At 72.7% G+C, this 56446-nt stretch carries 51 protein-coding genes and 1 riboswitch (2 of these 52 only partly in view); of the genes, 13 read left to right on the top strand and 38 right to left on the bottom strand.

All coding sequences use genetic code 11. The features are described 5' to 3' along the window. Positions 1-253: the end of an oxygenase MpaB family protein gene (locus tag G514_RS0102110; protein ID WP_028650420.1), read on the top strand. Its footprint begins 623 nt before the window's first position; only the last 253 of its 876 coding nucleotides appear in the window; its start codon lies beyond the left edge, outside the window; the stop codon is at positions 251-253. Here the strand turns inward: G514_RS0102110 and G514_RS28880 are convergent. Beyond that, positions 213-1820, bottom strand: a complete 1608-nt coding sequence (locus G514_RS28880) for a hypothetical protein (RefSeq protein ID WP_051246492.1) — start codon at positions 1818-1820, stop codon at positions 213-215. The genes G514_RS0102110 and G514_RS28880 overlap by 41 nt on opposite strands. A gap of 102 nt (positions 1821-1922) precedes the next feature. After that, entirely contained in the window at positions 1923-2297 is a 375-nt protein-coding gene (locus tag G514_RS0102100; RefSeq protein ID WP_028650419.1) for a nuclear transport factor 2 family protein, read from the bottom strand. A 113-nt stretch (positions 2298-2410) separates the two neighbouring features. Here G514_RS0102100 and G514_RS0102095 point away from each other — a divergent pair, with 113 nt between their 5' ends. Beyond that, on the top strand, positions 2411-2977 hold the full coding sequence (locus G514_RS0102095; protein WP_157544553.1) for an HD domain-containing protein: 567 nt from the start codon (positions 2411-2413) through the stop codon (positions 2975-2977). 40 nt (positions 2978-3017) lie between these two features. Here G514_RS0102095 and G514_RS0102090 read toward each other — a convergent pair whose 3' ends face one another. After that, complete coding sequence (locus G514_RS0102090) at positions 3018-3269, bottom strand: DUF4031 domain-containing protein (RefSeq protein ID WP_211222020.1); 252 nt, start codon at positions 3267-3269, stop codon at positions 3018-3020. A gap of 5 nt (positions 3270-3274) precedes the next feature. Continuing rightward, positions 3275-3997: a copper homeostasis protein CutC gene (locus G514_RS0102085; protein ID WP_051246489.1), complete on the bottom strand. Its 723-nt coding sequence runs from the start codon at positions 3995-3997 to the stop codon at positions 3275-3277. A 51-nt stretch (positions 3998-4048) separates the two neighbouring features. Here G514_RS0102085 and G514_RS0102080 point away from each other — a divergent pair, with 51 nt between their 5' ends. Further along, the gene (locus G514_RS0102080; RefSeq protein ID WP_028650415.1) at positions 4049-4393 is read left to right on the top strand and encodes a hypothetical protein; all 345 of its coding nucleotides are present in this window, start codon (positions 4049-4051) and stop codon (positions 4391-4393) included. 114 nt (positions 4394-4507) lie between these two features. Here G514_RS0102080 and G514_RS0102075 read toward each other — a convergent pair whose 3' ends face one another. The 3 genes from G514_RS0102075 to G514_RS0102065 form a co-directional block, all read right to left on the bottom strand. Then, positions 4508-5227 carry a GntR family transcriptional regulator gene (locus tag G514_RS0102075; protein WP_028650414.1) on the bottom strand — a complete coding sequence of 240 codons (720 nt, stop codon included), beginning with the start codon at positions 5225-5227 and terminating at the stop codon, positions 4508-4510. A 137-nt stretch (positions 5228-5364) separates the two neighbouring features. Beyond that, entirely contained in the window at positions 5365-7920 is a 2556-nt protein-coding gene (locus G514_RS0102070; RefSeq protein ID WP_028650413.1) for an ABC transporter permease, read from the bottom strand. A gap of 2 nt (positions 7921-7922) precedes the next feature. Further along, a complete protein-coding gene (locus tag G514_RS0102065) occupies positions 7923-8660 on the bottom strand; it encodes an ABC transporter ATP-binding protein (RefSeq protein ID WP_028650412.1) in 738 nt (245 codons plus the stop codon). A 53-nt stretch (positions 8661-8713) separates the two neighbouring features. On the opposite strand from G514_RS0102065, the gene G514_RS0102060 reads away from it, so the two are divergent. From G514_RS0102060 to G514_RS0102050, 3 genes are all read left to right on the top strand, one after another. Further along, entirely contained in the window at positions 8714-9145 is a 432-nt protein-coding gene (locus tag G514_RS0102060) for an SRPBCC family protein (protein ID WP_028650411.1), read from the top strand. Between the two features lie 55 nt (positions 9146-9200). Next, positions 9201-9827: an alpha-ketoglutarate-dependent dioxygenase AlkB gene (locus G514_RS0102055; protein WP_051246487.1), complete on the top strand. Its 627-nt coding sequence runs from the start codon at positions 9201-9203 to the stop codon at positions 9825-9827. Between the two features lie 204 nt (positions 9828-10031). Then, positions 10032-10898: an aldo/keto reductase gene (locus G514_RS0102050; protein ID WP_028650409.1), complete on the top strand. Its 867-nt coding sequence runs from the start codon at positions 10032-10034 to the stop codon at positions 10896-10898. A gap of 81 nt (positions 10899-10979) precedes the next feature. Here G514_RS0102050 and G514_RS24350 read toward each other — a convergent pair whose 3' ends face one another. Both G514_RS24350 and G514_RS0102040 read right to left on the bottom strand, forming a co-directional pair. Next, entirely contained in the window at positions 10980-11693 is a 714-nt protein-coding gene (locus G514_RS24350) for a LemA family protein (protein ID WP_084151703.1), read from the bottom strand. 108 nt (positions 11694-11801) lie between these two features. Then, a complete protein-coding gene (locus G514_RS0102040) occupies positions 11802-13577 on the bottom strand; it encodes a DUF2207 domain-containing protein (protein ID WP_028650408.1) in 1776 nt (591 codons plus the stop codon). 324 nt (positions 13578-13901) lie between these two features. On the opposite strand from G514_RS0102040, the gene G514_RS0102035 reads away from it, so the two are divergent. After that, complete coding sequence (locus tag G514_RS0102035) at positions 13902-15224, top strand: MFS transporter (protein WP_028650407.1); 1323 nt, start codon at positions 13902-13904, stop codon at positions 15222-15224. Positions 15225-15451: 227 nt separating this feature from the next. Here the strand turns inward: G514_RS0102035 and G514_RS0102030 are convergent, their stop codons facing one another. The 9 genes from G514_RS0102030 to G514_RS0101990 form a co-directional block, all read right to left on the bottom strand. Continuing rightward, the gene (locus tag G514_RS0102030; RefSeq protein WP_028650406.1) at positions 15452-16282 is read right to left on the bottom strand and encodes an SRPBCC family protein; all 831 of its coding nucleotides are present in this window, start codon (positions 16280-16282) and stop codon (positions 15452-15454) included. A gap of 8 nt (positions 16283-16290) precedes the next feature. Next, entirely contained in the window at positions 16291-17145 is an 855-nt protein-coding gene (locus G514_RS0102025; RefSeq protein ID WP_028650405.1) for an FAD binding domain-containing protein, read from the bottom strand. After that, complete coding sequence (locus G514_RS0102020) at positions 17142-19625, bottom strand: xanthine dehydrogenase family protein molybdopterin-binding subunit (RefSeq protein WP_028650404.1); 2484 nt, start codon at positions 19623-19625, stop codon at positions 17142-17144. The genes G514_RS0102025 and G514_RS0102020 overlap by 4 nt, the downstream gene beginning before the upstream one ends. Then, positions 19622-20110: a (2Fe-2S)-binding protein gene (locus tag G514_RS0102015; RefSeq protein WP_028650403.1), complete on the bottom strand. Its 489-nt coding sequence runs from the start codon at positions 20108-20110 to the stop codon at positions 19622-19624. Before G514_RS0102015 ends, G514_RS0102020 begins: the two co-directional genes overlap by 4 nt. A 174-nt stretch (positions 20111-20284) precedes the next feature. Next, positions 20285-21526 carry a sigma-54-dependent transcriptional regulator family protein gene (locus G514_RS0102010; RefSeq protein WP_028650402.1) on the bottom strand — a complete coding sequence of 414 codons (1242 nt, stop codon included), beginning with the start codon at positions 21524-21526 and terminating at the stop codon, positions 20285-20287. A gap of 54 nt (positions 21527-21580) precedes the next feature. Beyond that, positions 21581-22642 carry an alpha/beta hydrolase family protein gene (locus G514_RS0102005; protein ID WP_028650401.1) on the bottom strand — a complete coding sequence of 354 codons (1062 nt, stop codon included), beginning with the start codon at positions 22640-22642 and terminating at the stop codon, positions 21581-21583. 17 nt (positions 22643-22659) lie between these two features. Next, the gene (locus tag G514_RS0102000; RefSeq protein ID WP_028650400.1) at positions 22660-23853 is read right to left on the bottom strand and encodes an XdhC family protein; all 1194 of its coding nucleotides are present in this window, start codon (positions 23851-23853) and stop codon (positions 22660-22662) included. Further along, positions 23846-24973 carry a vWA domain-containing protein gene (locus tag G514_RS0101995; protein ID WP_028650399.1) on the bottom strand — a complete coding sequence of 376 codons (1128 nt, stop codon included), beginning with the start codon at positions 24971-24973 and terminating at the stop codon, positions 23846-23848. Before G514_RS0101995 ends, G514_RS0102000 begins: the two co-directional genes overlap by 8 nt. Before the next feature lie 10 nt (positions 24974-24983). Beyond that, a complete protein-coding gene (locus G514_RS0101990) occupies positions 24984-25874 on the bottom strand; it encodes an AAA family ATPase (protein ID WP_028650398.1) in 891 nt (296 codons plus the stop codon). Positions 25875-25917: 43 nt separating this feature from the next. Between G514_RS0101990 and G514_RS0101985 the strand changes: the two genes are divergently transcribed. Then, positions 25918-27006, top strand: coding sequence for a patatin-like phospholipase family protein (locus G514_RS0101985; RefSeq protein ID WP_051246484.1), 1089 nt, complete (start codon positions 25918-25920; stop codon positions 27004-27006). 200 nt (positions 27007-27206) lie between these two features. On the opposite strand, the gene G514_RS0101980 is transcribed toward G514_RS0101985, so the two are convergent. The 5 genes from G514_RS0101980 to G514_RS30575 all read right to left on the bottom strand — a co-directional run bounded on the left by G514_RS0101980 (position 27207) and on the right by G514_RS30575 (position 34092). Beyond that, the gene (locus G514_RS0101980) at positions 27207-27521 is read right to left on the bottom strand and encodes a helix-turn-helix domain-containing protein (protein WP_028650396.1); all 315 of its coding nucleotides are present in this window, start codon (positions 27519-27521) and stop codon (positions 27207-27209) included. A gap of 165 nt (positions 27522-27686) precedes the next feature. Beyond that, positions 27687-29450: an ABC transporter substrate-binding protein gene (locus tag G514_RS24345; protein ID WP_036563193.1), complete on the bottom strand. Its 1764-nt coding sequence runs from the start codon at positions 29448-29450 to the stop codon at positions 27687-27689. Positions 29451-29696: 246 nt separating this feature from the next. After that, positions 29697-32258 (bottom strand): ATP-binding protein, encoded by a 2562-nt coding sequence (locus tag G514_RS0101970; RefSeq protein WP_028650395.1) that lies wholly within the window; start codon positions 32256-32258, stop codon positions 29697-29699. 20 nt (positions 32259-32278) lie between these two features. After that, the gene (locus G514_RS0101965; RefSeq protein ID WP_028650394.1) at positions 32279-33802 is read right to left on the bottom strand and encodes a hypothetical protein; all 1524 of its coding nucleotides are present in this window, start codon (positions 33800-33802) and stop codon (positions 32279-32281) included. 11 nt (positions 33803-33813) lie between these two features. Then, positions 33814-34092, bottom strand: coding sequence for a DUF4242 domain-containing protein (locus tag G514_RS30575; RefSeq protein WP_028650393.1), 279 nt, complete (start codon positions 34090-34092; stop codon positions 33814-33816). A 195-nt stretch (positions 34093-34287) separates the two neighbouring features. Between G514_RS30575 and G514_RS30570 the strand changes: the two genes are divergently transcribed. After that, positions 34288-34446 carry a hypothetical protein gene (locus G514_RS30570; RefSeq protein ID WP_169576267.1) on the top strand — a complete coding sequence of 53 codons (159 nt, stop codon included), beginning with the start codon at positions 34288-34290 and terminating at the stop codon, positions 34444-34446. Positions 34447-34474: 28 nt separating this feature from the next. Here G514_RS30570 and G514_RS0101950 read toward each other — a convergent pair whose 3' ends face one another. The 8 genes from G514_RS0101950 to G514_RS0101915 form a co-directional block, all read right to left on the bottom strand. Next, positions 34475-35044, bottom strand: a complete 570-nt coding sequence (locus tag G514_RS0101950; protein WP_211222019.1) for a nucleotidyltransferase family protein — start codon at positions 35042-35044, stop codon at positions 34475-34477. Then, complete coding sequence (locus tag G514_RS0101945; protein WP_028650391.1) at positions 35044-35739, bottom strand: hypothetical protein; 696 nt, start codon at positions 35737-35739, stop codon at positions 35044-35046. The genes G514_RS0101950 and G514_RS0101945 overlap by 1 nt, the downstream gene beginning before the upstream one ends. Next, positions 35736-36281, bottom strand: coding sequence for an RNA polymerase sigma factor (locus G514_RS0101940; protein ID WP_028650390.1), 546 nt, complete (start codon positions 36279-36281; stop codon positions 35736-35738). The genes G514_RS0101945 and G514_RS0101940 overlap by 4 nt, the downstream gene beginning before the upstream one ends. 134 nt (positions 36282-36415) lie before the next feature. Then, positions 36416-38044, bottom strand: coding sequence for a chaperonin GroEL (groL, locus tag G514_RS0101935; protein ID WP_028650389.1), 1629 nt, complete (start codon positions 38042-38044; stop codon positions 36416-36418). 194 nt (positions 38045-38238) lie between these two features. Then, on the bottom strand, positions 38239-39261 hold the full coding sequence (locus G514_RS0101930; protein WP_028650388.1) for a LacI family DNA-binding transcriptional regulator: 1023 nt from the start codon (positions 39259-39261) through the stop codon (positions 38239-38241). A 154-nt stretch (positions 39262-39415) separates the two neighbouring features. After that, a complete protein-coding gene (locus G514_RS0101925) occupies positions 39416-40456 on the bottom strand; it encodes a hypothetical protein (protein WP_028650387.1) in 1041 nt (346 codons plus the stop codon). After that, positions 40453-40962, bottom strand: a complete 510-nt coding sequence (locus G514_RS0101920) for a SigE family RNA polymerase sigma factor (protein WP_028650386.1) — start codon at positions 40960-40962, stop codon at positions 40453-40455. The genes G514_RS0101925 and G514_RS0101920 overlap by 4 nt, the downstream gene beginning before the upstream one ends. Further along, positions 40959-41810 carry an ATP-grasp domain-containing protein gene (locus G514_RS0101915; RefSeq protein WP_157544550.1) on the bottom strand — a complete coding sequence of 284 codons (852 nt, stop codon included), beginning with the start codon at positions 41808-41810 and terminating at the stop codon, positions 40959-40961. The genes G514_RS0101920 and G514_RS0101915 overlap by 4 nt, the downstream gene beginning before the upstream one ends. A 69-nt stretch (positions 41811-41879) precedes the next feature. Between G514_RS0101915 and G514_RS0101910 the strand changes: the two genes are divergently transcribed. The 4 genes from G514_RS0101910 to G514_RS0101895 all read left to right on the top strand — a co-directional run bounded on the left by G514_RS0101910 (position 41880) and on the right by G514_RS0101895 (position 44529). Then, positions 41880-42242, top strand: coding sequence for a YciI family protein (locus G514_RS0101910; protein WP_028650384.1), 363 nt, complete (start codon positions 41880-41882; stop codon positions 42240-42242). Further along, the gene (locus G514_RS0101905; RefSeq protein WP_028650383.1) at positions 42239-42589 is read left to right on the top strand and encodes a YciI family protein; all 351 of its coding nucleotides are present in this window, start codon (positions 42239-42241) and stop codon (positions 42587-42589) included. Before G514_RS0101910 ends, G514_RS0101905 begins: the two co-directional genes overlap by 4 nt. A gap of 287 nt (positions 42590-42876) precedes the next feature. Further along, positions 42877-43821, top strand: a complete 945-nt coding sequence (locus G514_RS24340; RefSeq protein WP_245582067.1) for an RNA polymerase sigma factor — start codon at positions 42877-42879, stop codon at positions 43819-43821. 27 nt (positions 43822-43848) lie between these two features. Beyond that, positions 43849-44529: a 2'-5' RNA ligase family protein gene (locus G514_RS0101895; protein WP_157544549.1), complete on the top strand. Its 681-nt coding sequence runs from the start codon at positions 43849-43851 to the stop codon at positions 44527-44529. Positions 44530-44542: 13 nt separating this feature from the next. Here the strand turns inward: G514_RS0101895 and G514_RS28875 are convergent, their stop codons facing one another. The 7 genes from G514_RS28875 to otsB form a co-directional block, all read right to left on the bottom strand. Beyond that, positions 44543-46885 (bottom strand): putative bifunctional diguanylate cyclase/phosphodiesterase, encoded by a 2343-nt coding sequence (locus G514_RS28875; RefSeq protein ID WP_051246478.1) that lies wholly within the window; start codon positions 46883-46885, stop codon positions 44543-44545. A 107-nt stretch (positions 46886-46992) separates the two neighbouring features. Beyond that, a complete protein-coding gene (locus G514_RS0101885) occupies positions 46993-47268 on the bottom strand; it encodes a MoaD/ThiS family protein (RefSeq protein ID WP_028650381.1) in 276 nt (91 codons plus the stop codon). Beyond that, positions 47265-48587 (bottom strand): threonine synthase, encoded by a 1323-nt coding sequence (thrC, locus tag G514_RS24330; protein ID WP_051246475.1) that lies wholly within the window; start codon positions 48585-48587, stop codon positions 47265-47267. The genes G514_RS0101885 and thrC overlap by 4 nt, the downstream gene beginning before the upstream one ends. Before the next feature lie 6 nt (positions 48588-48593). Then, positions 48594-48720: riboswitch (SAM riboswitch) on the bottom strand. Between the two features lie 196 nt (positions 48721-48916). Then, entirely contained in the window at positions 48917-51241 is a 2325-nt protein-coding gene (lon, locus tag G514_RS0101875) for an endopeptidase La (protein ID WP_028650380.1), read from the bottom strand. A gap of 106 nt (positions 51242-51347) precedes the next feature. Next, positions 51348-53495 (bottom strand): GGDEF and EAL domain-containing protein, encoded by a 2148-nt coding sequence (locus tag G514_RS0101870; RefSeq protein ID WP_028650379.1) that lies wholly within the window; start codon positions 53493-53495, stop codon positions 51348-51350. Continuing rightward, on the bottom strand, positions 53492-55651 hold the full coding sequence (locus tag G514_RS28870; protein ID WP_051246472.1) for a bifunctional diguanylate cyclase/phosphodiesterase: 2160 nt from the start codon (positions 55649-55651) through the stop codon (positions 53492-53494). Before G514_RS28870 ends, G514_RS0101870 begins: the two co-directional genes overlap by 4 nt. Before the next feature lie 179 nt (positions 55652-55830). Continuing rightward, on the bottom strand, positions 55831-56446 hold the 3' portion of the coding sequence (otsB, locus tag G514_RS0101860; protein WP_028650378.1) for a trehalose-phosphatase. It continues 230 nt past the right edge of the window; only the last 616 of its 846 coding nucleotides appear in the window; its start codon lies off the right edge, out of view; the stop codon is at positions 55831-55833.

The following is a 56446-nucleotide window of genomic DNA, read 5'->3' as shown; positions in this document are numbered from 1 at the left end:
CTCCGAGGCGCGGGAGGCGGTGCGCTACGTGCTGCTCAAGCCGCCGCTGCCGCTCCCCGTCCGCGCGCCGTACGCCGTGCTCTCCGCGGCCGCCATCGGGCTGATGCCGGCCTGGACGCGGTGGCCCCTGCGGCTGCCCTACCTGCCGGTGTCGGAGCGCACCACCGTGCGGGTGCTGGGCGGGCTCGCCACAGGGACCATCCGCTGGGCGCTCAGCCCAGGCAGACCTGGAGGGACTGCTTCGCCTTCTTGAGCTTCTTCTTCGCCTTCGCCAGCTTCTTGCGCGCCTTGATCAGGTCGGAGCGGGCGTCCGCGACGTCGGCCCGCCCCTCGGCCTGACCGAGCCGGGTGGTGGCCTTGCGGACCGCCTTCTTGAGCTTCTTGAGCTTCTTCTTCAGCTTGGTGACCTTGGTGGCCTGCTTGACGCAGCTCACGAACGTCGCCGACGCCGAGGTCTGGCTCTGCGAGAGCGACAGGACGCAGGTCGCGCCGTGGGTGCCGGCGCAGGCGCCGTTCCAGCGGACGCCGGCCGTCTCCGACGGGTCGGCCTTCAACGTCACCGGCTCGCTGCCGAACGTCGCCGAGCACTGACCGGGGCACGACAGCCCGGGAGCGGTGACCCGGCCGGGGCCGCTGACCGCGAGCCCGAGCCGGAAGCCCGGGTCGGCGTAGACGAAGTTGTCGAAGGCGGTCGCCTGCACGCCGTTCACCCAGTTGCCCGCCACCGACATCGAGTGGATCACGGGTGCCGGGAAGCGCAGCCCGTAGAAGGACAGGCCGTCGTCGTGCGCCGGGGGGACGTAGAGGCCGAGCGGGTCGCCGTTCGCGGCGCGCGGGATCAGGAACCCGGCCGTCCCGGGGTCGGCGAAGACCGCGCCGAACGCGCTCGTCGGCGCCGGGGTGTTGGTGCCGGCCACACGGAACGCGACCTGCGCGATCGGCTCGTCGACGGGGCTCATCAGGCGCAGGAAGCTGAACGGCTGGAAGTGCGTGTCGGGGAAGAGTCCGAGGTCGCCGAACTCCTCCGCGGTCGGGCCGCTGCCGTCGGAGCTCACCCGGATGTCGGCCGGGCCGGTGAAGACGAGGCCGCGCGGCTGGACGGTGTTGTAGTAGTCGGCGGGCAGCACGTGCGGGTCGGCCGCCGCCTCCGGCACGTCGTCCCAGGTGATCTCCTGGCGAGCCTGCGCGTCGCCGAGCTGGTTGCGGAACGCGTTCACCGTGGCCTGCAGGATGAAGCCGTTGGCCCCGTCGCCCTGGGTGGTCGAGGCCATCGGGGCGTTGGTCACCTTGAGCTTGTAGAGCGGGCAGCCGGAGCCGGCGTCGACCTCGTTGACGCCGATCGCGTACGACGCGCCGGCCGCGACCCGGAAGCCGAACCTCATCGTCGCGATGGTGCTGAACCCGCTGGCGCTGGCGACCCCGGCGGCCGGGTTGGCGGGGTTGAAGGCCGAGTAGGCGACGACCTGGGTCTGGTTGCCCGCGCACCCGGACAGGTCGGCCTCCACCACGATGCAGCGGTCGGTGTCGTACGGGTTCTGGAGGTTGTGGGTGTCGCGGCGGAGCGGGGTGGCGTTCTCCAGCGGCGCCATCGGAGTCGGGGCCTCGCAGCCGTGGGTGTGGCCGTCGCGGGTCAGCCGGCCGGCCTGCTGGACGTCGCCGGCGTTGAGCGAGCCGTGGATCGTGATGCTGTCCGACGGGGCCAGCGGCGCGGGCGCCGGGGCCGCTTGGGCCGACGCCTGCTGCGCGGTGAGTGGCAGCAGGCACAGCGCCAGGACCACGAGGAGGACCCAGCGAGCGGGCCGTGCGACAACACCGAACATGACGTGCTCCTGTCCGCGCTCGAGCGCCGGAGGTGGGGTGGGCGAGCCGAAGCTATCCCGACCTCGTGCCCTCGGACAGGGGGGCTAGCCGTAGCTTTCGGGTCAGGACACCTGGAGGTCGGCGTCGCCCCAGTAGGCCCGCATCGAGGTGATCAGGCCGTCGTCGTCGAAGGTCATCACGTCGATCGGGGCCAGCGTGTAGGTCTGGTCGCCGGCCTTGGTGCGCAGCTCGAAGAGGAACGCCGCCTGCCCTCCCGCGATGCGCGCGCTCAGCACCTCGCCGGCCTGCTCGAGCCCCTCGAGGTTGGCGTAGAACTCCCGGATCGACTCGCGGGTCGTCCGCACCTCGCTGCCGACGGGGTCCTCGACGGTCGCGCCCTCGGCGTAGAGCTCCATGACCTCGTCGGTGGTACCGGTCGCCACGCGGGCGACGTACTGCTCGATGACCTCGCGGATCTTCTCCGGGCTGGCCGCCATCCGGGCTCCTCAAGAAATAGAACACGTTCTCGTTGTTGTGAGGAGTGAGCGTAGCCGGTTGGATGGCCGTGATGGACCTCAGTGACAGATGGCCCCTCCCGGACAGCGGCGACGTGCGTGACGAGCTCGCCGCGGCGTACGCCGACCCGAGCCGTGGCTACCACGACACCCGCCACCTGACCGAGGTCCTCGACCGCCTCGACGAGCTGGCCGCGAACGGCGCCGCCTACGAGACCACGCCGGTGCTGCTGGCGGCGTGGTTCCACGACGCGGTCTACGACGGCGAGCGCGACGCCGAGGAGCGCTCCGCCACGTGGGCGGAGACCGCGCTGGTGGGCGTGGCGCCGGCGCCGGTCGTCGACGAGGTGGCGCGGCTGGTGCGGCTCACCGAGACCCACACCCCCGACGACGCCGACGCCAACGGCTGCGCCCTCTCCGACGCGGACCTCGGCATCCTCGCCGCACCGCGCGAGCGCTACGACCAGTACGTCGCCGCGGTCCGGCGCGAGTACGCCCACCTCGACGACGACGTCTTCACGGCCGGTAGGGCCGACGTGCTCAGGGGGCTGGCCGCCAAGCCGCACCTGTTCCACACGGCCTACGCGCGCGACCGGTGGGAGCAGACGGCGCGGGCCAACCTCGAGCGCGAGCTCGCCGTCCTCGACTCGTCTGCGCGCTGACCTGTCGTCTGACGCCCACGACGGCAGGCGGGTCGCGGGGTCAGCCGTGCTTGCGACGCCGTAGCCCCGCGGCCACCAGGCGCTGGACGAGCTCGCGGGAGCTCACCGGCTCGACGCCGCGGGCCAGCACGTCGGCGTACCACTCCTCCGGCACGTCGTAGTGGTCGCGGTCGAAGCCGCGCTCGGGGATGCCGAGCTCGCGGGCGAACGAGTGCAGCTCGTCGAACGACGAGTCGCTGGCCAGGTGCGACCACATCCGGCCGCGCGAGGGCACCGCGGGCGGGTCGATCATGAGGCTCACGACGACGCCTGCCGGGTCGCCGCGTCGTCGGCGTCGTCGAGGAGCCGGCGCCAGGAGCGCAGCAGCGAGGAGTCGACGTACGCCTTGCGGCTGCCGCCGGGCCGCACCTGCTCGTCGAGGTGGAAGGCCCGGACGCCGGCACGCAGCAGCCACGGCACCTGCTCTGCCTGCAGCCCGGCGCCGGCCATCAGCAGCGCGGCGATCGTGGGGTCCGACCCGGCGCTGGCGAGGAGGTCGTCGTACCCCTCGGCCATGCCGCGCGGTGACCCCGCGGAGCGGACGTGGACCAGGCCCGGCAGCCCCACCAGCCGTCGCCAGGCGCGGCGCGGGTCGAGCGTGTCGTCGACGGCGTCGTGGAAGGTCCAGGGCACGTTCGGGAGCGACGTGGCCACGTGCGTGCAGACCTCTACGTCGACCTCGAGGTCCGCGTCGAGGAACCCGAACGACACGCCCGTGGCCCCCACGGCGAGGTAGTCCTCGGCGAGCCCGACCAGCCGGGTGAGCTCGCCGCCGGTGGTGGTCCAGGTGTCGTTGAGGCGCAGCAGCACGAACACCGGCACCTCGGTGTCGCGGCAGACCGCCGAGACGGTGGGGATCTCGGGCGAGAGGCCGTGCCCGTCGGCGCTGGGTCCGACCACGTGCAGCCGGTCCGCGCCTCCCTCGACCGCGCCCGGCACGTCGCGCTCGTGCGCCACTGCGACCTCGAGCAGAACCGGCACGTCAGCAGCGTAGGCCTTGGAGCCTCACCACCGCCGTCACAGAATGGGCGGGTGGACACCCTGCCGTTGTTCGACGCGAGGGCTCGCGTGCTCGCCGACCTCCAGGCCCGCAACCACGCGACCGCCGAGGCGGTCTCGCTGCTCGAGGACGCCGTCTCGGCGCGCGAGTGGTGGGCCGACCAGTGGCCCGAGGGGGAGGTGTACGTCGCCGGGCTGGTCGCGCAGGACGTCCAGGACGGTCTCTTCGAGATCGCGGGCCGCTGGCCGCTGTGCCTGACCTGCCCCGGGCCCGAGCACTCGCTCTACATCCAGCCCGACCTCGGCGGCCCGGACCCGGTGTGGATCTGCGAGGAGTCCGGTGACGTGGTCGCGCCCTTGGGCGGCCTGGGCGACTGACGCACGCTCGAAACCTCGCAAACCCGAGGCTGGCACTGAGGACGCTCGGCCCCGGCGCGACGCTTCAGAGGTTTCGAGACGCTTGCGGCGCAAGCTCCTCAACCAGCGACGCGCTCAGTAGTCCTGGCCGATCTGCACCCAGAGGGTGTAGCGGTCGGAGCGGAAGACGCTGCGCGAGACCTCGACGACCTTGTCGCCGTTGAGCGCACGGCGCGAGTGCCGCAGCACGGGGTCGCCGGGTGAGAGCTCGAGGTGGGTGGCCTCGTCGGGCTGGCAGACGTCGGCGTTGATGGAGTCCTCGGCCCAGGTGGGGCGCAGGCCGCGCTGGTCGAGGGCCTCGTAGAGGCTCGTCGGCATGCCGGCCTGCAGGAAGCCCGGCAGCAGGACCTCGTTGAGGAAGGCGTCCTCGAGGCACATCGGGCCGCCGTCGGCGCGGCGCAGCCGCCGCCAGTGGATGACCGGGTCGCCCTCCGTGACGTTCAGCGCCCGGGCCACGCCGGGGCCGGCCTGCTCACGACGGGCGAGGAGGGTGACCGACTCGGCGAGCAGCCCGCGGCGGGCCATCTCCTCGGTGTAGCTCGTGATCGTGCTGGCGGTGCGCCGCGGCCGGGCCACGAAGGTGCCCTTGCCGGGGATCCGCTCGAGCAGGCCCTCGACCACGAGCGCGTCCATGGCCTGGCGCACGGTCATCCGGGCCACGCCGAACTGGGCGACCAGCTCACGCTCCGACGGCGCCGGAGAGCCCGGGGACATGCCGGAGACGAGGGAGCGCACGTACTCGCGCACCTGGACGTGCTTGAGAGCGCGCCCGTCCTTGATGAGGACCTCCGTCATGTCAGCCAGACTAGACCGGGCTCGGGGGCCCCGTCCTCGGATTGGCAGGACCGCCCGGTGGCCGAACGGGTGGACCTTCCTAGCCCCCTCGGACCACCCGAACGGGCCATCTGCCAAGGTACGCCGGACGCGCGCCCTCAGTCGGCGGCGATCGCCCGCAGCACGTCGAGCCGGGCGGCGCGCCGGGCCGGGAACACCGCGGCGAGCACGCCGAGCACCAGCGAGAGCACCAGGAACACCACCAGCTGGACCACCGGGATGCTGATCCGCTCGAGGCCCTGGTCGCGCAGTGCGTACATCAGCGTCACGCCGAAGACGATGCCCAGCGCGACGCCCAGCACGGCGCCCAGGACGGCGATGACGACCGACTCGAGCCGGATCATCTGCCGCAGCTGCCGGCGGCTCACGCCGATCGCGCGGAGCAGCCCGATCTCGCGGGTCCGCTCGATCACGGAGAGGGCGAGGGTGTTGACGATGCCGAGGACGGCGATGACGACGGCGAAGAACAGCAGGCCGTAGATGATGCCGATGATCCGGTCGATCGGCGCGCGCTGCTCGGCCGCGAACGCCTGCTGGTCCTTGACCGTCACCACCGGCAGGTCCTCCACCACCGCGTCGAGTCGCTCCTGCAGCCCGGTGGCGCCCGGGTCGGCGAAGACCACGACGTAGTTGTCCTGGTCGGGGAAGCCCGAGTCGAGCAGCGTCTGCGTCGTCGTGAGCACCGGCGAGAACACCAGCGGGCTGTCCTCGACGACCCCCACGACGCGCCACTTCTTCGCACCCGTCGGCAGCGTGACCTCGAGGGTGTCGCCGACACCGAGGTCGTGGTCGTCGGCCCAGTCCTCCTTCAGCAGCACCGTGTCGTCGGCGAAGTCCGAGACGCTCCCGGCGACCGCCTTCAGGTGGAAGTCGCCGATCGTCTCCGGCGCGGTGGCGACGATGCTCAGCCCGTCGTCCTCGTCGCCGCCGAGGAGGCCGAAGCCGTAGCGCTGGCGCAGCACCTCGGTCACGCCGTCGATCTCGGCCATCCGGTCGGTGATCGCCGGCGAGAAGCCCTCGCCGAACGCCGAGCTGACGACGTAGTCGCCGATGAAGTTGTCCTCCACGGCCTTGTCGACCGACGCCTTGGCGGAGGAGCCGAGGATCGCGACCGTGAAGGCCAGCGTGAGGCCGATCATCAGCGCGGAGGCGGTGGCGGTCGTGCGCCGCGGGTTGCGCAGCGAGTTCTGCCCCGCGAGCCGGCCCATCGGCCCGAACGCGCGAGCCTCCACCGCGCCGGTCGCGCGCAGGAACGGGCGACCGATCACGGGGCTGGCCGCGGTGACGCCGAGCAGCACGGCGAGCACCCCCGCGCCGACCCACCAGCCGTTGTGCGGGACCGCACCGACGAAGAGGCCGACCAGGGCGAGCGGGATCCCCGCCGCGAGGAGGGCGACCCCGAGCAGCAGCCGGCGGCGTACGGACGACTCGGGCAGCGCCACGTCGTCGCGCAGCGCCTGGACGGGTGCGATGCGCCCGGTCCGGCGGGCCGGCAGCCACGCGGCCACCATGGTGACCACGATGCCGGTCGCGAACGCCGCGAGGACCGTCCGCGGCGCGAGGATCAGCGGCTGGTGGGCGAGATCGAGGCCGATGCTGCTGACGAGCGCCCGGATGCCCATCGCGAGCACGACGCCGAGACCCAGGCCCAGCGTGGAGCCGACGAGCCCGACGGCGAACGCCTCGAGCTGCACCGAGCGGATGACCTGCTTCTTCGACGCCCCGAGCGCACGCAGCAGGGCCAGCTCTCGGCTGCGCTGGGCGACGAGGATGGAGAACGTGTTGACGATGATGTAGCTGCTCACCACCAGCGCGATCCCGGCGAAGATCAGCAGGAACGTGGTCAGGAACCCGATCCCGCTCAGCAGCGGCCCGGCGCTCTCCTCGGCGGCGTCGTCACCGGTGACGGCCTCGTACCCCTCGGGCAGCGCGGCCGCGACCTGCTCGGTGAGCTCCTCCTGCGAGACGCCGTCGCGCGCGGTCACCCAGAAGACCGTGTAGGCGTCCTTGCCGTCGAGGAAGAGCTGCTGGGCCGTGGGCGTGTCGAAGGCGGCGTACGTCGCACCGTTGAGCGAGCCGCCCTCGCGGAAGCCCGCGATGCCGACGAGCGTCGGGTGCACGTCGAGGGTCTGGGTCGCCGTGACGATCGAGACCTTGTCGCCGAGCTCGTAGCCCGCGCGGTCGGCCGTGCTCTCGTCGAGGACCACCTCGTCGGCGCCGTGCGGCTCGTGGCCGTCGAGGATCACCAGGCCCTCGAGCCCGTGGCCGGCGGGTGCGTCGTTCCAGTTGCCGCCGAACGCCGGGGGGCCGGACCCGCCGACCACCTTGCCGCCGGTCGAGAGCACGTAGACACCGGTCGCGCTGACCATGCCGTCGACCCGGGCCGCGCCGGGCAGCCGCTCGAGGTCCGGCTGCAGCGAGGCGGGCACGGTCTGGGTGCTGAACACCGCGCCCTGCTGGGCCACGTCGCTGTTGACCGGCCGCACCACCGAGTCGCCGACGGTGGAGTCGAAGAGCGCGACGAAGCTGCGCTGGACGGTGTCGGAGAACATCAGGATGCCGGTCACGAACGCGACGCCCAGCACGATCGCGAACGTGCTGAGCAGCAGCCGGACCCGGCGGGCCAGCAGGCTCTTGAGGGAGGCCCTGATCATGCTCAGGCGGCCAGCCGGGCCATGGTCTCGAGCACCTGCTCGCGGCTCGGGTCGCGCAGCTCGTCGACGACCCGGCCGTCGGCGAGGAACAGCACCCGGTCGGTGTACGCCGCCGCGACCGGGTCGTGGGTGACCATCACGACCGTCTGGTGGTGCTCGTCGACGCTGCGACGCAGGAGGTCGAGCACCTCGGCGCCCGAGGCCGAGTCGAGGTTGCCGGTGGGCTCGTCGGCGAAGACGACCCGCGGCCGGCTCACGAGCGCGCGCGCGACGGCCACCCGCTGCTGCTGCCCGCCGGAGAGCTGGTTCGGCTTGTGGTCGAGCCGGTCGGCCAGGTTGACCGTGGCGATCACCGCGTCGTACCACTCGCGGTCGGGGTCGCGGCCGGCGATCGACAGCGGCAGGAGGATGTTCTCGCGGGCGGTCAGCGTCGGCACCAGGTTGTAGGACTGGAACACGAAGCCGATCGCGTCGCGCCGCAGCCGGGTGAGGGCCTTGTCCTTGAGGACCGTGAGCTCCTGGTCGCCGATCATCACCGACCCGGAGTCGGCGGTGTCGAGCGCGGCCAGGCAGTGCATGAGCGTCGACTTGCCCGAGCCGCTCGGGCCCATCACCGCGGTGAACTCACCGGCCATCAGGTCGATCGTCACGTCGTCGAGCGCCACCACCTGGGTCTCGCCCGTGCCGTAGGTCTTGGTCAGGTGCTGCACGCGCGCGGCGACCGCTCCCTCCTGCGTCATGGGGCAACTCTGGCAGCCGGGGTGAAGCCCCGGCGATCGGGTATTGCCCCTCCATGCACGTCGAGCGCACGTTCACGGTCCCCCGCCCCGTCGAGGAGGTCTTCGACTACCTCGCGGACTTCACCCACACCAACGAGTGGGACCCCGGCACCGTGACCACGCGTCGTACGTCGGGCGACGGCGGGGTCGGCACGACGTACGCCAACACCTCGGAGTTCATGGGACGCACCAGCGACCTGACCTACGAGACCACCGAGCTCGACCGGCCGCGACGGGTGCAGTTCCGCGGCCGCAACGACAAGGTGCAGACCTCCGACACCATGACGTTCACGTCGTCGGGCGGGGCCACCGAGATCCACTACCGGGCCGACTTCGAGTTCGGCCGGCTGGTCAGCCTCGTCGCGCCGCTCGTGGTGCGACCCAAGCTGGAGAAGCTCGCCGACGAGACCGTCGCCCAGCTGCAGCGGTCCCTCGCTCGCGACTGAGACTCCGCCGTCCGGCCTGTCGAACACGTGTTCGATCTCGGCGTACACTCACGGCATGGACTTCCAGTCGACGCTGTTCGCCCCGCAGCCCGTGGACGACACCGGGGCCCTCGACTTCTCGACCATCGAGCGCACCACGCTCACCCGCGGCGCGTGGGTCGACATCGCCCGGGCGTGGCTGCCCGGCGCCGACGAGGTCTTCGAGACGCTGGTCCGCGACGTGCCGTGGCGTGCCGAGCGACGTCCGATGTACGACCGCGTCGTCGACGTCCCGCGGCTGCTCCACACCTACATGATCGGCGAGGAGCTCCCCCACGCCCGGCTGACCGACGCCCGTGAGGCGCTGTCGGACCACTACGCCGACGAGCTCGGCGAGCCGTTCCGCACCGCCGGGTGCGCCTACTACCGCGACGGCCGCGACTCGGTGGCCTGGCACGGCGACACGATCGGCCGCGGCAAGACCACCGACACCATGGTCGCGATCGTCTCGCTCGGCGACCCGCGCAGGCTGCACCTGCGCCCCCGGCTCGGTGGCGCCGACGCCGTGGTGGTCGAGATGGGCCACGGCGACCTCGTCGTCATGGGCGGCTCCTGCCAGCGCACGTGGGAGCACGCCGTCCCGAAGGTCGCCCACGCCGGGCCGCGGATCTCGGTGCAGTTCCGGCCGTTGAATGTGTTCTAGCGGCGTCCGAGGAACGAGGACGGCTGCTCGAACACGTTCAACATCGGTGGTCGAGCAGCGAGTGCGACCGAGGAACGAGGTCGCAACCGAGCGTGTCGAGACCTCCGCAGCCCGAGCTGGGAGCCGACCACGACCGGTACCTCGTGTCGCCCACGGGCGCCCCGTGACGGAATAGGCCGGTGACCACGGGAGGTTGTGCAAAGGATGACTACGACAACTCAAGAGAACATCGCCCGCGCCTCCGGCACCTTCCGCCTCGGTGGTGACCTCGAGGTCGTCCGCCTCGGCTACGGCGCCATGCGGATCACCGGTCCCGGCATCTGGGGCCCGCCGGCCGACCACGACGAGGCGGTGCGCGTCCTGCGCCGTGCCCTCGAGCTCGGCATCAACTTCATCGACACCGCCGACTCCTACGGCCCCAACGTCTCCGAGGAGCTGATCGCGGAGGCGCTGCACCCGTACGCCGACGACCTCGTGGTCGCCACCAAGGCGGGCCTGACCCGGCAGGGTCCCGACCGCTGGGTCCCGGTCGGCAGGCCGGCGTACCTGCGCCAGCAGGCCGAGCTCAGCCTCCGCAAGCTCAAGACCGACCGCATCGACCTCTTCCAGCTGCACCGCATCGACTCCGACGTCCCGATCGAGGACCAGGTCGGCGAGCTCAAGGCCCTCCAGGACGAGGGCAAGATCCGCCACATCGGCCTCTCCGAGGTGTCCGTCGACGAGCTGGTCGCCGCGCAGGCGGTGGCGCCGATCGTGTCGGTGCAGAACAAGTTCAGCCTCGGCGACCGTGCCTCGCAGGCCCTGCTCGACCACTGCACGACCGAGGGCATCGGGTTCATCCCGTGGCGCCCGGTCGCCGACCACGTCGACGACGGCGCGCTGCAGGCCGTGGCCGAGGCCCACGACGCAACGCCGTCGCAGATCGCGCTGGCCTGGCTGCTGCACCTCTCGCCGGTGATGGTGCCGATCCCCGGCACCTCGACGGTGGCGCACCTCGAGGAGAACACCGCGGCGGCAGCGATCGAGCTGACCGACGACGAGCTGTCCGCCCTGGGCTCCACCGGGTCCTGACCACACGAAACTGCCGCTTCCCTCAAGGAGTTCCTTGAGGGAAGCGGCAGTTTCACCGGGTACCCGGTGAATCTGTCCGACTCAGGTCGCCGGCGGGGCCGGCGGCGTGCCACCGGCCGACGGGTCGGCGGGCGGGGCAGGCGGGGTGGCCGGCGGGGTGGCAGGCGGGGCGGCCGGAGCGGCGGGCGCCGCAGGGGCAGCGGGAGCCGCCGGCGCGGCCGGGGCGGCCGGCGTGCCGAAGGACACCTGCGGGGCGACCTGCTGACCCTCGGGAGCGTCGTAGAACTCGCGCTTGTGCACGTTGGCGATGCCGGTGAACAGCATCCACGGGATCGTCATGACCAGCTTGTTGAGCGAGGCCACGGCGTCGTTGTAGTACTGGCGGGCGAACGCGATCTGGTTCTCGGTCTCCGCGAGCTGGCTCTGCAGCTGCAGGAAGTTCTGGTTCGCCTTGAGGTCGGGGTAGGCCTCGGCGACCGCGTTGACCCTGACCAGGGCCTGCTGGAGGGCGGCGTCAGCGGCGGCCTTGGCCGGCACGTCGTCGCCCGCGGCGGCGGCGATCACGCCGGCGCGCGCCTTCGTGACCTCCTCGAAGACGCCAGCCTCGTGCGCGGCGTAGCCCTTGACCGTCTCGACCAGGTTGGGGATCAGCTCGGCGCGGCGGGTCAGCTGGACGTCGATGCCGCCCAGCGCCTCCTGCGCCCCGATGTCGCTGGTCCGGAGCTTGTTGAAGCCGACGATCACGAAGCCCACGAGGGCCACGAGAACGACGATCACGATGATGGCGATGAGCATCTGGCTGTCTCTCTTCTGTGGGTGCTGCGCTGGTTTGTGCTCGACGGGTCGGGGCTCGGGATCTGCACCTACCCGGTCAGTATGGGGGTTTCGCGGGGCCGGTCCGGGTCACCACGACCCGCCGCCCCCGCCGCCGCCTCCGCCGCCTCCCGAGAAGCCGCCGCCCCCGCCGCCGCTGGACGACGAGGTCTGGGTGGCGTTGTAGGACGAGATGGCCCCGCCCACGGTGCTGTTGAAGTCGCCGACCATCGAGCTGACGAACGCGCCCGTGTTGCTGCCGGCGTAGGCGCCCGCGAAGTAGTGCGGCACCGGAGGCTCCTCGCCGACCTCGACGCGGTACTTCGCGGCCCACTCCTCCGCGCAGTCGAGCGCGACCGCCCACGGGATGTAGGCGGTGTAGAGCTCCTTGCGGCCCGAGAAGTCGAAGCGCTCCTTGCTGGACGGCGTCGCGAGCATCCGGCGGAAGCCGCCCACCCGCGACCACAGGTCGCGGCCCGCGCGGGTCCGGCTGGTGCCGGAGCCGGTGGCCATCAGGGAGGTGCCGCCGACGGCGAACGCGCCCGGAATCAGGCCGAGGGCGGTCATCGAGAACGGGTTCCAGATCGCGCAGACGAGCATCAGGCCGAAGCCGACCAGCACGAGCAGCCCGCCGAAGCCGCCGAGGCCGCTCTTCACCATGTTGCCGGAGGCCCGCGACCACGTCTCGACGCTGCTGTCGAACCGCGCGATCTCGTCCTTGAGCCGCAGCCCCGCCGACACGTCCTTCTTCGAGGCGGTGAACGACGACCCCGGACCGCCGAGGATGTGGGCGACGTCGGTGGTGACCGGGTCGAGCCCCGCCCAGCCCGCCGGGCCGGCCTTGTCGGTGATCGTCCACGAGTCGTTCTGCCCGCGGGTGAGGTCGATCGCGCCGTGCTCGGCGGCGTGCATCAGCGTCGCGACGTACGTCGTCCGGTCGACCGTCTCGCTGTAGATGTACTTCGCCTGCGCGGGTCCGATGCCGGCCGGTGGCTCGTAGAGGACGGGGAAGCCCGGCGGCCTCTCCCGCGACTTCGCGCCGAGGATCGAGCCGAAGGCGAGCGCGCCGGCCGCCGCCAGCAGCACGATGATCAGCAGCGGCAGGTGGGTGCTGAGCACGCGGTCCCAGCGGCCGGTCCACGGCACGGAGTTGCCGGCCGGAGGGGTCTTCATGTCGAGGCCGGTGGCGATCGTGACCGGGGTCCGGTCGGCGATCGGGCCGGTGGTGATGGTGAGGTCGGTCGTGCCGCCGCCCTCGGCGGTGCAGCCGGTGTCGGAGTTGTTGCCGATCGCGCACCTGACCTCGGCCTGGGCGGGCTCCGGGAGGTGGACCGTCAGCGTCGACTGCTCGATGTTCTGCTGCCAGCCACGCGGGATCAGCTGCCAGTAGAACATCGTGTCGACGTCCTCGCCGGTGACCTTCTCGTCGTTGTCATCGAGGACGCCGTCGATGTGGTACCTGAGCACGTAGGTGTGCTCGCCGACGTCGAGGGTCGTGCTGGCGCTGCCGATCTTCGCCACCCGCTGGCGGTGGTGGTCCTCCCAGCTCAGCTCGAACGGCTCGGCGTTGCCGTCGCGCGTGACCGAGATGTCCTCCGGCGTACGCCGCGCGTGCGGGGCGTTGTCGTCGACGATGTCCCAGAACCGGAAGATGCCGTGCTTGCCGTAGCCGGGGAAGTCGACGGTGATCGTCTCGGTGACGTCGAGGTCACCGTCGGAGTCGATGTCGAAGTCGGCCACGTAGTTGGTGATCGTGGTGTCCTCGAAGTTCGGCTCGACCGTGCCCTTGCCGTAGAAGAGCGCCGGGATGCAGAGCAACAGGGCGACGAGCAGCAGGCCGATTGCGGTCCCTACCAAGCGCTTCATGCCAGGGCCTCGCACGCTACGCGGCGCCCGGCATCCACGCTGGCAGCGTTGCCAGCGCTCGAAAGGCACCCAGCCTGCCAGCGCACTGGCGCCTTGCCAGCGCGGCGCCGAACACCGCTCGCTTGCACGATCCCCTGGCATGAAGCTTGCCGTTTCACGATGGCACACCCTAGGGCGTGATCGCCGCGTGCGTCTGTAGCCCGCGCGGATCAGCCGGATCCTGGTGCGCAATGGCCCGCGGGGCCCGTTTCCAGGCGGTCGCGGGGCGGCCGCGCGGGGTTATTGGCGTGCCCGATGTCGGTGGCTGCTGAGAGAGTCGGCGCAATGGCCACCACCACCTCCTCCCCCGGCCTCAGCGGCTTCTGGCGCGACCTCCCGCGCGAGGGGCGGATGATGCTGTCGATCGTCGTGCTCGAGTTCCTCGGCACCGGTCTCGTGCTGCCGTTCCACGTCGTCTACCTCCACGAGGTCCGCGACTTCGCCCTCAGCGACGTCGGCCTGCTCCTCGGCCTGCCGCCGCTCATGGGCCTGCTCGTCGTCGGCCCGGGCGGCTCGGCGATCGACCGGATCGGCGCCCGGCGGATCCAGATCGGCGTCCTGCTGCTGCTCGTCGGCGGCAACGCGCTGCTCGCGTTCGCCACCTCCCGCACCATCGCCGCGGTGGCGCTCTCGATCATCGGCATCGCCTTCGGCATGTCCTGGCCTGCGTGGCAGAGCGTGGTCGCCTCCGTGATCCCCTCCCAGCTGCGGCAGCGCTACTTCGGGGTCAACTTCACGCTGCTCAACCTCGGCATCGGGATCGGCGGCGTGGTCGGCGGCCTGTTCGTCGACGTGTCCGACACCCGCACCTTCCAGACCATCTACCTCGCCGACTCCGTCTCCTACATCCCGGCGCTGCTGCTCCTGCTCGGGCCGCTGCGCCACATCGCCGGCAAGGTCGAGGTGACCCACGACGACGCGGCCGCACCGATGGGCTACCTCGCGGTGCTGCGCAGCCCGGCCATGGCGACCCTCACCGTGCTGAGCTTCGTGTCGTCGTTCGTCGGCTACTCCCAGCTCAACGCCGGCATGCCGGCCTACGCCCGCGGCGTCGGAGAGGTCTCGACGCGCGGCCTCGGGCTCGCGTTCGCGGCCAACACGCTGGTGATCGTCCTGCTCCAGCTCGTCGTGCTCCAGCGGATCGAGGGCCGCCGCCGCACCCGCGTGATCGCGGTGATGTCGCTGGTGTGGGCCTCGTCGTGGGTGTGCCTGGGCCTGTCCGGGCTGGTGCCCGGCACGTGGGGCGCGACCCTGCTGGTCGCCGGCTGCGCGTCGATCTTCGCCTTCGGCGAGACGCTGCTGCAGCCGACGATCCCCGCCCTGGTCAACGACCTCGCGCCCGACCACCTCCGCGGCCGCTACAACGCGGTCAGCTCGGGCTCGTTCCAGCTCGCCGCGGTCATCGCGCCCCCGATCGCCGGCGTGCTCATCGGGCACGCACTGGGCGACGTCTACATCGGCCTGCTCGTCGTCGGCTGCCTGGTGTGCGGCCTCGTCGCCATCGCCCGCCTCGAGCCCCAGCTCGACCCGTCGGTCAACGGCGTCCGCGACGACGAGACCGCCTCCGACGGCGAGCTCACCCCGCCGGTGGTCTCACCCGTCGACTGACGCGTGGGCCGCCACGGGCATGCGGCCGGCTCGGAAATTCCTCGACTGTCGAGCAATTTCCGCGCCGGTGGCAGGCGGCGGCGGCAGGCGGCGGTGGCACGCGGGCTTTGCCGAAGAAGTTCGGCACCTGGTGCCGAAGATGCTCGGCAGAGCTGCCGCCACGCCCGGCAGTGCAGCATCGTCGGCGTGTACGCCGGAGGAAGCGGTGCAGTCCCGGGAATCCCGGCTCAGAGCGCGACGAGGAGCACCACGACCAGCACGATGAGCACGAGCAGCCCGAGGCCCTGCTTCCAGTAGGTCCGGGCCAGCACCGGCAGCACCGTCGACCCGAGGTTGATGGCGTCGCCGCCCCTCGCCGAGGCCGTGGACGGGGCCACCGGTGGGACCACCGGCGGGGCGATCGGCGCGACGACCGGTTCGGCAGGCGCCGACGCCGGCGCAGACGCGGGGTCCGGCACGGGGTCCGGCGCGGGGTCCGGCACGGGGTCCGGCACGGGGTCCGCCGCCGGGCCGGGACCGACTCCCGGGTCCTCGGTGGCACCCGCCACCGGTGACGCCGGCGGCGCAGAGTCGACCACCGACTCGCCGGGGACGGGCGCAGCGGCACTCCCCGGCGCCGCGAGCCGCTGCTCCAGGCAGGCCACGAACTGGCCCAGCAGCTTGTCCGAGACGTCCTGCATCACACCGCGCCCGAACTGCGCGGGCTTGCCGGTGATCGCGAGGTCGGTGAGCACCTCGACGTCGGTGCCACCGGACGCCGACGACCCCATCGACAGCGTGACCGTGGCGCCGGCGGTGCCGTTGCCGCGCTTGTCCTTCCCCTTCGCGTCGACGACGAAGCGGTGCGCCGCCTCGTCCTTCTCCACGAACGTGCCCGACCCGTTGTAGACCAGCGCGATCGGCCCGAGCTTGACCTTCACCGACCCGCTGAACGAGTCGCCCTCCGCCGAGGTGACCTGGGCTCCCGGGAAGCACTCCGCGACGGACGCGATGTCCTGGAAGTGCGCCCAGGTCTCCTCGACGGGGGTGGGGACGCTGAACCGGTGACTGAGGTCCATCGGCGGGGTCAGGCTCCTGCGGCGTTGAGGACGGCCCGGCGGGTGAGGACGCCGGCGAGGTGGCGGCGGTACTCCGCGTCCCCGTTGAGGTCCGACGGCGGGTTGGTCCCCTCCGTCGCCCGCTCGCTTGCGGTGCGGACGGCGTCGGCGGTGGCGGGCTGGCCGGCCAGCGCCTCCTCGACCCCGCGCGCCCGGATCGGCGTCGAGCCCATGTTGGTCAGGCCGACGCGCGCCTCGCTGATCGTGCCGCCGTTCGTCTGCAAGGTCGCGGCGACCGCCACGATCGGCCACTGGTGGGCCACCCGCACGAACTTCTCGTAGTGCGCGCCCCAGCCGGTGTGCTTCGGGATCCGGACCTCGGTGAGGATCTCGTCGTCGTTGATCGCGGTCTCGAAGAGGTCGACGAAGAACTCGTCGGCCGGCACGGTGCGTACGCCGGCCGGACCCGCGATCACGAACGTCGCCCCGAGGGCCAGGACGGGCGCACCGAGGTCACCGGCCGGGTCGGCGTGCGCGAGCGCACCGCCGAAGGTGCCGCGGTGCCGGATCTGGGCGTCGGCCAGGTGCTCGATCGCCTTCGGGATCAAGGCGGCGTGCTCGGCGACCAGCGGGTCCGAGCCGACCACGGCGTGCGGCGTCATCGCACCGATCACGATCGCGTCGCCGTCGTCGCGGATGCCCCGCAGCTCCTCGATCTTCCCGAGGTCGATGACCATCTCGGGCGCGTTGAGCCGCATCCGCAGCACCGGCAGCAGGCTCTGGCCGCCCGCGATGATCTTGGCGTCGTCGCCGTGCTGGGACAGCGCGGTCAGCGCCTCCCCGAGCGTGGTCGGCGCCACGTAGTCGAACTGCACGGGGATCACAGGTCCTCACCTTCTCCGGTCTCGCCGTGGTCCTGGTTGGGACCGTCGGGAGAGAAGTGCGGCATCGCCGACTCCTCCGTGGGGTCGGCTCCGCCGCCGCCGCTGTGGTTGATCGCCCGCCACACCCGCTCCGGGGTGCACGGCATCGTGATGTCGTTGATGCCGAGGTGCCGGACGGCGTCCACGACCGCGTTGACGACCGCGGGCGTCGACGCGATGGTGCCGGCCTCGCCGACGCCCTTCGTGCCGAGCGTGTTGGTCGTGGACGGCGACGTGGTGTGGTCGATCTCGAAGCTGATCGTGTCGGCCGCCGTCGGCAGCAGGTAGTCGACGAACGAGCCGGACACCAGCGTGCCGGCGTCGTCGTACACCGCCTCCTCCCACAGCGCCTGCGCGATGCCCTGCACCAAGCCGCCGTGCACCTGCCCGGCCACGATCAGCGGGTTGATGATGTTCCCGATGTCGTCCACGCAGACGTACTTGCGCAGCTTGAGCCCGCCGGTCTCCGTGTCGACCTCCACCGCGCACAGGTGCGTTCCGTGCGGGAAGGAGAAGTTCACCGGGTCGTAGGTCGACTCGGCGTCGATCCCGGGCTCCATGCCCTCGGGGTAGTTGTGCGAGGCGAACGTCGCCAGCGCCACCTCGGTGATCGACGTGCCCTGGTCGGTGCCCCTGACGGAGAACCGTCCGTTCGCGAACTCGAGGTCGTCGACGCTGGCCTCGAGCAGGTGCGCCGCGATCGGCCTCGCCTTCTCGATCACCTTGTCGGCCGCGAGCACCAGCGCCTCGCCGCCCACCACGAGCGATCGCGAGCCGTAGGTGTCGAGGCCCTTGTGCGAGACCTGGGTGTCGCCGTGCAGGATCTCGACGTCCTCGAACGGCACGCCGAGCCGGTCGGCGACGATCTGGCTGAACGCCGTCTCGTGGCCCTGGCCGTGCGCGCTCGCGCCGGTGATGACCTCGACCTTGCCCGTCGGGAGCATCCGGATCGAGGCGTGCTCCCAGCCGCCGGCACCGTAGTTGAGCTGCCCGAGCACCCGGCTGGGCGCGAGCCCGCACATCTCGGTGAACGTCGAGATGCCGATCCCGAGCTGCACGGTGTCGTTGTTGGCCCGGCGCTGCTCCTGCTCGGCCCTCAGCTCGTCGTACCCGAACATCTGCTTGGCCTTGGCCGTGGCCGCCTCGTAGTTGCCGGAGTCGTAGGTCATGCCGGCCACCGTGGTGAACGGGAACTCCTCGTGCTTGATCCAGTTCATCTCGCGGACCTCGAGCGGGTCCTTGCCGACCTCGGCGGCGAGCTCGTCCATCATCCGCTCGATGGCGTAGGTCGCCTCGGGCCGGCCGGCGCCGCGGTAGGCGTCGACCCACGTCTTGTTCGTGAGCACTGTCGTGCAGTTGAACTGGTAGGCGTCCCACTTGTAGATCGCGTTGAACATCCACGCGCCCAGCACCGGCACGCCGCCGCCGACGATGCCGACGTACGCCCCGAGGTCGGCGAGCAGGTCCACCTTCAGCCCGGTGACCCGGCCCTCCTTGGTCGCCGCCAGCGTGAGCTTCTGCCACTGGTCGCGGCCGTGGTGGGCGCTGACCAGCGACTCCGAGCGCGTCTCGGTGTACTTGCACGGCTTGCCGATCCGGCGGGCCACGAACCACGTGATCCACTCCTCCGGCGTGGTCTGGAGCTTGCCGCCGAAGCCGCCGCCCACGTCGGGCGCGATCACGCGGATCTTCGACTCCGGCACGCCGGTCGTCGCCGCGAGCAGGAACCGGGTGATGTGCGGGATCTGGGTCGCCGACCACATGGTGATCTGCTCGCCGGTCGGGTCGACCACGGTCGAGCGCGGCTCCATGAACGCCGGGATCAGCCGCTGCTGGCGGTACTCCCGCTCGATGACGATGCCGTCGCGGCGCGCCTCCTCCAGCACCTCGTCGATCGCCCGGCCGCTGCCCTGGCCGGCCGAGTCGAGCTGCCAGAACGCCGACTTGTTGGTGCCGAGGTCGGGGTGCGCGAGCACGGTGTCGGCGGCGGCCTCCTTGAGGTCGAGCGCCGCGGGGAGCTCTTCGTACTCGACGTCGACGAGCTCGGCCGCGTCGCGCGCCTCGGCGGCGGTCCGGGCGACGACGACGGCCACGATCTCGCCGGCGAACGCGACCCGGTCGATCGCCATCGGGAGGTGGTTGGGCGTGACCTGGTCGGTGGTGATCGGCCAGGCGTTGGCGTTCACGCCCTGCGCCTCGCCGAGGTCGGCCCCGGTGAGCACGTCGACGACGTTGGTCATCGCGTTGGCCGCGGCGGTCTCGATGCTGAGCACCTTGGCGTGCGCGTGCGGGCTGCGCACCATGGCGAGGTGCAGCATCCCGGGCAGCGCGATGTTGTCGGTCCAACGGGTGCGGCCGGTGATCAGCCGCTGGTCCTCCTTGCGGCGCCGGTCCTTGCCGATCTCGCTCTCGGCCGCAGGCGCGTCCTGGACGGCGGTCATGCGGGTGCCCCCTCGACAGCGCCCGAGGAGTGCTCGGCGGCGTACTGCACCGCCTTGACGATGTTGTGGTAGCCCGTGCAGCGGCAGAGGTTGCCCTCGAGGCCGAGCCGGATCTCCTCCTCGGAGGGGTGCGGGTTCTCCTTCAGCAGGTCGACGCTCTGCATGATCATCCCGGGGGTGCAGAAGCCGCACTGCAGGCCGTGGCACTCGCGGAACGCCTCCTGGACCGGGTGCAGCTGACCGTCCGTGGCCAGCCCCTCGATCGTGGTGACCTCGGCGCCGTCGGCCTGGACGGCCAGCACGTTGCAGGACTTCACGCTCTGGCCATTGAGGTGGACCGTGCAGGCACCGCAGTTGCTGGTGTCGCAGCCGATCACGGTGCCGGTCTTCCCGAGCTTCTCCCGCAGGTACTGCACCAGCAGCATCCGCGCTTCGACGTCGTCGGCGACCTTCTCGCCGTCGACGGTGAGGTTGATCCGCGTCATGGACTCTCCCTAGGCGTTCCGCGTGGGTATCACTGCCACGGGTGTGGTGGCCGTCACGCTAGGGACGGGGAGGTTGGGGTCAGGTTGGCCGCGAGCGAGGAACGAGCGCGCGGCCAGAGCTGTCCCGGTCGACACCACCGCAGGGAAGGCACCTCCGGACCAGCGGACGGCGAGCTACCGCCGCGCGACCGCCAGCCGGCCCTTGAGCAGCGGGACGGCAGGGTGCGGCGGACCACCGGCGCGGCCGAGCGCGGCCAGGCCCACCTCGAGCACCTCGGCGTCGTACGGCGCGAGCTCGCTGTAGCGGACCACGGCATCGGGCTGGGGGTCGGCAAGCAGCGCCTCGCGCACGGCGACCGCCACCACCTCGGCCAGCTCGGAGAGGGCCGGCGAGTTGGTGCCGGGCAGCAGGTCGCCGCCGTAGGCCTCGACGGCGGCGCCGACCTCGCCGCGGCGCAGCAGGCCGAGCACGTGCTCGACGTCGGTGGCGACCGGCATCAGCAGCCGGTAGGGGCGCGAGCCGAGCTGCCCGCCCAGGGCCGCGCGCAGGTGCGAGACCTCGGCCTTGAGGGTCGAGAACGTGATGGCCTGGTCGCCGTACAGCATCGCGTGCAGCTGCTCGAGCGAGAGCCCGGCCGGGTGCAGCGCGAGGAGCGCCAGCACCTCGGTCTGGCGCCGGTTGAGCAGCAGCCGCTGGCCGTCGAGGTAGGTCTCGGCGGTGCCGAGCAGGGTCATCACCAGGCCCGGGTCGCGGGTGACGTCGGTGAGGGCGGACGGGTGGTGCGCCGAGGCCGGCATCGCGGACTCGATCAGCCGCGCCATCACCCGAGCGGTGGCGAGCCCGATCGGGTGGGTGCGGTCCCAGGTCGTGGAGAGGTCGATGACGCCGAGCTTGGTGCCCGTGGTCGGGTCGAAGACCGGGGCGGCCCAGCAGACCCAGTTGTGCACGATCGAGGCGTAGTGCTCGGCGCTGAACACCATCGCCGGCTGGCCCAGCCGGTTGGCGAGGTCGAGCGCGTTGGTGCCGACCGACTCGTCGTCCCAGCGCCCGCCGGCGACGAAGTTCACGCTCTCGGCCTTGCGGCGCATCACCCGGCCGCCGTAGGTCCAGAGGATCCGGGTGTCGGCGTCGGTGACCGCGATGACGAGGTCGCCGTCCTGGGCGGTGCGCCGCAGCTCCTGCTCGACGTTCTCGACCGCGGTCTGCAGCGGCGAGTCGCGCCAGATCGCCTCGATCTCGGACTCGTCGGCGAGCGGCGCCTCCTTCACGTCGATCGGGATCGCGGCCTCGGAGCGCGCCCACGACGAGAGGATCTCGGGGCGCACCATGGCCTCGACCTCGTCGCCGTGCTCGACGAAGCTCGTCCAGGCACGCACGGCGTCCTGGCGTCGTGTGCTCAGCTCACCCCGCACCACACCGCGAGGCTACTCGCCGGGTGACCGCGGTCACAGGGCGCCGTCGTCCGGCGGTCAGGCGCCGAGTCGGGCCCGCAGGAACCGGATGGTCTCGTCCATGGCGTCCTGCCACCGGGCGTAGAACGCGTGGTCCTCCCCCGGCCACCAGCGCAGCCGGCTGTCGACCCCGGCGGCCCTCATCAGCCGCTGGGTGGCCGTCGCCCAGCGCGGCGGGCAGGTCGAGTCGGCCGTGCCGTGGTGGACGAGCACCGGTTCGGTGATGCGGTCGAAGTACGTGCGCGGCGAGAGCCCGCGGTAGAACCGCGGCGCCTCGGCCGGCGTCCCGAAGCGCTCGAACAGGTCGGCCACGACCTCGGGACGGGAGGTCCGGGTGAAGTGCTCGAGGTTGTCGAGGAACCGCGAGCTGACCGAGTCGTAGATGACCGCGGCCTCGACGAGCCCCGGCTGGGTGACCAGCGCGCCCATCGTGACGCCGCCGCCCATCGAGCGGCCGAGCATGGCGACGCGGTCGTGGTCGACGTACGCCAGCCGCTCGAGCGCCGCGACCGCGTTGACGGCGTCGCGGGTGTAGCCGAGGCGGGTCTCCCGGTCCCGCACCGGGGCCGGGTCGGACGCCGCGTGCCCGCGGTAGTCGGTGTGCAGCACCACGAACCCGGCCCGCGCCAGCGCGTCCTGCTCGCGCGCGAGGCCCTGGCCCGTGACGTAATACGACGGGTCGATGTAGCCGTGGTTGAGCACGACCGCCGGGAACGGCCCGCGCCCGCGTGGCCGGATCAGCACCCCGGAGACCGTGAGCCCGTCGCTGCGGTAGGTCACGTCGTAGCGGGTGTAGGCGTCGGTGGCGTACTCGGTCCGGACGATCCTCGGCCTGCCTCCGTCCGGGGGCTGTCGCATCAGCGCCGGCAGCGAGACCGCGTCGTGCACCTCGGGCAGGTCGTCCGGTGGCGGATCTCCGGACTCGACCGGCGGATCTCCCGAGTCAACGGCCGCGGGCTCCGTTGAGTCCGGACTTCCGCCGATCGAGTCCGGACTTCCGCCGGTCGAGTCCGGACTTCCGCCACCCGAGCAGCCGGAGACGAGGGCCAGCGCGAGCACGAGGGCGGCGACGGGGCGCATGTGGGGAGTACGGACGGTCAGCCCAGCGGGTTCGTGTCGCCGTGGATCCGGCCGTCGGTGGCGCCGAGCCGGCGGCCGCTGCCGCCCCAGCGGCCGGCGATGATCTCGGCGGCGATGCTGATCGCGGTCTCCTCCGGCGTCCGGGCGCCGAGGTCGAGCCCGATCGGGCTGGAGAGGCGGGCGAGCTCCTCGTCAGCGAGTCCGGCCTCGCGGAGGCGGGCCAGCCTGTCGTCGTGCGTACGCCGCGAGCCCATCGCGCCGACGTACGCCACCTCGGGCAGGCGCAGCGCGACCTCGAGCAGCGGCACGTCGAACTTGGGGTCGTGGGTCAGCACCGTCACCACGGTGCGCGGGTCGATCCGGCCGGCCTCGTGCTCGGCGGTGAGGTAGCGGTGCGGCCAGTCGACGACCACCTCGTCGGCCTCCGGGAAGCGGCTCGCCGTTGCGAACACCGGCCGCGCGTCGCACACCGTGACGTGGTAGCCGAGGAACGCGCCCACCCGTGCCACCGCGGCGGCGAAGTCGATCGCCCCGAACACCAGCAGCCGCGGCTTGGGCGCGAACGCCCAGACGAAGACGCGCATCCCCTCCCCGCGGCGTTCGCCGTCGGGCCCGTAGGTCAGCGTCGCGTTGTGGCCGGCCGCCAGCAGCCCCATCGCGTCGTCGCGCACGGCGTCGTCGGCGCGTCGCGAGCCCAGGGTCGCGGTAGTCCCTGACGTCCGTGCCTGTGGAACAGCTGGTTCGACAACGCTTCCGTCAGGGACTATCCCCTCGCTCGGGCGTACGACGAGCCGCCGGCCGACCCAGGCGGGGTCGGGGTGCTCGATGACGGTGGCGAGGGCGACCGGGCGGCCGGCCTCGATGTCGGCGGCGATCTCGCCGAGCTCGGGGAAGGTGTCCTTCGAGACCTTCTCGACGTAGACGTCGAGGATGCCGCCGCAGGTCAGGCCGACCGCGAAGGCGTCGTCGTCGGACACGCCGTAGCGCTGGAGCACCGGCTCGCCGGACGCCACCACCGACTGCGCGAGCTCGTAGACCGCACCCTCGACGCAGCCCCCGGAGACCGACCCGACCGCCGTGTCGTCGGGCCCGACCAGCATCGACGCGCCCGCGGGCCGGGGCGCCGACTGGAACGTCGCGACCACCGTGCCGACGCCGACGGTCTCTCCGGCGTCCCACCAGGCCATCAGCTCGGGCAGCACGTCACGCACCGGCAACCACCTCCACCAGCTCGGCGTACGTCGCCAGGGAGTGCCCCGCCACGAAGTCGTCGACGTGCGGCAGCACCGCCAGCACGCCCTGCTGCACCGGCTCGTAGCCGTGCTTGCCGCGGTGGGGGTTGACCCACACGACGCGGTGCGCGACGCGCTTGAGCCGCCTCATCTGCTCGGCCAGCTGCGCCGGGTCGCCGCGCTCCCAGCCGTCGCTGAACACCACGACCACCGCGCCGCGCGCGAGGCCGCGCTGGCCCCAGCGGTCCATGAAGATCCGGAGCGTCTCCCCCAGCCGCGTGCCGCCCGACCAGTCCGGCACGGTCTCGCCGGCGGCGACCAGCGCGCGCTCGGCGTCCTTGCCGCGCAGCGCCCGGGTGACGTGGGTGAGCCGGGTGCCGACCGTGAACGTCTCCACCACCCCGCCGGCCGCGGCCGAGGCCTGGGTGAACCGGTGCGCGAGCCGGAGCAGCGCGTCGGCGTAGCCGCTCATCGAACCGGACACGTCCAGCAGAAGGACGACGCGCCGCGGCTTGTTCCCGCGCCGGCGCCAGGCGACGGGGGCGGGCTCGCCGAGGTGCCGCAGGCTGGCGCGCAGGGTGCGGGGCGCGTCGACGCTGCCGCGGTGCCAGCGCTGGCGGCGGGAGGTGCGCCGCCGGGGCGGCCGCGGCCGCAGCGTCGCGAACATCCCGGCCAGCCGGGCCTTCTCGGTCGCCGACAGCGAGGCCACGTCGCGGTGACGGAGCACCTCGGTGTCGCTCGCCATCGCGCGCACCACGGGGTCGTCCGAGTGCTCGTCGCCGGCGCCCCCGTCGTCGTCCGACAACGGCAGGCTCGAGAACGTCGGCGGCCCGTCCTCGGGCGGGCGGGGCCGGGGCAGGCCGTCGCGCGCGTTGAAGTAGGCCTCGTGGACCTGGTCGTAGCGCGCCAGGTCGTCGGGCGACGCGCAGAGCGTGGCGCGCCCCGCGACGTACGTCGCCGCCGCGTCGTCGAGCCCCACCATGGCCACCGCCGCCAGGAACCCCTGCGTCCGGTCGTGCGTGACCGGGACGCCGGCCGCGCGCAGCGCCCGGGCGAAGCCGAGCAGGATCTCGTCCGGCTCACGGACGGTGTCGGTCACCGCGAGCCCCTCACGCCCTCAGCATCTGGTCGAGCGCCTGCTGCACGCGCTGGGAGTCCTCGCGGTACTTCACGAGCGCCCCGAGGGTCCGCGCCGACGTCTCGAGGTCGAGCGTGGCCGTGCCCAGGTGGTGCAGGGCGCGCGCCCAGTCGAGGGTCTCCGCGACGCCCGGCGGCTTCTGCAGCCCGATCTCGCGCAGCTGCTGGACGACGCCCACCACCTGCCGGGTGAGCTCCTCCGAGACCTCGGGCGCACGGCTGCGGACGATCTGCACCTCCCGCTCGAGGCCGGGGTGGTCGATCCAGTGGTAGAGGCAGCGCCGCTTGAGCGCGTCGTGCAGCTCACGGGTGCGGTTGGAGGTCAGCACCACGACCGGCGGCGTCGCGGCGGCGACGGTGCCGAGCTCCGGGATGCTGACCTGGTACGTCGACAGCACCTCGAGCAGGAACGCCTCGAACTCGTCGTCGGCCCGGTCCACCTCGTCGACCAGCAGCACGGCCGGGCTCTGCTGGAGCGCCGCCAGGACCGGCCGCGCCAGCAGGAACCGCTCGTCGTACAGGCTCTTCTCGGCCTCCTGCACGTCCACCCCGTCGCCGGACGCGCCGGCCGCCTCGAGCGCCCGCAGGTGCAGGATCTGGCGCGGGAAGTCCCAGTCGTAGAGCGCCTGGGTCGCGTCGATCCCCTCGTAGCACTGCAGGCGCACCAGCGGCAGGTCGAGCGCGTCGGCGACCGCCTCCGCGAGCGCGGTCTTGCCGGTGCCCGGCTCGCCCTCGAGCAGCAGCGGCCGCTGCATGCGCAGCGCGAGGAACGCCACCGTGGCCAGGGCGTCGTCGCACAGGTAGCCGGTCTCCCCCAGCCGCCCGGCGATGTCGGCGGCCGACGCCACGACATCCGTCTCCATGTCGCAAGGCTACTTTTCGATGGGTTGGACTTACGTTTGCCCGGTGCCGCACAAGCTGCTGAGCATCGACGGCGGTGGCGTCCGGGGGGTCGTCGCGCTCGAGGTGCTCGCTCGGATCGAGCAGGTGCTGCGCGACGAGACGGGCGACCCGGAGCTCGTGCTCGGCGACTGGTTCGACTACGTCGGCGGGACCAGCACCGGCGCGATCATCGCGGGCGGGGTGGCACTCGGGCTGCCGGTGAGCCGCATCCAGCGGCTCTACCGCGACAACATGCGCTCGATCTTCACCCGCGCCGGGATCCTCGACCTCGTGCGGGCGAGGTACGACGAGCAGGGCATCGAGTCGGTCCTGCGTCGCGAGTTCGGCGAGGACCGCACGCTCGGCTCGCCCGACCTGCGCTGCCTGCTGATGCTGGGGCTGCGCAACACCTCGACCGGGTCTCCGTGGCCGGTGAGCAGCAACCCCGGCGGCCGCTACAACCAGGGGGCCGGGTCCAACCTCGAGCTGCCGCTGTGGCAGCTGGTGCGCGCGAGCTCGGCCGCGCCGACCTTCTTCGTGCCCGAGGAGGTCGTGGTCGGGGGTCGGACGTTCGTGTTCAGCGACGGCGCGGTCACGACGCTCAACAACCCGGCGCTCCAGCTGGCCCTCATGGCGACCCTGCCGGCGTACGGCCTCGGCTGGCCGACCGGCCGCGACGAGCTGCTCCTGGTCAGCGTCGGCACGGGCACCAGCGAGCGGCTGCAGACCGACCTGCGCGCCGACGACCTCAACCTGCTCGACTACGCCACGCAGGTGCCCGAAGCACTGATCCACAGCGCCGCCGTCCAGAACGACTACCTGTGCCGGGTGCTCGGCGAGTGCCGCGCCGGCCCGCCGCTCGACAACGAGCTCGGCGACCTCGTCGGCGGTGCCGGGCTGCTCGCCGAGCCGCTGTTCAGCTACGTGCGGTACGACGCCGAGACCCACCCCGCCAGCCTCGAGCAGCTCGGCGTCGGGCACCTCTCGACCGAGAGCCTCGACCGCATCGACGGCGTCGAGTTCATCGAGGACATGTGCGAGTTCGGCCGCGCCCTCGCGACCCTGGTCGGCCCGGCCCACCTCGCCGGCTTCGTCGCCGCAGACACCCACTAGCGCGAACCGGCCCCACCCGCCCCGACCTGCCCACGATGGTGTGGACGACGGCCGGACAGCCCCTCCTTGTGCGCGCGAGGTGGACGACTTGTGCGCAGATCGATGCCGAGTCGGCGTTACTGCTCATCAGTAACGACGACTCGGCGTCGGCAGCGCACCGCGAGTCGGCGCTACTGCTCATCAGTAACGCCGACTCGGCGTCAGGCGCCTGCGGCCCGATGGGCGTCGACGGAGTCGGCGACGGCGCCGAGCATGACGAGCAGTGAGCGGGCGAGGGGTTGGAAGGCGCGGCCCTCGCGGGTCAGCGTCAGCCGGCGCACGGACCGGTCGACGAGCGTGACGCCGAGGGCGCGCTCGAGCCGGATGATGCGGGCGCTGAAGGCGGCCTGCGACAGGTTCATCACCCGGGCGGCGGCGGTGAACCCGTCGTGGTCCACGAGCGCGACGAACGACGCGATCTCACCCACGTGGAGCGCCAGCAGGCGCGGACGCTCCAGGAAGGACCCGTCAGCCACGGGCTCAGTCTCGTGCTCGGCGGCGCGACGTGGGTGTGGCGGCCGTCACGGTTGGGTCACAGGTCGGCATCGGCGCACCTTGCGTCGGCTGGGTCGGGACGCGGAAGGATGCGGCCCTGCCCGAAAGGCAGGGCCGCACCCGTATCGCGCTGGCCGGTTCCTCGATCAGGCGCCTCCGCCCTTGACCGAGATGACCCCGAGGTCGGCGTAGCCGCTGCTGGACACCGAGTTCACGTAGTTCTCGATGTTCGACCCGTGCAGGAAGTAGAACTGCGTGATGTCGAGCGGGATGTAGGCCACGTCCTCGGCCAGCATGTTGTCCACCTCGGACCACATCTCGTTGGCCTTGTCGAGGTCCGTCTCCGCGGACGCCGCGTCCATGGCGGCGTTCACCTCGTCGCTGGAGTAGTTGCCGTAGTCCTGGCCGTTCGACGTCTTGCTGATGTTGATCCGGCTGTCGAACAGCGGCGGGATCACCGTGGAGACCGACGGCCAGTCGGCGCCCCAGCCTCCCCAGATCAGGTCGCTGTCGGAGCCGGGCTTCTGGACGGTGTCGTAGTAGGGCCCGGACGGGTCCAGACCGTCCAGCGTCACGTTGAATCCGGCCTCGTCGTACGTCGCCTTCAGCGCCGCCAGCGCCTTGTCGAACGCGTCCGACCCGATCGGGTAGGTGAGCTTGATCGGGTAGGGCAGGGTCTCGCCCGACTCCTCGAGGAGAGCCTTGGCGCCCTCGACGTCGCCGCCCTCGGCCTCGCCGAAGCTCGGGTTCGCCACGTAGCCCGGCGTCGCCGGGTTGACGATCGACAGCGACGGCGCCGAGGCGTTGTCGCCACCGAGCGCACCGACGTACGCGCCGCGGTCGGTGGCCGCCGCCAGCGCCTGGCGCACCTTGAGGTTGGTCAGGCGGTTGAAGTTCGGCACCAGGTAGTTGCTGAACGGCGACTGGAGGTTGACTGCGCGGTCGGCCACGTCGCCCGAGATCTGGGGGTACTGCGCCGGTGTCACGTTCCTCGACGTGATGGCGTTCCTGTCGTCACCCTCGTCGGCGATGAGCCGGTCGACGATGACCTCGGGCTCGAGGCCGATCTCGAAGGTGAACGTGTCCGGGTTCGCCTCGCGGTTGGTGTCCTCGGTGCCGTCCCACGCGGGGTTGCGCACGAAGGTGCCGCCCGAGTCCTCGTTCCAGCCCTTGTCGTCGAGCATGTACGGACCGGACGAGAACGCCAGGTACTTCGAGGCGTCGCCCTTGTCCTGGTCGGCGCGGTAGGGGTCGAACGCGCGCAGCGCCGCGATGGCGAGCGGGAAGTCCGGCCACGGCTTCTTGAACCGGTAGGTGATCGTGCTGCCCTCGCAGCTCACGGCCTGGTCGAAGGCGTCCTGGCCCTCACCGGTGTAGGGACCCTTGTAGGCAGGCGCGCCGTCGGCGTCCTCCGGGACGTCGAGGTAGCCGATGATGTAGTTGGGCCCACCGGTGATGACGTCGGTTGCGAACGTCCGCGAGACGCCGTACTTGAAGTCCTCGCACGTGACCGGCTTGCCGTCCTGCCACGTCGGGCCGTCCTTGACCGTGAACGACCACTCGGTGGCGTCCTCGTTGCTCTGGCCGGTGTCGGTGGCGAGGTCGGGGATCGGCGTGGAGCCCTCGGTCGTGTCTGTCGCGCCGGGAGGGAACATGACCCAGCTGCGGTAGACCAGGTTGCCGAGGTAGGAGATGTCGCGGCCGGAGTAGACGCGCTGCGGGTCGAGGGTCTGGGTCACGGCCTGCTCGAGCGAGAACACCGCACCGCCCTTGGTGGCCTCGGTGCGCTCCTGCGGGTGGTTCGCCGCTCCTCCCCCGCCCCCGCCGTCGCCGCCACACCCGGCGAAGCCGAGCGTGAGGGCGGTGGCCGCGGCGAGCGCGGCGAACCTGCTGCGTCGACTGCTGGTCATCCGGGTCTCCTTCGTGGGTGGTCTCGAAGTCCCGGGCGGCCGGCTCGTAGCAGGAGCCGGCCACCCGGATACCCCTCCGAGGGGTCCGTGGACGCGCGCCGTCGGACCGTCGGCGCGAGGTGTGTCCACAGTCGCCACTGTGTTGCCGGGTGCGAGGCGTCGCGCGCACTCATCGATGCCGTCGATGGCGATCGGCGAAAGGTGATGCTCCAGTGACCCGGCCGTGTCCGCGCCGTGACCGAAGGGTCAGACGAGGCCCAGCTCGTCGGCGCGCACGACCACGGCGCGCCGGTTCGGCAGCTCGAGCTTCGCGAGGATCGCAGACACGTGGTGGTCGGCGGTCTTCGGCGAGATGTAGAGGCGCGCCGCGATCTCGTTGTTGGACAGCCCCTTCGCCACCAGCCGGGCGACGTCGAGCTGGCGGTTGGTGAGGCCACCGGGGTTGGCGCGGGTGCTCTCCCGCGGCCGCTGCGGCACGCTGTCCAGCCCGTCGCTGCGCAGCTCGACCCGCAGCCGGTCCGCGGTGCCGATCGCGCCCAGCCGGTCGAGCAGGGCCACGGCTTCGAGCCGGTGCTCCGGCTCCGGGGAGTCCGACAGCGCGAGGGCCTCGGCGAAGCCGTCACCCGCCATCCGGAACCACGCGGCGGCGTCGACGTGGCGCCCTTCGAGCAGCATCCGGTAGGGCTCACCGATCTCCGCGGGTCGTGCGGTGAGCAGCCCCAGGCGCCGCAGCCAGACCGCCAGCCGTCCCCCCGCCCAGATCGCGTCGGGCGAGGACGCGAGTCGCTGCAGGTTGTCCACCGCGAAGTCGGTGACGCGCGGGTCCGGACGCCCGGTCATCCACATGGCCTCGGCGAGCGCGCAGAGGACCGGGAAGTAGCGCAGCGGCTCGTCCGCGCCGCGCGCCTTCCTCCACGCCCCCTCGAGCAGCTCGTCCGCGCCGCCCCGGCCGAGGCGCAGGGAGAGCAGCCCGAGCACCGTGTCGGGCCAGATGTTCGCCCCCAGCTCGACGTCGTCGATCGCGGTCCGGCAGTCCTCCTCCGCCGCGCTCCACCGGCCCGCCGTCAGGTGGACGAGCCCCCGGAAGCTCAGGTGCCACAGCCGGGCGACGCCGAGGTCGCGCTCGGTCACGTAGGCGAGGGTGTCCTCGATGATGCGCTGGGCGGCCCGGACGCTGCCGTGCTCGTGGTCCGCGGAGAAGACGAGGATGTGGCCGCGCCAGGCCAGCTCGTCCCAGCCCTGCTCACGCGCCTCCTCGGCCCAGCGGAGCACCTCCGTGCGCGCCCAGGACTCGCCGGTCACGCACGGGACCGCGGCACTCATCATCCGGCCGGCCACCTCGAACTCCTCGAGCCCGGCCTCGGTGGCGACGGCGAGCAGGCGGGCGGCACACTCGACCGCCCGAGGCAGGTCGCTGCCGATGACGGCGAGCATCGCCGCGTCGGTGTAGGCGCGAGCCACAGCGGTCGGTACGCCGCACGCGTCGGCGATCTCGGTCGCCCGCCGGGCGTGCACGGTGCTGGTCGCGCTGTGCCCGCTCTGGTACTCGAGCACGGCCAGGCCGGCGTAGGCCTCGGCGACGCCGGCCTGCTCACCGGCCTCCTCCCAGAGGCGGATGCTGGCGCGTGCGGTCGCGATCGCGTCGCGGTGGCGGCCGATGAAGTACTGCTGCCGGGTCAGCTGCGACAGCAGCAGGGCCCGTTCCAGCGGTGCCGCGGTGGTGGGGAGGTGGTTGAGCGCGATCTCGAGGAACGACGCCGCCTCCGTGTTGGACGCCGCCGCCACCGCCTGGGCGGCCGCCGCCCGCGCGTGCGCGAGCGTGCGGTCCACGTCGCGCGCGCCGAGCGCGTGGTGGGTCAGCACCGCCGGATCCTGGGGCTCGAGCTGCTCGAGCGCCTCCAGCAGCCGCTGGTGCAGCCGCGGCGCGCCCCCGGGCGGGATCGTGCTCTCGACCGCCAGCCGGGCCAGCTCGTGCCGGAAGACCACGCCGCGGTCGCTGCGGCCCAGGAGCGTGGTCGCGTCGAGCCTGCGCAGCGTCGGTAGGTCGACCCCGACCAGCGGCAGCACCCGGTCGTCGAGGCGGTCGGGGGCGCAGGCGATGAGCTGGAGGATCTCCAGGTCGTCGAGCTCCACGTCGTCGATCCGGGCCAGCACGGCGTCGCGGACCGAGGACGGCATCGGCCGGTCGGGTTCTCTGGCGACCTGCGCGACGAAGAACGGGTTCCCGCCCGTGAGCCGGTGGACGCGCGCCGCGTCGAGGGAGGTGTCGGCGACGGCGGCGGCCACCGCGGCCTCGCTCAGCGGCCGCAGCACCAGGGTCCGGAGGCCGTCGAGCACCGCGAAGTCGCCCAGCAGCTGCCGGGCGGGGTGGTGCGCTCCGATCTCCAGGTCGCGGTAGCTCACCACGACCGCGAGCGGGACGGTCTCGACCCGCCGCACGAGGAAGCGGAGCAGCTCCGCGGATGCCTCGTCGAGCCAGTGCAGGTCCTCGACGACGAGGACAGTCGGCTCGGACCCGAGCTCCTGCAGCACCGCCTCGCGCAGGCCCGCGTCGTCGGTCGTGTCGGCCACGCCCGGCAGCCCGAGGTCGCGGAACGGCCCGAGCGGCCGAGGCGTGCTCAGCGGCTCGCACTGCCCGCGCAGGGTCCGGAGGGCCGGACCCTGCTGCAGAGCGGTCGCGACGACGGTCGACTTGCCGGCACCGCTCTCGCCGCTCACCGCGATGCCGAGGCCGGCACCGCCCTCCCCCACCAGGCGGAGGGCGGCACCGAGCACGTCGAGCTCGTGCTCTCGTTCGAGCAGCTGCACGGCGTCAGCGTAGGGCGGGTTCACTGCTTGGTGCTGTCGCGATCCGGGCCTCCGACGAGGCGGTCCTTCCCGCTCCCACCGACGAGCCGGTCCTTGCCCCGCTCGCCGTACAGCCGGTCCTTGCCGGCGCCGCCGCTGACCTTGTCGTGGCCGTCGCCGGCGCAGATCAGGTCGTCGCCGCCGAGACCCTTGACCACGTCGTTGCCGCCGAGGGCGACGATGACGTCGGCCTTCTTCGTGCCCGCGATCCGGTCGTTGCCGTCGGTGCCGACGATCGTCGCCGCCCGGCCGTGGCAGATGGGCGGGACCGACCCGGTCGGGGGCGCACCGGGTGCGAGGAAGCGGTAGACCACGGTCCTGGGTCGGCTGGCGCCGTCGTCGCCGACGGCCAGGAACCTGCCGTCGGGTTGCACGGTCGCCCCGCCCAGCCACTGCGGGCCACCGTTGACCCGGAGGACGCCACCCGGACCGAGACCCTGGTCGGGCGACCCGTCGGCGTTGGTCCTGAAGACGAAGGCGTCCGCGCCCGCGCTGGTCGCGCCAGAGCCGACCACTCGACCGTCCGGCGCCACTGCGATCGCGTAGACCGCCTCGTCACCGCCGAGCCCGACGTGGAATCCGGTCGGCCCACCGAAGGTGCCGTCGACGCCACCGGTCGGGTCCAGGCGGACCACCACCGCGTCGTAGTCGGCGCCGCTGTGGACCTGCCCGGCCACCAGGATCCGGCCGTCCGGCTGGAGCGCCAGCGCGAGGCCCTGCTGGAAGGTGCCCGGCACGGTCGCGGTGCCCGCCACGCCGAACGCCGGGTCCGGCGCGCCGCCGGCGGTCAGCCGGCGGACGGTCAGCGACTGGGACGCCGTGTCGTAGCCGGTGACGACGATCTTGCCGTCCGGTTGGAGCAGGACGGCGGCGGCCGAATCGTTGCCGGCACCGCCGAACCCGATCGCACCGTCGTGGTCGAAGGTGGGGTCCGGCTCGCCCTGCGGGGTCAACCGGTAGACCGCCATCTCACCACCGCCGACCGACGTCTTGCCGACGACCACGATCTTGCCGTCCGGTGCGATCGCCACGTCGTAGAGGCTTTCGAAGGCGCCGCTGTCGACGCTTGCGAATCCGTCACCGCTGAAGCTGAGGTCCGGTGCTCCCGACGGGAGGAGCCGCCAGACCGCGCCGTCGTTGTTCTTCGACGTCTGGCCGACCGCGACGATCTTGCCGTCGGGCTGCACCGCGACCGCGGAGGCCCACTCGCTCCCCCCGTCGTGGTCGAGCCGGCGCAGACCGAAGGCCTGGTCCACGACCCCCGACGCTCCGATCTTCACCGCGAAGCCGTCCTCGTCCGAGTGGCCGAGGTAGCCGACCGCGACGGTGGAGCCGTCCGGCAGGACGGCGAGGTCGTAGCCGAGGGCGGACGCCGGCGAGGCGTCCACAACCGCCCGGCCGGCGACGCCGTAGGTCGGGTCGAGCCCACCCGGCTCCGCGTGGGCCGGCGCCGCGATCGCCGCGACACCCAGGGCGACGGTGGAGACGCCGACGAACCGACGCACCCCTCTGGCCCTCACGAGCCATCCGCCGTCCGCGGGCCGAACTCGCTGGCGACCGCGGTCACCTTGTTGGCGGGGAACCCACCGCGCCGGGCGTGCTCCAGGACGGTCTCGGCGTCCTCGGCGTCGTGGACGCAGTAGATCTTGTCGCCGGCGACGTAGCTGGTCACCCAGGTGTAGGGGACGCCCAGCGACTCGACGGCGGCGTTCGAGGTCCTCGCGATCTCGGCGAGCTGGTCCTGGGTCAGGTCCTTGGCGCCGGGGATCTCTCGCTCGATGACGAAACGGGTCATGACGTGTGCTCCTCGTGTGAGTCCGGCGGCCCGGTGCCTCCGGTGCCACCCACGCTCGGCGCGGAGGGCGCCTCTCGACATCGGGAGCGGCTCCCTACCTTTCGCCGTCCCCATGCGTTTGCGGCAGCACCCCATGTGGCACCGGACGACGGAGGGAGTGCCGTCGTGAGGGCGACGGCCAGGAGGGAGTCAGGCGTGCTCGAGGGTCAGGACGAGACCGACGAGGGGCCCCTCTCGCACGACCTGCCGTGCGTGCGGTGCGGCCACTCCGCCCACCCCTACCTGGTGTGCGGCAACGACTGCGACTGCGAACCGACACGGATGCCGGGCCAGGGGCTGCTCACCCCCCACTGACGGGAGGGTGGATCCAGGCGGCCGGACCTCAGCCGACGGCGGACGTTCTGGTGTCGACGTCGGCGCCGCTGGCGAGGTCACCGCACTCGACGAGGGTGGCGCCGTGCTCCGCGAGGTAGTCGCGGGCGCCGGCGTCGCCAGTGGCGACGCCGGCGACCCGCTGCCAGTGGGCTCTGCCGAGCACCACCGGGTGTCCGGGGCGGCCGTGGTACGACGCACGGGCGAGGGCCTCGTCTCCCTCGCGCTCAGAGAGCACGCGTCGTACCACGGCCGCGGTCAGGTCGGGCAGGTCGACCAGGCTCACCACGGCGGCCTCGGCGTCGCTGCCCATCAGCGACTCGAGACCGGATCGTAGTGAAGCCGACATGCCCTCGTCCCAGTCATGGGCGACGACGACGTCGACGCCGAGGCCGTCGAGGAGGCGAACCGCCTCGTCGGCCTCGGCGCCGAGCACCACCGTCACCCCATCGCACCCACCGTCGCGCAGGACCTCGACCGCGTGCTGGAGCCACGACGCACCGTCAGCGTCGCGCACCAGTGCCTTGGGCCGGCCCATGCGGGACCCGGCGCCGGCAGCGAGGAGGAGGCCTTGGGTGATCAGTGTGGGAACGCCTCCGTGTAGAGCTTCTGGAGATCTCCGGAAGCCGGTCCGCTGAAGCCGCACATCGACACGGCTCCCTGCCAGGCGGAGACCAGGTAGGTCCCGCCCACCTCGAACTTCACCTGCTGGATCATCGTCTGGAACGGCCCGGCCGGTGCCTGCACCTGGACCGTCTCGCCGACCTCGCCCTGGTAGACGTCGGTCGCCTCGAGGGTGACCGTGTCACCCTCGATCGAGGTGACCGTGCCCTCGAACGCCTGGTCGTACTGTGCCAGCATCGCCGCGGTCGGCTCGGCGACGCACTTGGTGCCGGCACCGCCGACGGTCAGGTCGGTGGTCTGGCCCGCGAGCGGGGCGCCGTGGTCGGGGGCGACCACGGAGGGCCCTGGCCCGGCCACCGGCGAGTCGGCGTCTCCGCCGTTGTCGCCGAGGCCGGAGATCGCGAAGCCGCCCACGGCGGCGATAGCGGCGACGGCCGCGGCGGCGACCAGCCAGGCCAGCGGGTTGCGGCCGCGGGTGCCGGTGGCCCGGTCGCCCTCGTCGACCGGTCGCACGTCGAGATCAGCGCTCATGATGTCCTCCAGGAGCATCGCGAGAGCGGCCGGGTCGGCCGGGGAGAGGGAGCCTGCGGGGTCACCGCCTCGCAGCAGCGCGCGAAGCTCGTCGTCGTGCTCGAAGTCGCTGGTGCTCATGGTTCCCTCCCTTCTCTCACCCCTTCATGTCCGGCGCCGTCGTCGATCTTTCGCAGCTGCTCGACGAACTTGCCGCGGGCGCGGTGCAGCCGGATGCTCACGGCGTTGGGCGTGATGCCGAGGACCTCGGCGATCTCTCCGGGCCCGAGCTGCTCCCAGGCCCAGAGACGGAGCAGGTCGGCCTCCTCGGGCCGCAGCGCCGCAAGCGCGGCCTCGATGCGGGGGTCCGGGGGGTCGGGCTCGTGCACGGCCTCCTGCGGCGGGTCGACGGCCGTGATCTTCGCGGCCAGCCGGACCTGGCGGCGGTCACCGCGCTGGATGTTCGCCAGGCAGTTGCGGGCGACGCCGTAGACCCATGGGAGGGCGGGCTCGGGCACCTGGTCGAGGCGCCGCCAGCAGACCAGGAGCGTCTCGGCGAGCACGTCGTCGGCGGTGGCCGGGTCGGTACGCCGGGCCAAGAAGCGGCGTACGGGCTCGACGACCTCGGCCGCCAGCCGCTCGAAGCGCTCGCGTGGGTCGTCGTCGGGGGAGTCGGCGGCCACGGGTCAACCCTCACACACCGTCGACCCGTCAGAAACTTTCTGACGGGTCGACGGGCGACGGGGTCGACGCGCGCCGGCCCCGAAATGACGTCGACCCGTCAGAAAGCTTCTGACGGGTCGACGACTTCAGCGGATCAGAAGTCCATGCCGCCCATGCCACCCGAGGGGTCGCCGGCCATGGCCGGTGCCTTCTCGGGCTTGTCGGCGACGACGGCCTCGGTGGTGAGGAAGAGCGCCGCGATGGAGGCGGCGTTCTGCAGCGCGCTGCGGGTCACCTTGGCCGGGTCGATGATGCCCTCGGCGATCATGTCGACGTACTCGCCGGTGGCGGCGTTGAGACCGTGCCCGGCCGTGAGACCGCGCACCTTCTCCGCCACGACGCCGCCCTCGAGGCCGGCGTTGATCGCGATCTGCTTGAGCGGGGCGTCGGTCGCGAAGCGCACGATCTGGGCGCCCACGGCCTCGTCGTCGGACAGGTCCAGCTTGTCGAACGCCGCGTTGGCCGCCTGCACCAGGGCGACGCCGCCGCCGGCGACGATGCCCTCCTCGACGGCCGCCTTCGCGTTGCGAACGGCGTCCTCGATGCGGTGCTTGCGCTCCTTCAGCTCGACCTCGGTGGCCGCGCCGACCTTGATCACCGCAACACCGCCGGCCAGCTTGGCCAGGCGCTCCTGCAGCTTCTCGCGGTCGTAGTCGGAGTCCGACTTCTCGATCTCCGCGCGGATCTGGTTGACCCGGCCGGCGATCTGGTCGGTGTCGCCCGCGCCCTCGACGATGGTGGTCTCGTCCTTGGTGATGACGACCTTGCGGGCCTGGCCCAGCAGCTCGACACCGGTCGACTCGAGCTTGAGGCCGACCTCCTCGGAGATGACCTGGCCGCCGGTCAGGATCGCGATGTCCTGGAGCATGGCCTTGCGACGGTCACCGAAACCCGGGGCCTTGACGGCGACGGACTTGAAGGTGCCCCGGATCTTGTTGACGACCAGGGTCGACAGCGCCTCGCCGTCGACGTCCTCGGCGATGATCAGCAGCGGCTTGCCCGACTGCATGACCTTCTCGAGCAGCGGGAGCAGGTCCTTGACGCTCGAGACCTTCTGGTTGGCGACCAGGATGTAGGGGTCCTCGAGGACCGTCTCCATGCGCTCCGGGTCGGTCACGAAGTAGGCCGAGATGTAGCCCTTGTCGAACCGCATGCCCTCGGTGAGCTCGAGGTCGAGGCCGAAGGTGTTGGACTCCTCGACCGTGATGACGCCTTCCTTGCCGACCTTGTCCATCGCCTCGGCGATGATCTCGCCGACGGTCGGGTCGGCGGCGGAGATCGACGCGGTCGCCGCGATCTGCTCCTTGGTCTCGATCTCGGTCGCCATGCTGAGCAGCTGCTCGCTGACGGCGTCGACGGCCTTCTCGATGCCGCGCTTGAGACCCATCGGGTTCGCGCCGGCCGCGACGTTGCGCAGCCCCTCGCGGACCATGGCCTGCGCCAGCACGGTGGCGGTGGTGGTGCCGTCACCAGCGACGTCGTCCGTCTTCTTCGCGACCTCCTTGACCAGCTCGGCGCCGATCTTCTCGTAGGGGTCCTCGAGCTCGATCTCCTTGGCGATGCTCACACCGTCGTTGGTGATCGTCGGGGCGCCCCACTTCTTCTCGAGCACGACGTTGCGGCCCTTGGGACCCAGGGTGACCTTGACGGCGTCGGCGAGGGTGTTCATGCCCCGCTCCAGACCCCGCCGGGCCTCCTCATTGAAAGCAATCAACTTCGCCATGTCTGGTGCGATTCCTCACGCTTGAAGAGTTCAGGTGGTTGTCACTCTCCTGTCGAGAGTGCCAGCGTCATGTTTAGCACTCGACCCCTGCGAGTGCAAGCAGAGTTCGCCCTCGGCCGAGCCGGGCAGAAGCTGCCGCACTTCCTGCCGACCCGGCGTCCGGCCGGCGGCACTTCCTGATGGGTCGGGGTCGGTCAGGAGCTCTCGCGGACCACCAGACGGGTCTCCAGGAGGCGGGGGGCGGGCGGCTCGTCGGGGTGGCGGATGGCCTCGAGCAGGAGCGCGACCATCTCGCGGCCCATCTGCTCCGGCGACTGGTGCACGGTCGTGAGCGGCGGGTGCGTGGACTGCGCCAGCGGGGCGTCGTCGAAGCCGACCACCGAGACGTCGCGCGGCACGTCCTTGCCGGCCTCGCGCAGAACCCGGAGCGCGCCGGCGGCCATCAGGTCGTTGGCGCAGAAGACCGCGTCGAGGTCCGGACGTCGCGACAGCAGCACGCGCATGGCGGACTCGCCGCTCTCCTGGCTGAAGTCGCCGCGCGCCACCAGCGCGTCGTCCGCCTCCAGGCCGGCGGCGGCGAGGCCGGCCAGGTAGCCCTCGTGGCGGGTGCGGCCCACGACCATGTCGGGCGGGCCGAGGATGGCGGCGACGCGGGAGCGGCCGCGGTGCACGAGGTGGTCGACCGCGAGCCGCGCGCCCAGCTCGTTGTCGGCGTCGACATAGGCGCCGCGCTGGTCGTCGGTCGCCCGGCCGCCGAGCACGAACGGCAGGCCGCGCTCGCCGATGCGCTCGGGCAGCCGGTCGTCGTCGTGCAGCGAGAGGAGCAGCACGCCGTCCACGTGGTTGCGGGTGAGGTACTCGTCGAGCCGTCCGTTGCGCTGGCCGGCGTGCGCGAACAGGAGCACCAGCTGCAGCTGCGCGTCGCTGAGCGCCGTACCGACGCCGCGCACGACGCCCGCGAAGAAGGGCTCGCCGAAGACCCGCTCCTCCGACTCCGCGATCACCAGCGCGACCGCGTCGGTGCGCTGGGTGACGAGCGTGCGCGCCGCGCGGTTGGGGACGTAGCCGAGCTCGGCGATCGCGCCCTCGACCGCGAGCCGCGCCTTCTCGGAAACCTTGCTGCTGCCGTTGATGACGCGCGAGGCCGTGCCGCGGCCCACGCCGGCGGCTGCGGCGACCTCCTCGAGCGTGGGTCGCGTGCGCGGCTGCCGCGTCATGGCGTCAGTATCCCGTCGATGGAGGGGGTGCGGGGGTGGTCACGGCCGGCGGGCCCGCCCTGTCGAGGGACGCGGACCCGCCGGCCGGGTCGGAGTAGCGCAACTGGGAGCGCTCCCACAACTCTGGCGGGCCGGACGTCCGCTGTCAAGGACCTCAGCCCGCGTCGCTCGCGTCGAGGGCGAAGGAGGCCACGTCGTATCCCCCGTGGACGCGCGAGACGAGCCCGAAGTCGCGCGTGCCCACCCGCCACGACACCAGCAGCGGACGGGTCTGCCGCGACTCGTAGACCACCGTGTCGTCGTCGAGCCACCCCGCGACCGGGCAGCACTCCTTGAACCGGCTGTCCGTGCCCCGGGTGAACCGGTCCATGAACGCGAGCACCGCGCCTCGGGCGACGAGGAACTCCGGAGAGGAGAGGTACGCCGCGGGGTCGCGCACCGGGAGCGCGACCCCCATGCCGAAGCTCCCGGCCCCGTCGCGGACCTCGCCGTACGCCTGCGCGGCCGAGGTGTCGAACCCCAGGTCCGGAGTGAGCGGTCCCGGGTCGGCGTCGTCGCTGTAGCTGTCCGCCGTGGTCCACTCGCCGGTGGCGATGAGGTAGACCTTCCACGTCTGGCCGGGCTGGGGGAAGACCAGCCGCTCGCCGTCGGAGGTGAGCATGCCGGTCCAGGCCGGGAAGTAGGTGTAGCCGTTGGGCTTCGTGACCTCCTGCACCCCCGAGAGGTCGACCCACTGGCGGGCGCCGCCGGGGCCGACGAGCGTGGCCGACCTGCCGTGGGCGAACGCCGCGAGCGCCCGGTCCATCGGGTCGTCCGGCCGGTCGCCCAGCTCGATGTCGGCGGGCAGCGGCGAGTCCACCGTGGGCAGGTCCTGCTCCTCGCGCTGGTCGGGGCTCCACCAGACGGGGACGCCCTGGTACGTCGCGTCACCGACCGTGGCCGGCGTGGGGTCAGACGGGCCGGTGGCGTCGGACACGGCCGGGTCCGCGGGCTGCCGCGGGCGGGGAGGGTTGGAGTCGACGGCAGCGATGCCGGCGCCGACCGCGACGGTGGCGGCGACCAGGCCGGCCGCGGCTCCCAACCGACGGCGACGGCGTACGACGCGCGCCGCCTGCCAGGCCCGCGCGGAGCGGTCGGGCATCGTCTCGTCGGCCACCCGCTCGCGGAGCAGCTCGCGGAGTCGTTCCTGGGTCATGTCGGTTCCTCCAGCAGCTCGGCGAGCTCGGGTGCGGCGGCGCGCAACCGGGTCAGCGCGGCGTGGGTCTGGCTCTTCACGGTGCCGGGCGTGACACCGAGGGCGTCGGCCGTGTCGCGCTCGCTCAGGTCGTCGTAGAACCGGAGCACGATCGTGGCGCGCTGGCGCGGGGTCAGCTGGGCGAGCGCGCGGTCGAGCAGGAGGCGTCGGTCGACGGCGCCGGCCGGGCCGGCCGCGGTCGCGCCGTCGTGGACGTCGAGCACCACCTCCCGGCGCTGCTTGCGCCACCACGAGATGTTGGTGCGCACCATCACCTGCCGGGCGTAGGCGTCGGGGTTCTGGTCGCGCAGCCGCGCCCAGCGGACGGCGACCTTGGTGAGCGCGTCCTGCACGAGGTCCTCGGCACGGTGGTGGTCACCGCAGAGCAGCACCGCGGTGCGCAGCAGCGCCTGCTGCCGCTCGCTCGCCCACCGCGTGAACGAGGCGGCGGCGTCCCGGTCCGTCACGCTCCTACAACGCGCGGCGGCCCGAGGAGGTTGGCGGCCATCTCGGCGAAGGCGTCCGCGGGCGCGGGGTCGACGTCGAGGTAGAGCCCCGGCTCGATCAGCTCCAGCTCGCTCACGACCCAGGCGTCCTCCCAGCGCATCACGTCGATCCGCGCGTACGCCGGAGCGCGGCCGAACCACTCCCCGACCGCCGCCACGGCGCGCTCGGCGAGCGCCGCGCGCCCGGGGTCCAGCGGCACGGCGACCGAGCGGCCGCCGTACTCCTCGTGCACCCGCACCTCGTCGCCGCCCGGGCGCTTGTCGACCTGGGAGCACGCCCGTCCCCCGAGGACGAAGACCGACGTCTCGCCGAGGGTGCGCACGGACTCGACCAGGGGCTGGACGACCCACGGCCCGGGCGCCAGGTCACCTGCGTCGCCCGGCCCGTGGACGACGACGACACCGACCCCGCTCGCCCCGGTCCGCGGCTTGACCACACAGGTCCCCCACCGCGCCGTCACCTCGGCCAGCCGGGCCGGGTCGTCGAGCAGCTCGGTCGGCACGTGCGGCAGGCCGAGGTCGACGAGGTAGCCCTTGTCGGCGTTCCAGGCGAAGACCTCGGCGCCGTTGAGGAGCAGGGTCCGCGACCCGACGTCGCGTGCCCAGGCCAGGAAGTCCGGCGCACGCCGGTGGTAGTCCCACGTCGACCGCACCGCGACGGCGTCGGCCGCCGACCAGTCCACGCCCGGGTCGTCCCACACCACCCAGTCGGCGCGGATCCCCCGCGCCGCGAGAGCGGCGCTGAGGAGGTCGCCGCGAGGCTCGCCGTCGGGGAGGTCGCGGCTGGTCGCGAGAAGGAGGTGCGGCACCTGTCGATTCTGGCCGACCACGCCCGTCATCACGGTGACAGAATTGCCGGACCCTCGAGAGGAACCACCATGACCGAGTACGTCGTCCTGCTGCCCGGTGACGAGGCCCAGTGGGAGAACGCCCCCCAGGCCGACAAGGAGCGCATGTACGCGATCCACCGCGAGTTCGCCCAGGCCCTCGAGGAGCGCGGCCACAAGGTGACCGGGGGCAGCGAGCTCGCCCACTCCCGCGAGGCCAAGGTGCTGCGCACCGACGCCGAGGGCAACCACACGGTGACCGACGGCCCCTACGCCGAGACCGTCGAGCAGCTCACCGGCTTCTACATCGTCGAGTCCGACGACCTCGACGACCTCGTGGACGTCTGCAAGGTCCTCGCGCGCGGTGAGGGCGTCATCGAGATCCGGGCGGCGGCGGGCGGGTCCGGCTCGTGAGGTTCCTCGTGCTGATGGCCGAGGAGGACCACTACGACCGGTGGGAGGCGGCCGACGACGCCCAGCGCGAGCGGGTGTACGCCGACTTCCGGGCCTTCTCCGAGGCGGTCGCGGCGCGGGGCACCATCGTCGCGGGCGAGGCCCTCGACCGCCCCGGCACCGCGCGCAGCGTCCGCCCCGGCCCCGACCGCCCGGTCACGGACGGTCCGTTCGCCGAGACGGCCGAGCAGGTCGGCGGGTTCTACCTGATCGACGTCCCGGACCTCGACGCCGCGGTCGAGGTAGCCGCGCTGCTGCCGCGGGAGTACACCGTCGAGGTCCGGCCCACGGTCGAGGTGGACGTCTGAGCCTCCCGGCGCTCGAGGCGGCGCACCGCGACGAGTGGGGCCGGCTGCTGGCCCTGCTCGTCGCGCGCTACCGACGGCTCGACCTGGCCGAGGACGGCCTGGCCGAGGCGTTCGAGGCGGCGGCCAGGACCTGGCCCGGTGAGGGTGTCCCCGCCAACCCACCGGCCTGGCTGCTCGTCGCCGCCCGGCGCCGGATCACCGACCGGCTGCGGGCAGAAGCCGTTGCCGCCAGGAAGCTCCCGCTGCTGGCCGTCGAGGCCGGCCTCACCGAGGAGGCGCAGCGCACCATGGCCGACCCGGGTGAGCGTGGCGGCGTCGCCGACGAGCGGCTGCGGCTGGTGCTGCTCTGCGCGCACCCGGCGCTCGCGCCCGAGGCCGCCGCGGCGCTCACCCTCCGGCTCGTGCTCGGCGTCTCGACCGAGGACCTCGCCCGGCTCTTCCTGGTCCGCACCTCGACGATGGCCGCCCGGCTCACCCGGGCGCGCAAGCGGCTGGCCGGGGAGTCGTTCGCCGTGCCGGTGGGCCCGGAGCTGGCCGAGCGGGTGCGGGTCGTGTCCGACGTCGCCTACCTCGCGTTCACCGCCGGCTACGCGCCCGGGTCGGGGCCCGACGTGCTGCGCGCCGAGGTCGCAGGCGAGGCGATCCGGCTGGTCCGGGTCCTGCGCGACCTGCTGACGGAGCCCGACCCCGAGGTCGACGCCCTGCTCGCGCTCATGCTGCTCCAGCACTCGCGCCGGCACGCGCGGGTGGCCGAGGGCCGCCTGGTGCTGCTGCCGGACCAGGACCGGCAGCGCTGGGTCGGCGACGAGATCACCGAGGCGATCGAGCTCCTCACGCCGCTCACGCAGGCGCCGCCCGCGCCGTACCTCCTGCAGGCGCTCGTCGCCGCCGAGCACGCGATCGCGCCCAGCGCCGCCGAGACCGACTGGGCGCGGATCGTCGCGAGGTACGACGAGCTGCTCGCCCTTGCCGACTCCCCCGTGGTGCGGCTCAACCGCGCCGTGGCGGTGGGCGAGGCGGACGGGCCGCTCGCCGGCCTGGCCGTCCTCGAGGGCCTCGGCGACGGGGAGCTCCCGGGCCACCGGCTGCCGGCGGCCCGAGCCGAGCTGCTCGCGCGGGCCGGACGGACCGCCGAGGCGCTCCGCGCCTACGACGCGGCCATCGAGCGCTGCGCCAACGAGGCGGAGCGCGCCCATCTCGAGGAACGCCGTTCTGCCCTACCTCGTGTGTGAAGGACCGCGACAGGGAACAATGGAGCCATGCGTCTGTTTGCTGTCGTGGTGCCCCCGAGGGGCGTCATCGACCACGTCACGCAGCTCGCGGCCGGCGTGCAGCCGGAGTGGGAGCCCGCGGCGGCGCCCGGGGAACCCGGTCGTCACGCCGCGGCCTCGAGCCGGCTGTTCAGCCGCCGCCGCGAGCAGGTCGCGGCGCCCGCACGGTCGACAGGCCCCATGCTCGACCTGCTCCCGGCCGCCCACATCCACCTGCCGATTGCCAAGCTCGGCGGCAACATCCCGCTCGCCGAGGCGGCCCGCGTCACGACCGCGCTCCAGGCGCAGGCCGCGGAGTGGGAGTCCCCGCGCCTGAACCTGCAGGGCGGGCTCGCGCTGGAGCCGAAGGGCGACGACTCCGTCTGGGTCCGGCTGCGCGGTGACCTCGACGCGCTCAAGGCCGTGGCGCGCGGTGTCAGCCGGGTCTCGCAGGGCCTGAACCTCTACGTCGACCGCCGGGCGTTCCGGCCCGAGCTGCGCCTCGGCACCATCAACGGCCGGACCACCGAGGCCTACCTCGAGACGCTGCTGACGGCGCTCGACGACTACGAGAGCCCGTCGTGGTGGCAGACGACGCTGTTGCTGATCATCCCCGGCGAGGCGGGACCGGACCAGGTCCCCTACAAGGTCTACTCCGAGATCCCGCTCGGGCCCGCCGTCCCCCACTGAGCACAGGCGTCGCTCAGAGGGCCACCGGAGTCAGCTGCTCGGCCGGCGGCTGGTCGCCGAACCGGTTCGCGTGGACGGCGCTCAGCAGGTCCGCGATGGGCATCGGCCGGTGCAGCAGGAAGCCCTGGACGTACGGCGCACCGACCTGCTCGCGCACCGCCGCGAGCTGGCCCTCGCGCTCGATGCCCTCGACGATCACGTCGAGCCCGAGCGCCTCGGCCATCACGCTGACCGCACGCAGCACGGCGCGGGCCCGCTCGTCGTCGTCGATGTGCTGCGACAGCGCGGCGTCGGTCTTGACGACGTCCACCGGCAGGTCGCGCAGGTAGCTGATCGACGAGAAGCCGACGCCGAAGTCGTCCATCGCGAACCGCACGCCCATCTGCGCGATCGTGTGCATGGCCTCGAGCGCCGAGCCGTCGGTGATCTCCTGCCGCTCGGTGATCTCGAGCACCAGCGCCACGCCGCCCATCGAGCGCACGGCGCGCTCGACCGCGGTGACGAACCCCGGGTCCTGGAGCTGCCGCGCCGAGACGTTGACGCTGAGCGAGATCGGGCCGCCCGCGACCGCCTCGAGGGCGGCGGCGTCCTGCGCGACGATCTCGAGCACGAGCTCACCCAGCGCGCCGACCTGCTCGGTCTCCTCGGCCAGCCGCACGAACATGTCGGTGCGCACGTCGTTCTCACCGAGCCGCCAGCGCACCAGCGCCTCGGCGCCGGCGATCCGGCCCGTGGCGGCCGAGACGACGGGCTGGTAGACGACCCGCAGGTCGCGGTTGGCGATGGCCGCCCGCAGCTCGTCGACCAGCTCGAGCCGGCGCATCCTGGCCTGGCCGATCTCGGGCTCGTAGGCGACGTACTGCGCCTTGCCGCGCCCCTTCGCCTCGTACATCGCGAGGTCCGCGTGGCGCAGCAGCGCGTCGGCCGACTCGCTGCCGTCGCCGTAGGCGATGCCGATGGACGCCGCGAGGTTGACGCGGTGGCCCGCGACGTCCGTCCCGGCGGCGAGCGAGCCCAGGATCCGGTCGCTGATCTCGACGACCTCGCCGACGGCGACGTCCTCGAGCAGCACGGCGAACTCGTCGCCCCCCAGCCGGGCGACGGTGTCCTCGTCGCGGACGTTCTCCATCAGGCGGCGCGCGACGTCGACGAGCACCGCGTCGCCGGCGGCGTGGCCGTAACGGTCGTTGACCGGCTTGAACGTGTCGAGGTCGATGAAGAGGAGCGCCACCCGCACGCCGCGGCGCCGGGCCCGGTGCAGGGCCTGCGCGGCCCGGTCGAGGAGGATGCCGCGGTTGGGCAGGTCCGTCAGCGGGTCGTGGCGGGCGTAGTGGACCATCTCGTCGGTCAGCTGGAGCCGGGCGAAGGCCTCGGAGCAGATCACCGCGAGGGCGTCGAGCGCGTGCTGGTCGGCGCCGACGGTCGACCGGGCGCGGTCGCGGGCCGGGGCCACCACCCACAGGGCGTCCTTGCCGCGCCGGATCTGGGCGCCGATCTCGTGCGTGAGCGGCGGCGAGCTGCGCACGTCGACGTCGCGCAGCCGGATCAGCCGGCGGGCGTCGACGAGCAGGGCGTCGACCACGTGACCCGTCTCGTGCAGGGCCTGCACGCGGACCGCGGCCTCGAAGAGGACGCTGAGCCGGCGGGAGTTCTCGCGGGCGTGGACGATCGCCCGGGTGTTGATCAGCAGCGTCGCGAGCGGCACGACGAGCAGCACGAGCGTCCACCACGGGTTGCTGCGCAGCACGACCACGGCGAGGTAGCCGAGCAGGTCGAACGGCACGAAGCACGCGACGGCCACCCAGGTGCCGGCCTGCACGAGGTGGCGGCGCACGGGCGTGTGGGAGTCGATCGCGACCGAGATCGCGGAGACGACGTAGTCGACGAAGAAGTACGCCGTGGCGGCGGCGACGACGGCCGCCAGCTCCCGCGGCGTACCGGTCGAGCCGCCGTCCAGCACGTGGAAGGTGCCGACCGCCGCGCCGCCGGCGAGGATGCCGACGCCGAGGTTGAACAGGAGGGACGCGGCGCGCTTGCCGGAGATCGACTGGGTGCCCAGCACCCCGAGCCCCCAGACGGCCAGGGCCTCGAGGGGGTCGAACGTGCACATCAGGTAGACCAGCACGATCGAGTCGAAGCCGATCTCGATGCCGCCGTCCTCGTTGTCGAGGACCATCGGGAAACGGGCCACGAGCACGACGAGCGGAGCACCGACCAGGGCCGCCAGGGCGACCCGCCAGCCGCCGTCCCACGCGACCGGCAGCGACCACACGAGCAGCAGCAGACCCAGGACGCACACGCCCAGGTCGAACCGCCAGCTGCGCGTCTCGCGCAGGCTGGCACGCTTGCTCGTCATCCGGTCCCTCGCCGTCCTCGCCGTGCTGGCCAGCAACCAGTATCGAGTCGGCCGTGGGGCTCCCGTGGCGAAATGGGCATACCCGCCCGGAGGCGGAGCGGGCCGGGTCAGCCCCCGGCGACCGCCGGGATGACCGAGATCTGCACGCCGTCGGGCGTGGGCGTCTCCAGGTTGTCGAGGAACCGCACGTCGTCGTTGCCGACGTAGACGTTGACGAAGCGGCGCAGCTCGCCGTTGTCGTCGAGGATGCGCCCCTTGATGCCGGCGTAGCTGGCCTCGAGGTCGTCGAGGACCTCCGCGAGCGTGGCGCCGGCCGCGGTCACCTCGGACTCCCCCGAGGTGTAGGTGCGCAGGATGGTCGGGACGCGGACGGAGACGGTCATGCGGTTCCCTCCTGGGTCGGGCCCGTCGCGGTGGCGCCCGTCTGGGCGAGGCCGGTCCGGGCGAAGGCGGCGTACGTCGGCTCGATCGTCGCAGCCGGCCCGACGGACCCGGCGACGGCGTCGAGCGTCTTGAGCCCGTGGCCGGTGTTGATGACGACGGTCTCGAGCGAGGGGTCGAGCTGGCCGGTGTCGACGAGCTTCTTCAGGACGCCGACGGTGGTGCCGCCTGCGGTCTCGGTGAAGATGCCCTCGGTGCGCGCCAGCAGCACGATGCCCTCGCGCACCTCCTCGTCCGTGATGTCCTCGACGGCGCCGCCGGTCTCGCGGCAGATGTCGAGCACGTAGATGCCGTCGGCGGGGTTGCCGATGGCCAGGCTCTTGGCGATGGTGTCGGGCCGGACCGGGCGGATCGCGTCGACCCCCGCCTTGTAGGCCACCGAGACCGGGGCGCAGCCGGTCGCCTGCGCGCCGAAGACGCGGTAGGGCTTGTCGTCGACCAGCCCGAGCGTGATCAGCTCCTGGAAGGCCTTGTGCACCTTGGTCAGCTGGGAGCCGGAGGCGACCGGGATCACGATCTGGTCGGGCAGCCGCCAGCCGAGCTGCTCGGCGATCTCGTAGCCGAGCGTCTTGGACCCCTCGGCGTAGTAGGGGCGGACGTTGACGTTGACGAACGCCCAGCCCTCCTCCTCACCGGCGATCTCGGAGGCGAGCTTGTTGACGTCGTCGTAGCTGCCGTTGACCGCGACGAGCTGGTCGGTGAAGACGGCGGAGTTGACCTGCTTCGGCTGCTCGAGGTTGCTCGGGATGAAGACCACGGTGGGGATGCCGGCCCGGGCGCCGGCCGCCGCCACGGCGTTCGCGAGGTTGCCGGTGCTCGGGCACGCGAACACCTTCGCGCCGAGCTCGCGCGCCGCGCTCAGCGCGCAGGCGACGACGCGGTCCTTGAAGGAGTTGGTGGGGTTGGTCGAGTCGTCCTTGACCCACAGGTGGTCGATGCCGAGCTCGCGGCCGAGGTTGTGCGCCCGGAGCAGGCGCGTGAACCCCGGCTCGGTGTTGGGGCTCTCCTCGATGTCGCTCGGCACCGGCAGCAGCGCCTTGTAGCGCCAGATGTTGCGGGGGCCGGCCTCGATCTCCTCGCGGGTCACCCGCGGGAAGTCGTAGGCGATCTCGAGCGGGCCGAAGCACTCCGGACACGCGTAGAACGGGCCGAGCCCGACCTGGTGGCCGCACTCACGGCACGACAGCGCGCGGGCGTGCCCGAACGCGCCGTCCCGCAGCGGCTTGCGGGTGGCGACCTGCTCGGCGACGGCAGTGCTCATGAAGTCTCCTCATCTCTCCGGGCGACGCTCGCTCCGGACGGAATTGGCACCTTCCCGCGCAGTGCTGCAGGAGCCTGCGCGGCGGTTGCCGGGACTTCGACGGGCCGTTTCCCTCAGTCCCTCTGGATGATGAGGACCACTCTAGGACGAGGCGTCTCAGGTCGTGAACACGGGTCCCGTCATGTGGACGCCGGCCGTGGCGAGAGTTTCGCTCAGCCCCGCGCCGTCCGTCGGGACAGTCCGTGACGCACGGCTCGCGGAACCGCTGGTTCCACAGGCACGGACGTCAGGGACTATCCCGACGGGGGCCGGACGACACACACCCGGGGTCAGGCGGCGACGGTCGACGACTGGGCGGACGAGGCAGGGGTCAGGGCGCCGCGGACGACGTCGAGGACGTCGCCGACGATGTGCACGGTGAGGGCCTCGCGGACCTCGGCCGGCACGTCGTCGAGGTCGGGCTCGTTGCGCAGCGGCAGGAACACCTCGGTGAGGCCGGCACGCTGGGCGGCGAGCAGCTTCTGCTTCACCCCGCCGATCGGGAGCACCCGGCCGTTCAGCGTCACCTCGCCGGTCATGCCGACCTCGGAGCGCACCGGACGCCCGGTCGCCAGGGAGGTGAGCGCGGTGACCATCGTGACGCCCGCGGACGGCCCGTCCTTCGGCACCGCCCCCGCGGGGAAGTGCACGTGGATCGAGCGGTCGAAGAACGCCGGGTCGACGCCGAGCTCCTCGGCGTGGGCCTGCACGAACGACAGGGCGATCTGCGCGGACTCCTTCATCACGTCGCCCAGCTGGCCGGTCAGGGTCAGCCCGGCCTTGCCGTCGTGCGCCGAGGCCTCGATGAAGAGCACGTCGCCGCCCAGGCCGGTCACGGCCAGGCCGGTGGCCACACCCGGGACCGACGTGCGCTCCGCGGACTCCGGGGTGAAGCGCGGCCGGCCGAGCAGGTCCTTGAGGTCCGGCTCGTCCACGTCGATGCGGTCGACCTCGCCGACGGCCAGCTTCGTGGCCGCCTTGCGCAGTGCCTTGGCGAGCAGCCGCTCCATCTGCCGCACGCCGGCCTCGCGGGTGTAGTTGGCGGCCAGCTCGCGCAGGGCCGCGTCGGAGACCGTGACCTCGTCGGTGGTCAGCGCGGCCCGCTCCAGCTGCCGCGGCAGCAGGAAGTCGCGCGCGATGGCGACCTTGTCGTCCTCGGTGTAGCCGTCGAGCGTGACCAGCTCCATGCGGTCCAGCAGCGCCGACGGGATCTGCTCCACGACGTTCGCCGTGGCGATGAACAGGACGTCGGACAGGTCGAGGTCGAGCTCGAGGTAGTGGTCGCGGAACGTGTGGTTCTGCGCCGGGTCGAGCACCTCGAGCAGCGCCGCGGCCGGGTCGCCGCGGTAGTCGGCGCCGATCTTGTCGACCTCGTCGAGCAGCACGACCGGGTTCATCGAGCCGGCCTCCTTGATCGCGCGCGCGATCCGGCCCGGCAGCGCCCCGACGTACGTCCGCCGGTGGCCGCGGATCTCGGCCTCGTCGCGCACGCCGCCGAGGGCGACGCGCACGAACCTGCGGCCCATCGCGCGGGCGACGGACTCGCCCAGCGAGGTCTTGCCGACACCGGGAGGGCCGGCGAGCAGGATGACCGCGCCCGAGCCCCGGCCGCCGATCACCTGCAGGCCGCGCTCGGCGCGGCGGGCGCGGACGGCGAGGTACTCCACGATCCGCTCCTTGACCTCGTCGAGGCCGTGGTGGTCGGCGTCGAGCACCTCGCGCGCGCCGGCGACGTCGTTGACGTCGTCCGTGGTCACCGACCACGGCAGCTCGAGCACGGTGTCGAGCCAGGTGCGGATCCACGCGGCCTCGGGGTTCTGCTCGCTGGAGCGCTCGAGCTTGTCGACCTCCTTGAGCATCGCGGCGCGCACGTCGTCGGGCACCTCGGCCGCCTCGACGCGGGCGCGGTAGTCGTCGGCACCCTCGGGCTCGCCCTCGCCGAGCTCCTTGCGGATCGCGGCGAGCTGCTGGCGGAGCAGGAACTCGCGCTGCGACTTCTCCAGGCCCTCGCTCACGTCCTGGCTGATCTTGTCGGAGATCTCGGCCTCGGCGAGGTGGTCGCGCGTCCAGGCGATGACGGTCTCGAGGCGCTGCTCGACGTCGGGCGTCTCGAGCAGCTCGCGCTTCTGCTCGTCGGCGAGGTACGGCGCGTAGCCGGCCGCGTCCGCGATCGCGCTCGGGTCGGTCATCCGGTGGACGGTGTCGATGATCTGCCACGCCTCGCGACGCTGCAGCACGGCCACGACGAGACGCTTGTAGTCCTCGGCGAGCTCGCGGGCGCGGTCGCTGACGGTCTCCTCGACCGGCTCGACCTCGACCCACAGCGCGGCCCCGGGTCCGGTGACCCCGCTGCCGATGCGCGCGCGGCGCCCGGCGCGCAGCACGGCCCCGGCCCCGCCGCCCATCATCCGGCCCACGCGCTCGACGCTCGCGACCACGCCGTACGACGCGTAGCGGTCCTCGAGGCGGGGGGCGAGCAGCAGCTCGGAGTCGGAGCTGGCGCGCGCCGCGTCGACGGCGGCCTGGGCGGCCTCGTCGAGGGGGATCGGGACGACCATGCCGGGCAGGACCACGAGGTCGGAGAGGAACAGCACCGGGAGCGAGGCTTGAGTCATACCGGCTCAACTTGCGGCCGGCGACCCCTGTTCCGGCGTTCGTCGTGGGCGAACACGGCCCCCGGACGACTGGCCCCGGACGACGGGCCCCTCGACGAGGGCCCGGTCAGCGCACCCCGCGGGGCGCGACCGGAGAGGCGACCCGCGCCGCCACCGTGTCGCGCGGGAGCGCCAGCAGCTCCTCGGGCGGCATCGGGCGGCCGAAGAAGTGCCCCTGGCCGAGCTTGATGCCGGCGTCGCGCAGCCGGCGCCACTGGTCCTCGGTCTCGACTCCCTCTGCGCACACCTTCGCACCCACGGCCGCCGCCCATCCGGTGACCATGCGGATGCTGGCCCGGGCGTAGTCGGAGTCGAGCGAGGTGGCCCTCGAGAGGTCGAGCTTGACGATGTCGGGCCGCAGCGTGAGCAGGCGGTCGAGGTTGGAGAGCCCCGGGCCGGAGTCGTCGACCGCGATGGAGGCGCCGCGCGCCCGGTGGTCCGCCACCAGCTCGGCGAGGTCGGGCACGTCGGCGTCGCCGTGCTCGGTGACCTCCAGGACCACGCCGGCGAGGTTGCCGGCCAGCGCGCGCTGCACCTGGACGCTCGCCAGGCCGGCGAGGCTCACGTTGACCGCGACCCAGAGGCCCTCGGGCCGGTTGGTGAGCGCGTAGGTGATGGCGGTCGCCTCGAGGGTCGGCCCGCTGCCGACGCTGGCGGCGGCCTCGAACACCGAGAGCGGGTCGCCGCCCTGGAACCTGCTGAGTGCCTCGACGCCCACCGGCCGGGTGGTGCGCAGGTCGACGATGGGCTGCCAGTGGATCAGCGGCCTCGGGATCAGCTTCTTGCTCGTCGGCCTGGGCGCGACCTGGACCTGGTCGCCGCCCGACCGCTTCGCCTCGGTCACGAACTGGGTGGCGGCGGTCATGACGCTGTCGGGCTCGCTGTGCGGGTCCCACGTGGCCATGCCGACGGACACCGTCTGCCGGTCGGGTGTGGCGGCCCGCATCGCGTCGACGACCGGGCGCACGTCGGCGGCCCACTGGTCGGGGCAGAGCAGCGCGAACCCGCCACCGGCGTACCTCGCCAGCACCTGCCCCGGCCGGAGCTGCTCCGACCAGGCCCGTGCCGCGGCGCGCAGCAGGCGGTCGCCCGCGGGGTGTCCGTGGGCGCGGTTGTAGCGGTGCAGCCCGTCGAGGTCGAGGAGCGCCACGGTCAGCGGTGCGTTGCGCTCCTTCGCCGAGCGCGCGGCGCGCGCCAGCTCGAAGTCCCAGGTGCGCCGGTTGGCGAGACCCGTGAGCGCGTCGGAGCGCGAGAGCGTGGCCAGCTCGACGACCCGGCTCTGCCCCGAGGTCAGCAGGCCCGCGAGCCGGATGAGCACGAGCAGGGAGACCAGCGCGGACCCACCCGCGACGACGCGCCACTCGAAGCGCTCCGCGAGCAGGCCGTCGGCCACGAGCGTCGCGACCGGGAGCGCGAGCCCCGTGAACAGCAGCAGCAGCCGGCGACCCGGGTGGATGAGCTCTGCCTGCCCGGGAGCGGGCTCGGCGGGCTCCTCCCCCGGCGCCATCCAGGCGGCGCCGGCCACCAGCACGCACGCCGGCAGCCACAGCACCTGCTCGACGACGGCGGCGCCGAAGTCCGCGTCCACCACGGACCGGTACTCCGAGAGCACGTCGGCGAGCACGGTGAGCAGCAGCGCCGCGCTCAGCACGCCGAACGCCGCGGTCTTCTGGCCGGTCGCCGTCCAGAGCCGGGCCAGGACGGCGAGGAGCAGCACGTCGGCGAGCACCTGCCCGCCGTCGGCCAGCGTGACGCCGAGCGAGGCCGAGTCGCGAGCGACGGGCGCGACCAGCAGCACCCCGGCGGCGACCGCGAGGCCCGCGCCGAGCACCGCCGCGTCGAGGAACGCCGCGTGGTCGCGACGCCCGCCCCGGCGCCGGACCATGAGCAGCAGACCGGCCGCCATCACGGCGTACGACGCGAGGCGCACGGCGTCGGCCGGGCCGGGTTGCGCGTCGAGGTCGAGCACCCGCACCTCGAGGGTGCGGACCGAGTGCGCGAGGACCCAGCCGAGGTAGCCGAGCGCCACCAGCAGCCAGCCGGCGCGGCGGGTGGTGCCCTGGCGGGCGAGACCGCGCAGCGCGGCCGCGGCCGCCACCAGGCCGATGACCTGGAAGGTGAGGTCGCGCGGCAGGCCCGAGGGGACGCGCGGGCAGGCCGCGACGGCCACCGCGAGCGGGACCACCACACGGACGGGTCGACCCAGCGCGATCACCGCGGAATGGTTTCGGACTCGCTGCCGTCGCGCGCGACGACACTGGAGGTCGTGCCCGGTCCGAGATCCTCGGCGAGCGCGGGATGCCCCAGGTGGAACCCCTGCCCGAGGTGGACGCCGAGGCGGCGCAGGCGCTCGAGCTGGGCCTCGGTCTCGACACCCTCGGCGCACACGCGGGCGTGCCGGCGGTTGGCCCACGCGAGCACCGAGCCGACGAGGGCCTGGTGCCGCGCGGAGTCGAGGTCGTGGACGATGGACATGTCGATCTTCACGATCTCGGGCTGGAGCAGCTCGAGCCGGTCCATGTCGGAGTAGCCGGTCCCCCAGTCGTCGACGGCGATGAGGGCGCCGCGCTCGCGGTAGTCGCGCAGCGCGGCCTGGACGTCGCCGAGCGCCTCCGGGTCGACGGGCGTGTGGGTGTGCTCGGTCACCTCGAGCACCATGCCCGTGAGGTCACCGGACAGCGACTCGCGGATCCGGGGCGAGGGCAGCGAGGCGATGTCGACGTTGACCGAGAGGAGCAGTCCGGGCCGCGCGACGGCCCGGGCCGCGGTGATCGCCGCCGCCTCGAGCTCCGAGAGCCGGCCGAGTGTGCGGGCCTGCTCGAAGACCTCCACGGGCCGCTGCTCGCGGAACCTGCTGAGCGCCTCGACCGCCACCGGCTCGCCGGTCGCGAGGTCCACCATCGGCTGGAGGGCAATGCGGGGCTGCTGCAGGACCGTGCCCGACGGGACGAACGGCGCCAGGCAGATCCGGTTGCGGCCCGACCGCTTCGCGTCGTAGAGCGCGCGGTCCGCGGCGGCCACCGCGACGGCGGGCTCGGTGCCGGGCTGCCAGGTGGCCACGCCGGCCGAGAACGTCTGCCCGCGCGGCGTGCTCGCCAGCAGCTCGAGGACCCGGGCGCGCGCCGACTCGGCGTCGTGGTCGGGCAGCAGCACGGCGAACTCCTCGCCACCGACGCGGGCGAGCACCTCCGCGCCGCTGAGGTGCTGGACCCAGCCCGCGGTCGCCTCCTTGAGCAGCAGGTCCCCCGCCGGGTGGCCGTGGATGTCGTTGTAGGTCTTGAAGTGGTCGAGGTCGAGGAGCGCGAGCGTGAGCGGCGTGCCCTGGTCCTCCGCGGTGCGGCAGGCACGGGACAGCTCGTGGTCCCAGCTCCGGCGGTTGGGCACGCCGGTCAGGGCGTCCGAGCGGGCGAGCCCGGCCAGCTGGACGGCCTGCGCGCGCACGACGGTGAGGAGGCCGGCCATCCGCATCAGCACCAGCAGCGACAGCAGCACCGACCCGATCAGCACGATCGGCCACTGGGAGACCTCGCCGTCGAGGCCGTCTCCGAGCAGCGTCACCGGTGGGAGCAGCAGCCCGCCGGTGAGCAGCAGCAGCCTCTTGGTCGGGTCGGAGACGTCCTCGAGGCCCGGCGCCGGCTCGGCCAGGTCGTGCACCGAGCGGTCCCAGGTCGCACCCGCGATGAGGATGTAGCCCGCGAACCAGACGAAGTCGTTGGCCAGCTGCGACTCCACGCCGCCGGTCATGATCGTGGTCGTCGTGTAGTAGGCGTCGCCGGCGAAGATGAACCCGAACGCACAGACCAGGAGCCGGAACGACGTCGTCCGCGCGCTCGGGGTCGCCCAGAACCGCACCAGGATCGCCAGCAGCAGGATGTCCGCGGCCGGGTAGAAGGCGCTGGTCAGCTTGCCGAGGGCGCTCAGGCTCGAGTCGGAGGCCACCGGGGCGAGCACGAAGACGCCCGCCACCACCGCGGCCCCGGTGGCGACGATCGTGGCGTCGAGCACGGCGGCGAGGTCGCCGTTCCCCGCCCTGCGGCGCACCATCACGACCAGCCCCGCGGCCATCAGCAGGTACGCCACGAGGTAGACCGCGTCGGCCGGCGCCGGATAGGCGGTCACGCCCCAGGCCGTCTGCAGGGAGAACAGCGCGTCCCCGACGACCCAGCCGAGGAACCCGCTGATGACGAGGAACCACCCGGCCTGGCGCCGCGGCGCGTGCAGGTGCAGCCCGACGAACGCCGTCACCACGCACGCGAGGCCGATCAGCGCGAACGCGGCGTCGCGGACGGGTCCCGAGGGCAGGAGGAGGTACCCACCGGTCGCAGCGACCAGCGGGACCATGACCGTCACGGGACGTGCACGGAGCAGCACGCCCCCATCGTCGGTACGACCGGGCCGGCGCGGAGGCGAATGCGCGAAACTGTGCACGGACGGTGCCCGGAGTGGCCCGCTCGGGCCATGCGCGGTGCCGGACGGGTCTAGGTCGTGCCCCAGCTCGTCCCTGGGGTCGTGCCCGCGTGGATGCCCGGACGGGGTGCCCGGGTGTGCGGCTACGCGCGCAGGCTCGCCGCGTCCGCGGTGAGCTGGCGGAGCAGGTCGAGGACCCCGTCGGGGCCGTGGACCAGCACGTCGGCGAGCTCGACCAGCGCGCTCTCCTCCTCCGACGCCGAGCACACGAGCAGCGTCGGGAGGCCCTTCCGCGCCAGGCCGGCCACCGCCTCGAAGGCCTCGACGTCGCCGAGGTCGTCGCCGACGAAGACGAACCCGCCCGGGTCCAGCTCGTCGACCAGCTTCTGCACCGCGATCCCCTTGTGCATGCCGCTCGACCGCACCTCGACCACCTGGCGACCGGGCTCGACGACGAGGTCGTAGCGGCCGGCGAGCTCCTCGAGCGCCGGCAGCAGGCTCTCGAACGCCCGGTCGGAGTCAGCCAGCCGGCGGGTGTGCACCGCCACGGCCAGCCCCTTCTCCTCGACGTGCGCGTCCTCCGCGCCCAGGCGCCGCAGCAGCCGCGGCAGCTCGGCGGTGAACGACGCCAGCCCGGCCGGAGGCCGGGGCGAGATCACCCGCCGGTCGGTCGACGTCCAGCGCTCGTTGCCGTACTGCCCGAAGAGGTAGAGCTCCTTGCCGGCGTCGCCGATGGTGTTGCCGACCCGCTCGAGCCCG

Source organism: Nocardioides halotolerans DSM 19273 (assembly GCF_000422805.1).
GTDB classification, from domain to species: Bacteria; Actinomycetota; Actinomycetes; order Propionibacteriales; family Nocardioidaceae; genus Nocardioides; species Nocardioides halotolerans.
Note: the sequence above shows the minus strand (reverse complement) of the source record. Positions and strands in the feature narration are given on the sequence as shown.

What these genes read in the sequence shown, in the direction of transcription:
- G514_RS28880 (WP_051246492.1), bottom strand. Translation starts at nt 1,820, where the DNA reads ATGTTCGGTGTTGTCGCACGGCCCGCTCGCTGGGTCCTCCTCGTGGTC.
- G514_RS0102100 (WP_028650419.1), bottom strand. Translation starts at nt 2,297, where the DNA reads ATGGCGGCCAGCCCGGAGAAGATCCGCGAGGTCATCGAGCAGTACGTC.
- G514_RS0102090 (WP_211222020.1), bottom strand. Translation starts at nt 3,269, where the DNA reads ATGATCGACCCGCCCGCGGTGCCCTCGCGCGGCCGGATGTGGTCGCAC.
- G514_RS0102075 (WP_028650414.1), bottom strand. Translation starts at nt 5,227, where the DNA reads ATGACGGAGGTCCTCATCAAGGACGGGCGCGCTCTCAAGCACGTCCAG.
- G514_RS0102070 (WP_028650413.1), bottom strand. Translation starts at nt 7,920, where the DNA reads ATGATCAGGGCCTCCCTCAAGAGCCTGCTGGCCCGCCGGGTCCGGCTG.
- G514_RS0102065 (WP_028650412.1), bottom strand. Translation starts at nt 8,660, where the DNA reads ATGACGCAGGAGGGAGCGGTCGCCGCGCGCGTGCAGCACCTGACCAAG.
- G514_RS0102060 (WP_028650411.1), top strand. Translation starts at nt 8,714, where the DNA reads ATGCACGTCGAGCGCACGTTCACGGTCCCCCGCCCCGTCGAGGAGGTC.
- G514_RS0102055 (WP_051246487.1), top strand. Translation starts at nt 9,201, where the DNA reads ATGGACTTCCAGTCGACGCTGTTCGCCCCGCAGCCCGTGGACGACACC.
- G514_RS0102050 (WP_028650409.1), top strand. Translation starts at nt 10,032, where the DNA reads ATGACTACGACAACTCAAGAGAACATCGCCCGCGCCTCCGGCACCTTC.
- G514_RS24350 (WP_084151703.1), bottom strand. Translation starts at nt 11,693, where the DNA reads ATGCTCATCGCCATCATCGTGATCGTCGTTCTCGTGGCCCTCGTGGGC.
- G514_RS0102040 (WP_028650408.1), bottom strand. Translation starts at nt 13,577, where the DNA reads ATGAAGCGCTTGGTAGGGACCGCAATCGGCCTGCTGCTCGTCGCCCTG.
- G514_RS0102035 (WP_028650407.1), top strand. Translation starts at nt 13,902, where the DNA reads ATGGCCACCACCACCTCCTCCCCCGGCCTCAGCGGCTTCTGGCGCGAC.
- G514_RS0102030 (WP_028650406.1), bottom strand. Translation starts at nt 16,282, where the DNA reads ATGGACCTCAGTCACCGGTTCAGCGTCCCCACCCCCGTCGAGGAGACC.
- G514_RS0102020 (WP_028650404.1), bottom strand. Translation starts at nt 19,625, where the DNA reads ATGACCGCCGTCCAGGACGCGCCTGCGGCCGAGAGCGAGATCGGCAAG.
- G514_RS0102015 (WP_028650403.1), bottom strand. Translation starts at nt 20,110, where the DNA reads ATGACGCGGATCAACCTCACCGTCGACGGCGAGAAGGTCGCCGACGAC.
- G514_RS0102005 (WP_028650401.1), bottom strand. Translation starts at nt 22,642, where the DNA reads ATGCGCCCCGTCGCCGCCCTCGTGCTCGCGCTGGCCCTCGTCTCCGGC.
- G514_RS0101990 (WP_028650398.1), bottom strand. Translation starts at nt 25,874, where the DNA reads ATGGAGACGGATGTCGTGGCGTCGGCCGCCGACATCGCCGGGCGGCTG.
- G514_RS24345 (WP_036563193.1), bottom strand. Translation starts at nt 29,450, where the DNA reads ATGACCAGCAGTCGACGCAGCAGGTTCGCCGCGCTCGCCGCGGCCACC.
- G514_RS30575 (WP_028650393.1), bottom strand. Translation starts at nt 34,092, where the DNA reads ATGACCCGTTTCGTCATCGAGCGAGAGATCCCCGGCGCCAAGGACCTG.
- G514_RS0101945 (WP_028650391.1), bottom strand. Translation starts at nt 35,739, where the DNA reads ATGAGCACCAGCGACTTCGAGCACGACGACGAGCTTCGCGCGCTGCTG.
- groL (WP_028650389.1), bottom strand. Translation starts at nt 38,044, where the DNA reads ATGGCGAAGTTGATTGCTTTCAATGAGGAGGCCCGGCGGGGTCTGGAG.
- G514_RS0101930 (WP_028650388.1), bottom strand. Translation starts at nt 39,261, where the DNA reads ATGACGCGGCAGCCGCGCACGCGACCCACGCTCGAGGAGGTCGCCGCA.
- G514_RS0101925 (WP_028650387.1), bottom strand. Translation starts at nt 40,456, where the DNA reads ATGACCCAGGAACGACTCCGCGAGCTGCTCCGCGAGCGGGTGGCCGAC.
- G514_RS0101910 (WP_028650384.1), top strand. Translation starts at nt 41,880, where the DNA reads ATGACCGAGTACGTCGTCCTGCTGCCCGGTGACGAGGCCCAGTGGGAG.
- G514_RS24340 (WP_245582067.1), top strand. Translation starts at nt 42,877, where the DNA reads ATGGCCGACCCGGGTGAGCGTGGCGGCGTCGCCGACGAGCGGCTGCGG.
- G514_RS0101895 (WP_157544549.1), top strand. Translation starts at nt 43,849, where the DNA reads ATGCGTCTGTTTGCTGTCGTGGTGCCCCCGAGGGGCGTCATCGACCAC.
- G514_RS28875 (WP_051246478.1), bottom strand. Translation starts at nt 46,885, where the DNA reads ATGACGAGCAAGCGTGCCAGCCTGCGCGAGACGCGCAGCTGGCGGTTC.
- G514_RS0101885 (WP_028650381.1), bottom strand. Translation starts at nt 47,268, where the DNA reads ATGACCGTCTCCGTCCGCGTCCCGACCATCCTGCGCACCTACACCTCG.
- thrC (WP_051246475.1), bottom strand. Translation starts at nt 48,587, where the DNA reads ATGAGCACTGCCGTCGCCGAGCAGGTCGCCACCCGCAAGCCGCTGCGG.
- lon (WP_028650380.1), bottom strand. Translation starts at nt 51,241, where the DNA reads ATGACTCAAGCCTCGCTCCCGGTGCTGTTCCTCTCCGACCTCGTGGTC.